At 64.2% G+C, this 57,069-nt stretch carries 46 protein-coding genes and 1 pseudogene (1 of these 47 only partly in view); 28 read left to right on the top strand and 19 right to left on the bottom strand.

Translation table 11 applies throughout. The features are described from left to right. Positions 1 to 533 (top strand): NAD-dependent epimerase/dehydratase family protein (locus tag BLS11_RS17600; protein WP_139172821.1); only part of this gene is annotated, 533 nt, incomplete at its 5' end. Positions 534 to 612: 79 nt separating this feature from the next. After that, on the top strand, positions 613 to 906 hold the full coding sequence (locus BLS11_RS17595) for a DUF7968 family protein (RefSeq protein WP_092539103.1): 294 nt from the start codon (positions 613 to 615) through the stop codon (positions 904 to 906). An 11-nt stretch (positions 907 to 917) separates the two neighbouring features. On the opposite strand, the gene BLS11_RS17590 is transcribed toward BLS11_RS17595, so the two are convergent. Then, on the bottom strand, positions 918 to 1,703 hold the full coding sequence (locus BLS11_RS17590) for a helix-turn-helix transcriptional regulator (RefSeq protein ID WP_092539102.1): 786 nt from the start codon (positions 1,701 to 1,703) through the stop codon (positions 918 to 920). A gap of 41 nt (positions 1,704 to 1,744) precedes the next feature. Next, the gene (locus tag BLS11_RS17585; RefSeq protein ID WP_092539116.1) at positions 1,745 to 2,854 is read right to left on the bottom strand and encodes an SDR family oxidoreductase; all 1,110 of its coding nucleotides are present in this window, start codon (positions 2,852 to 2,854) and stop codon (positions 1,745 to 1,747) included. A 335-nt stretch (positions 2,855 to 3,189) separates the two neighbouring features. On the opposite strand from BLS11_RS17585, the gene BLS11_RS17580 reads away from it, so the two are divergent. Together BLS11_RS17580 and BLS11_RS17575 are read left to right on the top strand one after the other, a co-directional pair. Then, the gene (locus tag BLS11_RS17580) at positions 3,190 to 4,209 is read left to right on the top strand and encodes a DUF7972 family membrane protein (RefSeq protein WP_092539101.1); all 1,020 of its coding nucleotides are present in this window, start codon (positions 3,190 to 3,192) and stop codon (positions 4,207 to 4,209) included. 1,064 nt (positions 4,210 to 5,273) lie between these two features. Further along, positions 5,274 to 7,604, top strand: a complete 2,331-nt coding sequence (locus BLS11_RS17575) for a glycoside hydrolase family 3 N-terminal domain-containing protein (protein ID WP_175454495.1) — start codon at positions 5,274 to 5,276, stop codon at positions 7,602 to 7,604. Positions 7,605 to 7,668: 64 nt separating this feature from the next. Here BLS11_RS17575 and BLS11_RS17570 read toward each other — a convergent pair whose 3' ends face one another. Both BLS11_RS17570 and BLS11_RS17565 read right to left on the bottom strand, forming a co-directional pair. Then, the gene (locus BLS11_RS17570; RefSeq protein WP_092539100.1) at positions 7,669 to 8,553 is read right to left on the bottom strand and encodes a fumarylacetoacetate hydrolase family protein; all 885 of its coding nucleotides are present in this window, start codon (positions 8,551 to 8,553) and stop codon (positions 7,669 to 7,671) included. Between the two features lie 121 nt (positions 8,554 to 8,674). Beyond that, a complete protein-coding gene (locus BLS11_RS17565; protein ID WP_092539099.1) occupies positions 8,675 to 10,744 on the bottom strand; it encodes an alpha-glucuronidase family glycosyl hydrolase in 2,070 nt (689 codons plus the stop codon). Between the two features lie 122 nt (positions 10,745 to 10,866). On the opposite strand from BLS11_RS17565, the gene BLS11_RS17560 reads away from it, so the two are divergent. From BLS11_RS17560 to BLS11_RS17540, 5 genes are all read left to right on the top strand, one after another. Next, positions 10,867 to 12,708: an ABC transporter substrate-binding protein gene (locus BLS11_RS17560; RefSeq protein ID WP_092539098.1), complete on the top strand. Its 1,842-nt coding sequence runs from the start codon at positions 10,867 to 10,869 to the stop codon at positions 12,706 to 12,708. A 155-nt stretch (positions 12,709 to 12,863) separates the two neighbouring features. Continuing rightward, on the top strand, positions 12,864 to 13,883 hold the full coding sequence (locus BLS11_RS17555; protein WP_092539097.1) for an ABC transporter permease: 1,020 nt from the start codon (positions 12,864 to 12,866) through the stop codon (positions 13,881 to 13,883). Then, positions 13,870 to 14,916 carry an ABC transporter permease gene (locus BLS11_RS17550; protein WP_092539096.1) on the top strand — a complete coding sequence of 349 codons (1,047 nt, stop codon included), beginning with the start codon at positions 13,870 to 13,872 and terminating at the stop codon, positions 14,914 to 14,916. Before BLS11_RS17555 ends, BLS11_RS17550 begins: the two co-directional genes overlap by 14 nt. Positions 14,917 to 14,918: 2 nt before the next feature. After that, entirely contained in the window at positions 14,919 to 15,989 is a 1,071-nt protein-coding gene (locus tag BLS11_RS17545) for an ABC transporter ATP-binding protein (protein ID WP_092539095.1), read from the top strand. Next, a complete protein-coding gene (locus BLS11_RS17540) occupies positions 15,982 to 17,109 on the top strand; it encodes an ABC transporter ATP-binding protein (RefSeq protein ID WP_092539094.1) in 1,128 nt (375 codons plus the stop codon). Before BLS11_RS17545 ends, BLS11_RS17540 begins: the two co-directional genes overlap by 8 nt. Positions 17,110 to 17,132: 23 nt before the next feature. Here BLS11_RS17540 and BLS11_RS17535 read toward each other — a convergent pair whose 3' ends face one another. Together BLS11_RS17535 and BLS11_RS17530 are read right to left on the bottom strand one after the other, a co-directional pair. Continuing rightward, positions 17,133 to 17,399 (bottom strand): hypothetical protein, encoded by a 267-nt coding sequence (locus BLS11_RS17535; RefSeq protein WP_114936195.1) that lies wholly within the window; start codon positions 17,397 to 17,399, stop codon positions 17,133 to 17,135. A 174-nt stretch (positions 17,400 to 17,573) separates the two neighbouring features. Beyond that, positions 17,574 to 19,385 carry an endo-1,4-beta-xylanase gene (locus BLS11_RS17530; RefSeq protein ID WP_092539092.1) on the bottom strand — a complete coding sequence of 604 codons (1,812 nt, stop codon included), beginning with the start codon at positions 19,383 to 19,385 and terminating at the stop codon, positions 17,574 to 17,576. A gap of 181 nt (positions 19,386 to 19,566) precedes the next feature. Between BLS11_RS17530 and BLS11_RS17525 the strand changes: the two genes are divergently transcribed. The 7 genes and pseudogenes from BLS11_RS17525 to BLS11_RS17500 all read left to right on the top strand — a co-directional run bounded on the left by BLS11_RS17525 (position 19,567) and on the right by BLS11_RS17500 (position 27,187). Further along, a complete protein-coding gene (locus tag BLS11_RS17525) occupies positions 19,567 to 20,022 on the top strand; it encodes a universal stress protein (RefSeq protein ID WP_092539091.1) in 456 nt (151 codons plus the stop codon). A 62-nt stretch (positions 20,023 to 20,084) separates the two neighbouring features. Continuing rightward, positions 20,085 to 21,041 carry a mannonate dehydratase gene (locus BLS11_RS17520; RefSeq protein WP_175454494.1) on the top strand — a complete coding sequence of 319 codons (957 nt, stop codon included), beginning with the start codon at positions 20,085 to 20,087 and terminating at the stop codon, positions 21,039 to 21,041. Between the two features lie 69 nt (positions 21,042 to 21,110). After that, entirely contained in the window at positions 21,111 to 22,478 is a 1,368-nt protein-coding gene (gene uxaC / locus BLS11_RS17515; RefSeq protein ID WP_092539090.1) for a glucuronate isomerase, read from the top strand. Between the two features lie 56 nt (positions 22,479 to 22,534). Next, positions 22,535 to 23,314, top strand: a complete 780-nt coding sequence (locus BLS11_RS17510) for an SDR family NAD(P)-dependent oxidoreductase (RefSeq protein ID WP_092539089.1) — start codon at positions 22,535 to 22,537, stop codon at positions 23,312 to 23,314. Positions 23,315 to 23,791: 477 nt separating this feature from the next. Continuing rightward, positions 23,792 to 23,977: pseudogene (locus BLS11_RS20040) on the top strand (beta-xylosidase family glycoside hydrolase); the annotation flags it as partial. A 103-nt stretch (positions 23,978 to 24,080) separates the two neighbouring features. Then, positions 24,081 to 25,562, top strand: coding sequence for a family 4 glycosyl hydrolase (locus BLS11_RS17505; RefSeq protein WP_092539088.1), 1,482 nt, complete (start codon positions 24,081 to 24,083; stop codon positions 25,560 to 25,562). Between the two features lie 176 nt (positions 25,563 to 25,738). Next, positions 25,739 to 27,187, top strand: coding sequence for an MATE family efflux transporter (locus BLS11_RS17500; protein WP_092539087.1), 1,449 nt, complete (start codon positions 25,739 to 25,741; stop codon positions 27,185 to 27,187). A gap of 405 nt (positions 27,188 to 27,592) precedes the next feature. On the opposite strand, the gene BLS11_RS17495 is transcribed toward BLS11_RS17500, so the two are convergent. Continuing rightward, positions 27,593 to 28,306 (bottom strand): DUF2270 domain-containing protein, encoded by a 714-nt coding sequence (locus BLS11_RS17495; RefSeq protein ID WP_092539086.1) that lies wholly within the window; start codon positions 28,304 to 28,306, stop codon positions 27,593 to 27,595. Positions 28,307 to 28,643: 337 nt separating this feature from the next. Between BLS11_RS17495 and BLS11_RS17490 the strand changes: the two genes are divergently transcribed. The 4 genes from BLS11_RS17490 to BLS11_RS19555 all read left to right on the top strand — a co-directional run bounded on the left by BLS11_RS17490 (position 28,644) and on the right by BLS11_RS19555 (position 33,543). Beyond that, positions 28,644 to 29,906, top strand: coding sequence for a dicarboxylate/amino acid:cation symporter (locus BLS11_RS17490; RefSeq protein WP_092539085.1), 1,263 nt, complete (start codon positions 28,644 to 28,646; stop codon positions 29,904 to 29,906). A 1,019-nt stretch (positions 29,907 to 30,925) separates the two neighbouring features. After that, positions 30,926 to 32,221 (top strand): Cdc6/Cdc18 family protein, encoded by a 1,296-nt coding sequence (locus BLS11_RS17485; protein WP_092539084.1) that lies wholly within the window; start codon positions 30,926 to 30,928, stop codon positions 32,219 to 32,221. A 335-nt stretch (positions 32,222 to 32,556) separates the two neighbouring features. Beyond that, positions 32,557 to 33,219, top strand: coding sequence for an AIM24 family protein (locus tag BLS11_RS17480; RefSeq protein WP_092539113.1), 663 nt, complete (start codon positions 32,557 to 32,559; stop codon positions 33,217 to 33,219). Positions 33,220 to 33,369: 150 nt separating this feature from the next. Then, complete coding sequence (locus BLS11_RS19555; RefSeq protein WP_175454493.1) at positions 33,370 to 33,543, top strand: hypothetical protein; 174 nt, start codon at positions 33,370 to 33,372, stop codon at positions 33,541 to 33,543. Positions 33,544 to 33,563: 20 nt separating this feature from the next. Here BLS11_RS19555 and BLS11_RS17475 read toward each other — a convergent pair whose 3' ends face one another. Further along, on the bottom strand, positions 33,564 to 35,804 hold the full coding sequence (locus tag BLS11_RS17475; protein WP_092539083.1) for an AAA domain-containing protein: 2,241 nt from the start codon (positions 35,802 to 35,804) through the stop codon (positions 33,564 to 33,566). 156 nt (positions 35,805 to 35,960) lie between these two features. Continuing rightward, the gene (locus BLS11_RS17470) at positions 35,961 to 36,977 is read right to left on the bottom strand and encodes a family 43 glycosylhydrolase (protein WP_092539082.1); all 1,017 of its coding nucleotides are present in this window, start codon (positions 36,975 to 36,977) and stop codon (positions 35,961 to 35,963) included. 152 nt (positions 36,978 to 37,129) lie between these two features. Between BLS11_RS17470 and BLS11_RS17465 the strand changes: the two genes are divergently transcribed. Together BLS11_RS17465 and BLS11_RS17460 are read left to right on the top strand one after the other, a co-directional pair. Further along, positions 37,130 to 37,546, top strand: a complete 417-nt coding sequence (locus BLS11_RS17465; RefSeq protein ID WP_092539081.1) for an RDD family protein — start codon at positions 37,130 to 37,132, stop codon at positions 37,544 to 37,546. Positions 37,547 to 37,609: 63 nt separating this feature from the next. Next, a complete protein-coding gene (locus tag BLS11_RS17460; RefSeq protein ID WP_092539080.1) occupies positions 37,610 to 38,302 on the top strand; it encodes a YqjF family protein in 693 nt (230 codons plus the stop codon). Between the two features lie 520 nt (positions 38,303 to 38,822). On the opposite strand, the gene aceB is transcribed toward BLS11_RS17460, so the two are convergent. The 9 genes from aceB to BLS11_RS17410 all read right to left on the bottom strand — a co-directional run bounded on the left by aceB (position 38,823) and on the right by BLS11_RS17410 (position 49,779). Continuing rightward, entirely contained in the window at positions 38,823 to 40,130 is a 1,308-nt protein-coding gene (gene aceB / locus BLS11_RS17450; protein WP_092539078.1) for a malate synthase AceB, read from the bottom strand. Positions 40,131 to 40,471: 341 nt separating this feature from the next. Then, positions 40,472 to 41,437 (bottom strand): diacylglycerol/lipid kinase family protein, encoded by a 966-nt coding sequence (locus BLS11_RS17445; RefSeq protein ID WP_092539077.1) that lies wholly within the window; start codon positions 41,435 to 41,437, stop codon positions 40,472 to 40,474. A gap of 332 nt (positions 41,438 to 41,769) precedes the next feature. Next, entirely contained in the window at positions 41,770 to 42,549 is a 780-nt protein-coding gene (locus tag BLS11_RS17440; RefSeq protein ID WP_092539076.1) for an MOSC domain-containing protein, read from the bottom strand. A 656-nt stretch (positions 42,550 to 43,205) separates the two neighbouring features. Further along, positions 43,206 to 44,444 carry a mandelate racemase/muconate lactonizing enzyme family protein gene (locus BLS11_RS17435; RefSeq protein ID WP_092539075.1) on the bottom strand — a complete coding sequence of 413 codons (1,239 nt, stop codon included), beginning with the start codon at positions 44,442 to 44,444 and terminating at the stop codon, positions 43,206 to 43,208. A 109-nt stretch (positions 44,445 to 44,553) separates the two neighbouring features. Continuing rightward, entirely contained in the window at positions 44,554 to 45,339 is a 786-nt protein-coding gene (locus BLS11_RS17430; RefSeq protein ID WP_092539074.1) for an inositol monophosphatase family protein, read from the bottom strand. A 71-nt stretch (positions 45,340 to 45,410) separates the two neighbouring features. Further along, on the bottom strand, positions 45,411 to 46,592 hold the full coding sequence (locus tag BLS11_RS17425; RefSeq protein ID WP_092539073.1) for an ABC transporter ATP-binding protein: 1,182 nt from the start codon (positions 46,590 to 46,592) through the stop codon (positions 45,411 to 45,413). A gap of 4 nt (positions 46,593 to 46,596) precedes the next feature. Next, positions 46,597 to 47,430 carry a carbohydrate ABC transporter permease gene (locus tag BLS11_RS17420; RefSeq protein WP_092539072.1) on the bottom strand — a complete coding sequence of 278 codons (834 nt, stop codon included), beginning with the start codon at positions 47,428 to 47,430 and terminating at the stop codon, positions 46,597 to 46,599. Further along, positions 47,430 to 48,356 carry a carbohydrate ABC transporter permease gene (locus BLS11_RS17415; protein WP_092539071.1) on the bottom strand — a complete coding sequence of 309 codons (927 nt, stop codon included), beginning with the start codon at positions 48,354 to 48,356 and terminating at the stop codon, positions 47,430 to 47,432. The genes BLS11_RS17420 and BLS11_RS17415 overlap by 1 nt, the downstream gene beginning before the upstream one ends. Position 48,357: 1 nt before the next feature. Then, positions 48,358 to 49,779 (bottom strand): extracellular solute-binding protein, encoded by a 1,422-nt coding sequence (locus BLS11_RS17410; protein ID WP_092539070.1) that lies wholly within the window; start codon positions 49,777 to 49,779, stop codon positions 48,358 to 48,360. A 247-nt stretch (positions 49,780 to 50,026) separates the two neighbouring features. On the opposite strand from BLS11_RS17410, the gene BLS11_RS17405 reads away from it, so the two are divergent. After that, a complete protein-coding gene (locus BLS11_RS17405) occupies positions 50,027 to 50,992 on the top strand; it encodes a D-2-hydroxyacid dehydrogenase (RefSeq protein ID WP_092539069.1) in 966 nt (321 codons plus the stop codon). A 116-nt stretch (positions 50,993 to 51,108) separates the two neighbouring features. Continuing rightward, the gene (locus BLS11_RS17400) at positions 51,109 to 51,891 is read left to right on the top strand and encodes an IclR family transcriptional regulator (protein ID WP_092539068.1); all 783 of its coding nucleotides are present in this window, start codon (positions 51,109 to 51,111) and stop codon (positions 51,889 to 51,891) included. 577 nt (positions 51,892 to 52,468) lie between these two features. On the opposite strand, the gene BLS11_RS17395 is transcribed toward BLS11_RS17400, so the two are convergent. After that, entirely contained in the window at positions 52,469 to 53,374 is a 906-nt protein-coding gene (locus BLS11_RS17395) for a helix-turn-helix domain-containing protein (RefSeq protein WP_092539067.1), read from the bottom strand. A gap of 450 nt (positions 53,375 to 53,824) precedes the next feature. On the opposite strand from BLS11_RS17395, the gene BLS11_RS17390 reads away from it, so the two are divergent. The 4 genes from BLS11_RS17390 to BLS11_RS17375 form a co-directional block, all read left to right on the top strand. Next, positions 53,825 to 54,706, top strand: a complete 882-nt coding sequence (locus BLS11_RS17390; protein ID WP_092539066.1) for a ParA family protein — start codon at positions 53,825 to 53,827, stop codon at positions 54,704 to 54,706. Next, entirely contained in the window at positions 54,703 to 55,233 is a 531-nt protein-coding gene (locus tag BLS11_RS17385; RefSeq protein WP_092539065.1) for a DUF7970 domain-containing protein, read from the top strand. Before BLS11_RS17390 ends, BLS11_RS17385 begins: the two co-directional genes overlap by 4 nt. Before the next feature lie 153 nt (positions 55,234 to 55,386). Further along, a complete protein-coding gene (locus BLS11_RS17380; protein WP_092539064.1) occupies positions 55,387 to 56,079 on the top strand; it encodes a hypothetical protein in 693 nt (230 codons plus the stop codon). Between the two features lie 63 nt (positions 56,080 to 56,142). Further along, positions 56,143 to 57,069: the 5' portion of a spermidine synthase gene (locus tag BLS11_RS17375; RefSeq protein WP_092539063.1), read on the top strand. The gene runs 831 nt beyond the window's last position; 927 of the gene's 1,758 nt are visible here — the first part of the coding sequence; the start codon lies at positions 56,143 to 56,145; its stop codon lies beyond the right edge, outside the window.

Here is a 57,069-nt window from a genome sequence, read left to right as displayed (position 1 = left end):
TCGAGGGGACGAAGAACGTCCTCGACGCGATGGTCGAGAACGGCGTCGACCGGATGGTGTTCGCGAGTTCGAACCACGCCGTGGGGATGTACAACGCCGCCGACGAACACGACCCCGAGAAGATGACGCTGGCCGACGCGGAGCCCGTTCGGGCCGACGCGCCGATGCGTCCGGACTCGTTCTACGGCGTGAGCAAAGTCGCCTGCGAGGGACTGACAGACCTCTACGCCACCCGTCACGGCCTCGACGTCGTCAACCTCCGCATCGGGTGGTACATGAGCGCCGAGGACCTCGAATCGAACACCGGCGACGACGTCGAACCGGAGAAGGCTCGGTTCGCCCGTTCGACGTGGCTCAGTCCCCGCGACTGCCGCGACGTCCACCGGAAAGCCGCCCTCTCTGACCTCTCCGAGAGTCCGGTGACGGTGAACGCGGTGTCGCGAAACGACGACAGGTACTTCTCACTCACCGAGACGATGCAGGCTATCGGTTACGAACCGCGCGACAATTCGGCGGAAGTGCTCGACGGGTAGCAGTTCGGCGGCGATGTAACTCGACGCCGAAACGCGGGACGAGAGACAGACACTTGTCCGGAGAGAACGTACCCCCGCCGTGAAGAACGACCGAACGCCGTCGAAATCGTCCGAGAGCGCTTCTCGGGTGGTGCTCTCGTTCTCGCCGCCCGACGAACGAACGGCGGACGCCCTCGACGCCGACGCCTATCGTTCGTACCTCCGTCGAACCCGCTCGGGGCCGGTGTCGGTCGGAGCGGAGTGGGACGAGTTCGTCAGCAGGGGGTGCGGAAGCACGCGTGACGTCACCCTCCGCGTGGAGTCGGTGCGCGGAGGGGAACTGCTCGGCGAGGAGACGGAACTGGTCTTCGAACCGGCTTCGGATTCGGAGTGACCGTCGCTCGGTCACCCCAGTATCGAGGGGCCGACGGGGTCCGACTCGTCCCGGTATCGCTCGAACAGGTCGCCGGCCCACCGGACGAACTCGGGGTTGTTCGACTCGACGCACGCCTTGAGTTGCCCCTCGCCGTCGTACGCGCCCATCAGGAGTCGGTCGTCGCCCAACGTGAGGCCGAACGAGACGTCCTCGGGGTAGCGGTATAGGTCGAGAACGCCGACGCTCACGACCACCGAGAACTCGGCGGGGTTCAACTCGCGGGCGCGCCGTATCGTCTCCTCGGACATCACCAGTTCCGTGCGGACGCCGTCGAACGCGAGTTCGGCGTGCGCCTCGTGGAACAACCGACTGAGGACGGGCGAAATCATCCGTATCCGCTCGGTGTCGAACGCCCGAACGCTGTCGAGGTACTCCCTGACCGGGGCCTGCGGGTTCTCCGGGCTGGCCGCCGTCAGCGTCGCGTCTTCGAGCCACCTCGGGTCCGGAGCGTGCGTCCGGTCGGGGAGGTGGCGGAAGAACGGACCGAACGCGTCGATGCGGTCCAAGGAGTCGAGGTACGTTACGTGCTCCTCGACGACGAGTTCGCCCGTCACGGTCAGGCGGTACGTCCCGCCCGACGACTCGGCCCACCCCCGGTCCGCGAACTGGCCGAGGTGTCGCTGGACGCTCCGTCGGGGAAGGTCGAGTTCGTCCGCGAGTTCCGCCGGCGAAGCCGAGTCCCGCGCGAGGCGCGCGAGCAGACGCCGCCTGTCGGGCGTCCCGGCGAGAAACTGCGCGGCGTCGTCCGAATCCATACCCCCATTACCGCTCGCTTCGAGAAAATAGCTCGGGAGCGTCAGAGTCGCGGGAAGGGGAGGCGGGAGTCCTCGGGGTCGACGCTCTCTCGAATCTCCTCTCGGACGCGTCCGGCGTCGCCGTCGGAGCGCCCCAGTTTGCTCCGGAGGTACAACGCGGCGGCGGTCAGGCCGACGCCGACGAGTGCCGCGCCGGAGAGCGCGGACCGGAGGGAGGCTTTCGTGTAGAGGCTCCGTTCCATGACGGGGCCGTCGTACTTGCCCCGTTCTTCGAGGTTCCCCGACGCGTCGTCGAGACTGTTCCACTGTCTCGGGCGACGCGGCGTCTTCTTCCGTTGGAAGCGGTAGAACACCGTCTCTATGATTCGGTCCGCGAGTTCCGGCGCGTAGCGGCCGAGCAGTTGTATACTCTTGCCGCCGGACCCGACGTACACGTCGCGCCGCGGGCGTTCGGCGCAGAAGAGAATCGTCCGCGCCACCGTCTCCGGCGCGTACACCGGTTTCGGAATGTCCGTCTCCACGTCCATGTGGTTCTTCGCGTGACTCGGATACGGCGTGTCTATCGCGCTCGGTTTGACGAGGGTCACGGAGACGGGCGCGTCCTCCTCTTCGAGTTCCATCCGGAAGGCGTCGGTGAACCCCTCGACGGCGTGTTTGGACGCCGAGTAGGTCCCCTGTAGGAGGACCGCTTGGTCGGAGACGACGCTCCCGACGTTGATTATCGCGCCGCCGTCCTCCGTCTGCTTCAGGTGTTCGGCGGCTTCGAGCGACCCGTAGACGACCCCCCAGTAGTTCGTCTCGAACAGGTCGCGCATGTCCTCGACGGGCACCTCCTGCAGTTTGCCGTAGACGAACGTGCCCGCGTTGTTCACCCACGTGTCGAACCCGCCGAACGACTCCCGCGCCGTCGCCGCGATTTCGCGCACGTCGTCTCGGTTTCGCACGTCGGCGACGACGTACTCCGCCTCGCCGCCGTCGGCCCGAATCTCCTCGGTCAACTCCCGCAACGAGTCCTCGCTTCTCGCGGCGACGACGACGCTCGCCCCGCGTTCGGCGGCCATCCGCGCCGTCGTCAGCCCGATTCCGGACGACGCGCCGGTTATCACGATTACTTGGTCCTCGACGCTCTTGAGGTTCGGACCCGTACCGATCACGCCGACCCCCTCCGGTCGCCGTCCGCCGGTTCGTCGGCCGTTTCGAACGCGACGCAGTCGCCGCGTTCGACGGAAGCGTTGTCGGGAATCATATGACGGCTCACGTTCCGGCTAACCGGCGGGCCGCGTTTGTATATTGTCCCTGCAATAGCCACGAAATGTCCGGTTCGGACAGTGTATCCGGAGAGAGGAGGTTTCGCGCCGGTTCGATCGATCGTAGAGTCACGTCCGTCGAGTCGTGCCCGTCGACGCCGAGACGGCGACCCAACTTTTTCCGGCCGACGGACGTACACCGGGTGTGAATCCACACGGAGGGGTCGGTGTCACGACCGATGGCTGACGCCCGACGGCGAATCGTAGAGTGGACGCTCATCGGCGGGAACAGGCACGTAGTCGCGTCGCTACTGCTGGCGGTTGCGTTTCTGACGCTCCTGTCTCTCGGTCACCTCGGCGTCGTCACCCTCGAAGACCAAGCGACGGTTCGCAGCGTCGTCGGGGGGTTCGTCCCCGGACTCATCGCCTTCCTCTCCATCGTCCTCGGGATAAACCAACTCGTCCTCTCGCAGGAACTCGCCTCTCCGGGGGAGATTCGACGGCGAATCGAGGACGTCCGAGAGTACCGCCACGACGTCGAGGAGGCGGCCGGCGCGGAACCGAGTCCGGTGCTCCCGACGGGGTTTCTCGCCTTCGTCGTGCGGGCCATCGAGTCCGAGGCCGAAACGCTGGCCGAGAACGCTCGCCCCGAGACGGATTCGGAGGTTCGCGACGCAGTCGAGGAGTACGCCGCGAACGTCCTCGACGAGTCGAGACGAGCGCAGGAGTCGCTCGAACAGGCCCATCTCGGGCGCATCAACGCCCTCCTTCCGGTGTTGGAGTACGACGACTCGTACCAGTTGATAGAGGCGCGCCGCCTCAGAGAGGAGTACGAAGACGAACTCTCCGAGGAGTCGCTAGACGCGCTCTCGCACATGATACAGACGCTGGAGCTGTTCAGCGTCGCCCGTTCGCAGTTCCGAAGTACCTACACGCAACGCGTCCTCGCGCATCTCTCCCGGCGACTCCTCTACGTCGGCCTGCCCGCCCTCCTCGTCGTCGTCGTCCTCGGTCTGCTACGGACGCCGTCGGCCGTCGGCACCGGGTGGGTTCGTCTGGTCGTCGTGAGCGCTCTGTTCACGGTGGCGTTCTCCCCCCTCGCCGTCCTGTCGGCGTACCTGTTCCGCGTCGCGAGCGTGGCCGAGCGGACGATTTCGGAGGGGCCGTTCGTCTCGCGGCCCCAGGAGGCGCGGGAAGGGTGGAACCGGGAGTCGAGGGCGCGACACGCGGACCGTACCGGGTCGTCCGACGGCGAGTGACGGTGCATTTTCTCCTCGATTCGACGCCGTATCCTGTCAGACGCCGTTTGGAACCCACCATCGAGTAGTCGTCTATCCGCCCCTATAAACTTGATGTCGTTAAATGTTATAGGAGTTTTCTACCTCAACCCGAGAGGTTCAACGTTGACGATGGTAAACAAACATACGTAGTGAATTATCACCTATATGTCCACGAGACCCTAATTTATTACCATATTGCGACTATAAGTGATCTATTTACGCATATACCATACTATTCATCCAGCTTCTTCGATTCCGCCGACTATACGAGATACCCCGCGATTAGAGAGGGAACCCACGGCAGATAAAGCGCCGTTAGGCCGCGTGAAACGCTCCGACGGACAGTACACTCGCCGTCGGGAATGTCGTCCACCGGCGGGTTCCGGTTGGTAGTCTGTTTGAACATATCTGGTGTTTATTTTTGAAAGAAACTTCTATGCCATTTATCGAGTCGCGACGAGCATCCGGTCGCTTCCGGAGTTCGTGCAACCGAGGCAAATCTGACTGACTTTCATCCCGGTGGACCCGAGCGTCGTGTGCTCCTAACTTACCCCGAACGGTCGGCAGTTTGTATCCCAGTAAATCGGTAAGGGGGATTCGGCGAGGGAGCACCTCAATACTGCTCTTTAGGGGTGCGGTTCGGAAGGAGGGTCCGGTCGAATGCCGCAGAATTCGACATCATCTGTTCTGTAGTGATGTTTTCGTGTTATCTATTACGGAACGTGCAGACAGAGAGGGTTACGGATATAGTGTTGTAATGCCTGCGAGTTCGATACGTCGTCTCACAGGGCGCGGAGAGCACCCCATTCTCTATACGAAAACGAATTTATCGACGCGCTGACCGAGTCTCTATCGGAACCGCGCCCGATAGAGACGGAAGATACCATCGGTATGGAGTTTGCGCAGCGAAGACGAGCGCTAAAACGACGCTCTCTGTTCTCTCTCAGAGAACATATAACACGAGATGCTACAGGTGGTTCGATGTCCCCCCACAGTTACCCGTGACCGAACTATTAAGAGAGGAGATAACGAGGAACACGGTGATGCAGATTAGTCACGATAGCGGATTCGATAGAACGGCCGCCGACCGGCGAGTGGAGGAACTCCTCGACCGAATGTCGCTGGCGGAGAAGGCCGCGCAACTGGGCTCGGTGAACGCCGACAAACTCCTCGACGAGGACGGAAACCTCGACGAGAGCGCCCTCGAAGAACACCTCTCGGACGGTGTCGGCCACCTGACCAGAATCGGCGGCGAGGGGAGTCTTCCGCCGACCGAGGCGGCCCGCGTCACGAACGAGATTCAGACGTACCTCCGAGAGGAGACGCGCCTCGGCGTTCCCGCCATCCCCCACGAGGAGTGTCTGAGCGGGTATATGGGGCCGGAGGGAACGACGTTCCCGCAGTCCATCGGACTCGCGAGCACGTGGGACCCAGACCTCGTCGAGGAGATAACCGGCACCATTCGAACCCAACTTGAGGCTATCGGGACGAAACACGCCCTCTCGCCCGTCCTCGACGTCGCGCGTGACCTCAGGTGGGGCCGCGTCGAGGAGACGTTCGGCGAGGACCCGTACTTGGTCGCCGCGATGGCCTGCGGGTACGTCGAAGGTCTGCAGGGCGACGGCGACGGCATCTCCGCGACGCTCAAACACTTCGCCGGCCACAGCGTCGGCGAGGGCGGAAAGAATCGGAGTTCGGTCGAAATCGGTCGGCGCGAACTCCGCGAGACGCACCTGTTCCCCTTCGAGGCAGCCGTCCGGACGGCGAACGCCGAATCGGTGATGAACGCCTACCACGACATTGACGGGATTCCGTGTGCCAGCGACGAGTGGTTGCTGACGGACGTCCTCCGCGGTGAGTGGGGCTTCGACGGGACGGTCGTCTCGGACTACTACAGCGTCGAATTCCTCCGGAGCGAACACGGTATCGCCGCCGACGAGGAGGAGGCGGGCGTGATGGCTCTCGAAGCGGGCATCGACGTCGAACTCCCCTACACGGACTGCTACGGCGACCACCTCGTCGAGGCCGTCGAGGCCGGCCGCCTCTCCGAGGAGGCGGTCGATACCGCCGTCCGGCGCGTCCTCAGCGCGAAGGCGCGAAAGGGCGTGCTCGACGATTCGACGGTGGACGCCGAGGCGGCGTCCGAACCGTTCGGCACCGAGGCGGCCGAGGAACTCACAGCGCGGGCCGCCCGCGAGTCGATGACGCTCCTGAAGAACGAGGACGACCTCCTCCCCCTCGTCGGCGAGGAGATCGACTCGATCGCCGTCATCGGGCCGAAGGCGGACGACGCTCAGGAACTCATGGGCGATTACGCCTACCCCGCCCACTACCCCGAGGAGGAGGTCGAACTCGACGCCACGACGCCCCTCGACGCCATCGACGCCCGCGGCGCGGAGTTCGGGTTCGACGTCGCCTTCGATCAGGGGTGTACGACGACCGGTCCGGCCACGGGGAGATTCGACGCCGCCGCGGATGCGGCCGCGGACGCCGACGTGGCCGTCGCGTTCGTCGGCGCGCGCTCCGCCGTCGACTTCTCGGAGTCGGACAGAGAGCGAGTCAATATGCCGAGCGTCGCCACGAGCGGTGAGGGGTGCGACGTGACGGACCTCGGCCTCCCCGGCGTCCAACAAGACCTCGTAGACCGCCTCAACGAGACGGAGACGCCCCTCGTCGTCGTCGTCGTCAGCGGAAAGCCCCACTCCATCGAAAAGATTGCCGAGGAAGTCCCCGCGGTCCTGCAGGCGTGGTTGCCGGGCGAACGCGGCGGCGAGGGTATCGCCTCCGTCCTGTTCGGCGAACACAACCCCGGCGGCCACCTCCCCGTCTCCGTCCCGCGCACCGTCGGCCAACTGCCGGTCCACTACAGTCGGAAGCCCAACTCCGCGAACGAAGAGCACGTCTACGTGGGCAGCGACCCGCTCTATCCCTTCGGCCACGGCCTGAGCTACACCGACTTCGAGTACCGCGAGTTCGCCCTCTCCGCGGACGAACTCGCGCCCGCCGGGACGATTACCGCCGAGGTCACCGTGGAGAACACCGGCGACCGGGCAGGTCACGACGTGGTGCAGTTGTACGCCAGCGCCGATAACCCCAGTCAGGCCCGCCCCGTTCAGGAACTCGTCGGATTCCGGCGAGTCTCCGTGGAGGCGGGCGAGGCTAGACGCGTCGAGTTCGAGGTGGACGCGTCGCAACTCGCCTTCTACGACCGGGACTTCGACCTCACCGTCGAGGAAGGCCCCTACGAGTTCCGAGTCGGTCACTCCGCGAGCGACATCGCCGCCTCCGCGCCGTTCGAGGTGACCGGAACGAAGGAAGTGCCGTCCACCGGTCGGACGTACTTCGCCGAGACGAACGTCGCCGACGCGGAGTAGCGACCCGCGGTCGGTCGCGTCGGGGGTTCGATTCGGTCGCGGTTCCGTCTCGGTTCGCGGCCGTTCACACGGCGACGGTGTCGTTGACGAGGCGTCCGATGTGGTCGATATCTATCGAAACTCGGTCCCCCTCGTGAAGCGTGAACGTGTCCGGCGGGACGAGGGCGGTGCCGGTGAGTAACACGAGCGTCTCGGGGAGGTTGTTGTGGCGACGGAGGTACTCGACGAGCGTTTCGCAGGTGGTCGCCATCTCGCTCGTCGACGTCGAACCTTCGTACACTACCTCGTCGCCGCGTTCGATGGTGAGCGACATGGTGAGGTCGTGGGGGTCCCCGACGGCTTCCTCGGTGGCGACGCAGGGGCCGATGGAACAGCAGCGGTCGTACACCTTCGCCTGCGGGAGGTAGAGGGGGTTTTCCCCCTCGATGTCCCGACTACTCACGTCGTTGCCGACGGTGTAACCGACGACGCTCCCGCGGTGGAGGACGACGCCCAGTTCCGGTTCCGGCACGTTCCACTCGGAGTCGCCGCGGACGCCGATGGAGTCGTGCGGCCCGACCGTTCGCGACGGCGTCGCCTTCAAGAACAGCTCCGGCCGTTCGCTGTCGTAGACGTCGATGTACACTTCCGGCTTGCCGCTCTCGGCCTTGCGCGCTTTCTCACTGATGCTGTACGTAACGCCCGCCGCCCACACTTCGTCCGGGACGACCGGCAGGAGTTCGTCTCCGTCGACGTCTTCGATGTCGCGTCGCTCGGCGTCCGAGAGTCGGTCGCGTGCGATAGCGTCTATCGAACGGTCGCTAGCGTTGGCCGCGCGAGCGAGGTGCGTAAACGACTCGAGGTCGTCCGACGCGGACGTCAGATCGTACGCGTCGCCCTTCTCGTCTACGACGACGAGGGAGTCGGTAGCTGAACTACGCTCTCTGCTCGGGAGCTGGTAGTACCGCATACTGGTGGATGTGTAGATGCGGTGAAAAGAGTATCGGGTAGCGGAATCCCCACCGAAAAGGGGACCAACCGCTTCGTTGACGGACGGAGCGGGCGTCATGAGGGGACGACGGGCCTCGAACTCAGTCGTCGCGGGGGACGCGCCCGTGTGCGTCGGGAATGCCGGCGTGGTCGTAGAAGTACGCGACCATCGTGTCCCGCCAGTGCTTCGCGTGGGCGAGTTGTTCGTCGAACCGTTCGGCGACGTGGCGGTGTCGCGCCGTATCGACGCGATCGTCGAGTTCGGCCCACCGGTCGCGCATCGAGCGGACTTCCTCGACGCCCTCGAAGCAGTTGTCGTAGAGTCGTTGCACCACCGTCGTCCCGTCGTCGAGTTCGTGGTCCCACGGGAGGTGATGGAAGAACAACAGCAGTTCGTCGGGGCAGTCTTCGACCGACGCGTACCGCTCCGAGAGCGGACTGTGGAACTGTTCTGCGTACTCCGACCGGTCGACGCCGATGCCGTCCTCGCTGGCCCCGTGGTATCCGGGCCACTCGCCGGGCGAGGGGTTGTAGTGGTTCTCCAACACGTCGTCTTGGTTGTACATCATGTGCATCAGTCCGAGGTGCCCCGTCGTGTAGTCGAGGACGGCGGGCCACGAGTCGTGGAGGATGTCGGACACCGCCTCGACGACGTCCGGGTCGTTCCCGAACGTCTGCCGCACCCACTCGTCGGTGATAGTCTCGGCGTCGAGGTCCGGGTTCCAAGCGAGGCGGCCGTACCCGTAGAGATTCGACTGCGCGAGGTAGTGGCCGGTCCAGTTGGGGTCTTCGCCGACGTTTCCGACGCCGGCGAGTCCCCGTCCCTCGCGGCGGGAGAGTAAGTCTTTGACCGGCGTCCCCTCGCCGTCGGCGTACGTGTCGGTGTCGAGCGTCTCCTTCCACAGGGGGACGTGGTAGCAGGCGTGGACGCCCTGCCCGGTGTACTCCTGCGTTATCTGGAGTTCGCAGGCGACGCTCGTCTCGGGCATCGACCCGAACAGCGAGGAGATCGGTTCGCGGGGTTGGAAGTCGATGGGGCCGTTCTTTATCTGGACGGTGACGTTGTCGAGGAACTCGCCGTCGAGCGGTTCGAACGTGTCGTACGCCTGCACGGAGCGGTCCTTGTGCGAGGCGTAGACGAACGCGCGCCAGTAGACGCGCCCCCCGTGGGGTTCCAACGCCCGCCCGAGGAGGTTCGCTCCCTCCGCGTGGTTCCGGTCGTAGTCGTACGGACCGGGTTGCCCCTCGGAGTCGGCCTTCACGAGGAACCCCCCGAAGTCCGAGACGTGGTCGTACACCTCGTCGGCCTTCTCGGCCCACCACCGCGCCACGTCGTCGTCTAATGGGTCGGCGGTGTCTAAGTCGCCCGCGAGTATCGGCGCGGCGTAGTTGACCGAGAGGTACGTCCGGATGCCGTGCCGGCGGAAGACGCTCGCGATGGCCGCAACCTTCGGAAGGTTCCGTTCCCGTAGCAACTGCCATCCCTCCATCTCCGCGACGGCCGGATTCGCACCGGGTCGGTCCGGTTTCTGCGTGTTGACGTTGTTGAGGACGATGCCGTTGATGCCGACGGAGGCGAGGAGGCGTGCGTAGTCGCGGTAGCGTTCGCGCAGGTCGGGTAACTGCTCCCAGTCGAATATCGACGTGCCGGCGTATCCGCGTTCGACGGACGCGCGGAATGGGTTGTCCCAGTGGTTGACGAGTCGCTCTTCGGTCTTCGGTTCCTCCACGATGTCGACGTCCGCGAGTGGTCGGCGGGCGGCCATGCGGCGGAGCAGGTGGTAGACGCCGTACAGCATCCCCTTGTCCGTCGCCGCCGTGACGACGATACAGTCCTTGCCCTCCCACTCGACCGACCGGACGATGTACCCCTCCTCGTGGAGTGCGTCGATTTCTTCGGCGTCGACGGCGGCGCGAACGACCGCCATCCGTTCGCGCCGTCCGACGGCGAGAAAGCCGTCGACGGACCGCGGCGGATGCATCCACAGGTGGGGGTCGCGCCCGAGGAGTCCGCCGAGGCCGGTTCGGAGTTCGTCGCGTGCGACGCCGAGTTCCGGGCCTTCCGTCGAGGCGAACACGTGGGTGCACCGCGTCCGGTACGACGAACGAATCGCCGGGTCTTCGACGGCGTCGTACTGTAGCCAGCAGTCGTCGTAGTCAGTAACTCGCATCTGCGTCGATAATCGCAAACGTCGCGTAAAAAACCCCGCTCTCGAACGGACGTGCTCCGTTCGCACGCTCGATTTGGGCGACGTTGGAAAGTATTATAATCATCCATGAAATATGGTGCGGTATGGCTAACGATAACAATAGCCCGGCCACTAGGCTGAGCCGTAGACAGATGCTCGCGATGAGCGGTGCCGCAGGCGCCGCGGCGTTCGCCGGTTGCTCCGGAGACACCCCCGAAGAAGGGACCGGGACCGGCGTCGGCACCGGTGCCCTCGAGGGCGGCGGCGAGGGGAGCGGATCGACGAGCGAAGACGAAAGCGGGAACGGGTTGGTAGATCAGTCGCTGACGGTCCCCGGCCGGTACGTTCCGACGGACCTCCAGTGGAACTCCTACGCGCCGAGCCACTACGCCCAGCAGGGCGGGAAGGTGGTGTTCGACCCGTTCCTCCGCAACAACCGGAAGACGGGCGAACTCATCCCGTATCTGTTCCAAGACTGGTCCGTCGACGGCAAGACGCTGACCGTGAACATCCGCGAGAACGACACGTGGCACAACGGCGACCCGGTGACGGCCGAGGACGTCGTCACGAAGTTCAGGATAGACGAGATATTCGGCTACGCGGTCAGCGACTACATCGACGACGTCGTCGCGGCCGACGAGACGACAGTCGAGTACACGATGGCGAGCGATTACCGGGAGTCGGTTATCATGACGACGCTCTCCCAGAGTTGGCTCGACACGCCGACGAGTCGGTACGGGAAGTTCGTAGAGCGATACGACCCCGAGATGTCGGACGAGGAGCTCACGCAGCTTCAGTCGGACATTCAGGACTACCAGCCGAGCGAACCGATCGGCTCCGGTCCGTTCAAGTACGAATCCGCGGACCAGCAGGTTCTCAAGCTGGCGAAGGTGGAGGACCACGCCTCCGCGGACCAGATCAACTTCCCGTACTACGAGGTGGAGTACATGTCCTCGAACCAACAGCAGTGGGCCGCGATGAAGAACCTCTCTGGACTTGACGCGACGACGACGACGTTCTTCCCCAAGCGCATCCGCGAGTCACTCCCCGACGCCGTCCAGGAGTACCGCATCCCCTCCCACAACGGCTACTCCATCGCGTTCAATCACGACGACGAGGACTTCGGAAAGCGAAACGTCCGCCGCGCCATCGCACACATCATCGACCAGAACCGCATCGCGACGCTCGTCGACGACACGAAGGCCGCCGTGAAAGTCCCCATCGGCGTGGGGAGCTTCCACAGCGACACGTGGGACCGCCACCTCGGCAACAACAAGAACATCTACAGTTCCTACACGAACAAGGAGAAGGCGACGAAACTGCTCGAATCCGAAGGGTACGAGAAGCGCAGTGGCACGTGGCACAAGCCGAACGGCGATAAGTTCGCCTTCGACATCCCCGTCCCCGCCGGATGGAGCGACTTCGTCAGCATGAGCCGAATCGTCTCGCAGATGCTGACCGACTTCGGCATCGAGGCGACCAACAAGAACGTCGAGAACACGACGTTCTTCGGGCAGCACTGGGGGTCGTCGAACTTCAAAATCGCACCCTGGTTCTGGAACAACTCGGGACAGACCGACCCGTTCTTCACCCAGTCGTGGATTCTGAACAGCGGTACCGTCAAGACGAACCTGAACTACCCCCAAGAGCCGAAAGCGCCGCCGATGGGCGAACCCGACGGGGAACCGCAGACCGTCGATATCGTGTCGAAACTCCAGCAACTGGGGACGTCCTCGGACGAGAAGAAGATCAACCAGCTGGTCCAAGAGGTGGGCTGGGTCATCAACCAGTCGCTGCCGATATACCCCATCGTGGAGAAGCAGTCTCAGGGGTTCTGGAACACAAACGAGTGGAACGTCCCCGAGAAGGGGTCGGAGGAGCAGTACGTCCAGTTCCACTACTACTGGTGGCCGCGCGTCGGCGCGGCGACGGCCCGCGAGCAGTAACGACCTGACGAACGCGACGCGTCCCGACCGACGGCGGCGTGCGACTCGTGGCTTCTCTTTCGGCGCAGGGCCGTCTCCGCGACGTTCGTTCGCGAGGGTTACGACGGCGGGACGATACCGATAAATCAGGAAGATTAATGTAGCTTGGTAAGGACATGCGTTACATGGTAGGCCGTATCACAAAGAGAGTGGCACAAGCCATTCTAACGGTGTACGTGGTGATTTCCCTGACGTTCGGGATGATTCGATTGATGCCGGGGGGACCGATGGACTACTTACGCGGACAGCTCATCCAGTCCTCGTCCGGCGACGTGAACATGCAACAGATCAACCGACTCGTCGAGGTGTACACGAACGTCAACCCCGACAAACCGGTGTGGCAACAGTATATCGACTACGTTGTCTCCACCGTAAGCGGCGACCTCGGTCGCTCGATCATCTATAGCGAACCGGTCGCTGATATCCTCGCGAACGCCCTTCCGTGGACGTTACTGCTGATGGTGACGTCGATTACCCTCACGTTCGTCCTCGGCGTCTCCTTGGGAGCGGTGATGGCGTACAACGAGGGAGAACTCATCGACGTGGGAACGACGCTCAACGGAATCTTCCTGAACTCCGTTCCGTACTACGTCGCGGGTATCCTCCTGGTCTACGTTCTCGGCTACCAACTGGGATGGTTCCCGACGGGCGGGCGGATGACCTCCGGGACGACCGTCGGCTTCAACTACCCGTTCCTCGCTGGCGCACTCCACCACGCGGCCCTGCCCATCATGTCGCTCGTTATCACGGGGTTCGGCGGGTGGGCGCTCAGCATGCGCGGGAACAGCATCCGCATCCTCGGCGAGGACTACCTGCGCGTCGCCCAACTCCGCGGTCTCCCCTCGCGGCGCATCTCGCTTTGGTACGTCGGTCGGAACGCGATTCTCCCGATGTACACCGGGCTGATGATCTCCATCGGGTTCGTCTTCGGTGGGTCGGTCATCCTCGAACAGATTTTCCGCTACCCCGGCGTCGGCTACTACCTCTATCAGTCGATCGGGGCCCGAGATTACCCGTTGATGATGGGTGGATTCCTCATCATCACGATAACGGTCGCTATCGGCGTGTTCATCGCCGACGCGACGTACGGATTCATCGACCCGCGTGCCGGAGGTGGTGACCATGAGTCATACTGAGACATCTACCAATCAAGACGGTCAGGCCGAAGACGGAGACTCCCTGTTCCAAGTCAACTCGGAAGTCGAACGAACGCGGCGGGACCGCTACCGTCGCTGGTTCGACGCGGTGGTGGTGGCGTCCTGTCGCATCGCGTGGTCGGACTGGCGGGTCCGCGTCGGTTCGCTCATCATCCTGCTGTACGTGATCATGGGGACAGTCGGCGTCTACTTCGTCGAACCCCCCACCATCGGGGAGGGAGCCCGGTACGTCGGCGCCTTCCAGACGACGGAGTTCCCCCTCGGGACCGACAACCTCGGTCGCGACATCTTCGCACAGATAGTCCACGCGACGCCGTGGATGCTTCAGATGATCGCCTCCGGTGCCGTGTTCTCGACGGTCGTCGCGACGGCCGTCGGTACGGTGTCGGGCTACAAACGCGGGTTCACCGACCGGGTCCTGATGACGCTCACCGACATCGCGATGACGATTCCGGGGCTTCCGCTCGTCATCGTCCTCTCGGTGCTGCTCCAACCGCGGAATCCGCTCGTCATCGGCGTCGTCCTGTCCATCAACGCGTGGGCGGGGCTGGCGCGGTCCATTCGCTCGCAGGTTCTGACTATCCGCGAAGAGTCCTACATCGAGGCCTCGCGGACGATAGGCGTTCCGACGGGGACGATTATCCGCGAAGACATCCTGCCGAACCTCATGCCGTACGTGGTCGTGAACTTCGTGCAGGCGGCGCGGAACGTCATCTTCGCCTCCGTCGGGCTGTACTTCCTCGGTCTCCTCCCGACGTCGAAACCGAACTGGGGCGTGATGATGAGTCGCGCCTACTCGACGGCGGGTGCACTCTACACGTGGGAGACGGCGTACTGGATCATCACGCCGATGGTCACCGTCATCCTCCTCGTGTTCGGCCTCATACTGTTCGCACAGGGTACCGACCGACTGTTCAATCCGCGCGTCCGCGCACGGCACGCAGACACCAGCGGTGCCGTCAGCGCTGACGCCGACGCGGACACCGACGACACAACGAAAGGGATGTTCTAACCATGAGTTTACAAGAGCAACACGGAAGCGCCGAATCGGAGAACGTAATGTCGATTCGAGACCTCTCGGTCTCGTTCGACCTCGAACGCGGCGAGTCTCGCGTCCTCAACAGCGTCGACGTCGATATCAGGCGGGGCGAAATCCTCGGCGTCGTCGGGGAGAGCGGGTCTGGCAAGTCCATGTTCGCCTCCGCCCTCCTCGACGCCGTCCCCGAACCGGGGCTGACGTTCGGCGAGATAGAGTACTACCCCGAACGCGGGGGGACGGTCGACGTCCTCGAACAGACCGAAGAGGGCCTCCGTCAGATGCGGTGGGAGGACGTGGCGATGGTGTTCCAAGGCGCGATGGACTCGTGGAATCCGACGATGACCATCGGCGACCACTTCGAGGAGACGCTCAAGGCTCACGACGTACCGAAGCAGGAGGGGATGGACCGGGCGCGACAGCTCATCTCGGACGTCTACCTCAGCCCCGAACGCATCCTCAACGCCTACCCGCACGAACTCTCCGGCGGGATGAAACAGCGCGCGCTCATCGCGCTGTCTCTCATCCTCGAACCCGAGGTGCTCGTGATGGACGAACCGACCGCGGCGCTGGATCTGCTCATGCAGCGCTCCATCATCGCGTTGCTGTCGGAACTGCGCGAGGAGTACAACCTGACGATGGTCTTCATCACGCACGACTTGGAACTCGCGTCCGGTCTCGCCGACCGCATCGCGGTGATGTACGCCTTCGAGTTCTGCGAAATCGGGTCGGCGGAGACTATCGTCCACGACGGCCACCATCCGTACACCCGCGCGCTGATAAATTCGACGCCGAACCTAAACACGCCCGTCGACGAGATGGAACCCATCGAGGGCGAGAGCCCCGACCCGGTGAACGTCCCGCAGGGCTGTTCGTACCACCCGCGATGCCCGCTCTCCGAGGAGATATGCGTCGACGTCGACCCGGAGATGTACGAAACCGACGCCGACGACGGCTCCGGAGTGACGAACAGGGCGGCCTGTCACTTCTGGGAGGACGTTCCCGAGGAGATTCCGCTGCACATCGAGGGGGTGCGGTACGATGAGTAGCGACCGACCCGTCATCTCGATGGAGGACGTGGAGGTTCACTTCACCAACAAGAGCGGCTTCTTCTCCGACGAACAGACGGTGCAGGCGGTCAACGGGGTCGACCTCGAAATCGGCGAGAACGACGTCGTCGCCCTCGTCGGTGAGTCCGGGTGCGGGAAGACGACGCTCGGGAAGACCGCAATCGGCCTCCAGCGACCGACCAGTGGCAGCGTCAAATACCGCGGACAGGACATCTGGGAGGCGCGCGAGAACAGTTCCGACGCGGAGATTCCGTTCGGCGACATCCGCCGCGCACTGCAGATAATCCATCAGGACCCCGGGAGTTCGCTCAACCCGAACCGCCGGGTGCTCAACACGCTCGAACGGCCGCTGAAGACGTGGCACCCCGAGATGTCGACGGACGACCGGGAGGCGCGCATCCACGGCATGCTCGAACGCGTCGGCATGAAGCCGGCCGAGGACTACTCGGGACGCTATCCGCACCAACTCTCCGGCGGCGAGAAACAGCGCGTCGCGCTCATCCGTGCGCTGTTGATGAACCCCGACCTCATCCTCGCGGACGAGGCGGTCAGCGCACTCGACGTGAGCCTGCGCGTGGACATGATGGACCTGATGCTCGAACTGCAGGAGCAGTTCAACACGTCGTTCCTGTTCATCTCGCACAACCTCTCGAACGCTCGCTACCTCACGAAGAAGACGGGCGGTCGAATCGGCATCATGTACCTCGGGCAGATGGTCGAAATCGGCCCGACCGAAGAGGTTCTGAAGAACCCGAAACACCCCTACTCGAAGGTGCTTCAGTGGGCGACGCCGGACCTCGAAGCCAGGACCGACGACATCTCCGAGCCGCCGATTCGGGAGATAGACATCCCCGACCCGGTCGACCCCCCGAGCGGGTGCCGCTTCCACACGCGGTGCCCCGAGGCGCGCGAGGTGTGCGCACAACAAGAACCGACGCTGGAGGAGTCGACGCGCCAACGCGACGCCGACGCCACCCATCCCGCGGCCTGCTTTCGGGTGTACGACGACGACCATCCGTACTGGGAGAGCGAACCCATCGAAGACCTCGAATCGACGGACGGCCGGAGTTCGATAACGGGCGGCGAAGCGGACGACTGAGGCCGGCTACGGTTCGCTCTCGACTACTCCGCCGTCGCCCGGCGCGCCTCTTTCTCCCGTTGCCGCTGCCGGAGTCGGTAGAGGACGTACGTGAGGGGGACTAGCGTCACGACGACGATGGCGATGTCGAGGACGGCGATGACGACGCTCGGCTCCGACGTATCGAACGGCATCACGACGAGCGTCGCGACCGCCACCAGTCCAAACAGTACGTCGGCGACCGCCAGACAGAACCAGAGGACGCGGAATCCCTCCATCCGCTCCCAGAACTCCTCGCGTGACCAGTTCATCGTTCGGCCGTATCTGTCTTCCCGCGCTATTAGTTCCACCGCCTCGCCCGACCGTAGACTGGAGTCGGAGCGACGGAGCGCCGCGCCGAACGCCGATGTTCTCCGTCGACGTACCGCGGTGACGCGGCGTGCGGGAGGCGAGCGGACGCGACGCTCGATTTCGGTCGGGGCGGTCTACGCGTCGTCGTCGTACCCGACGACGACCGTTCCGTCGTCGGTTTCGCCGCGGAGCATCGCAGCGCCGCCGTCGAGAGCGCTCTCCTCGGCGTCGAAGACGAAGACGCGGTGGTCGGGACCGTCGCCGTTTCCGTTTCCACCGCCGCGGTTCCGCTCGGTCTGCACGGGACTGCCCCCGCCGTCGTTGACGGCGTCGGGAGCGCCGAAGCGAACCGTGTCGGTGTCGAGACCGTCGACCTCGAACGCGTCGCCGTCGGAGACGCGGACGGGCACGCTGCCGTTCGAGTTCCCGTTTCCGCCGCCGAGAACGTCTATCTCGACGGTCTGGACGCAAACCGTCTCGGTCGACGGGTCGGTGACGGCCGCGTTTAGTTCGAACTTTCCGCCGTCCACCGACAGCGTCAGGTCGTAGTACCCGAGGTGGGCCCTCGCGGAGAACGTCCCGTCGTCCGTCGTCCCGGACGTGTCGGTCCACCACTGGTCGAACACGAGTTCGGTGTACGCGTCGTACGCCGGTTTCTTCGACCAGTCCTCGTAGAACAGGGGCGCTTCGCCCTGCCAGTGACGGCCGTCCCAGAAGCCCCACATCAGGAAGTCGGACGTGGCCGGGTGGCTGTACAGCGTCTTCAGGAACCGATAGAGGTAGTCGGCCTTCGCCTCGTCGCCCCAGCTATCGTCCGCGGTGTCGAACTCGGTCACTTTGAGGTCAGCGCCGTACTGGGCGTACTCGTTGAGTCCTTCGAGCATTTCGACCGAGGAGAGCGTCTCGTCCTTCCCGAAGTGACTCTGCAGTCCGATACTGCCGATGGCGACGCCGTCGTCTCGGAGGGATTCGATCTGCGCTCGATAGCGCTCGCGTTCGCTCTCGTAGGGCCCGGCGAAGACGTTGTAGTCGTTCGTGGCCAACGTGACGCCGTCGGGCGCGGCGTCCGCGGCGATGTCGTACCACTCGCTGACGACGGGGGCGGTCCACGCGTTGTAGTCCGCCCCGTCGGGAATCTCGCCGCCCTCTATCGCCTCCACGATTCTGGTCTGGTGAATCGCCTCGTTGTACACCTCCCACTCCTCGATGTCGTCGCCGTAGTGTTCGATTATCTCCCGGACGTGTTCGGTCGTTCGCTCGTAGACGTACCCGGGGTCGAGTTCCGGGTCGGTGACGCCGTTGTCCTCCCACTCGACGCCCATCGCCTTCACCACGTCCGGCGGAACCGCCCACGCTTCGACGTTCCCCCACAGGGCGACGTGCCCTCGGAGGTCGAGGCCGCGGTCGAGAATCCACCGCGTCGCCTCGTCGGAGAGTTCGGTGCTCTCCCCCCAGAAGCGCCACTTGTGGTGGTTTTCCAGAACCGCCTTGTTGAACAGTTCCGGGATGTACTCGCGGTAGTGGTCGCCGGGTTCCGTCTCCTCTATGAGGGTACCCGCGTTGACCGCCGTTCCGAACCCGTAGGCGTGTTCGGTCATCGCCACGGTCACGTCGGCGGCGACCGGATTTCCGTCGTCGTCGACGACTTCGACGGTGAGGTCGGCGGTTCGGTGCTCGCGGATTCGCTCGTCCGCGGCCGCCTCCCAGTCCGCCTCGTCCTCGTCGGTCACCTCGACGGTCCGTGCGTCCGAATCCGCCGCCGCGGACGCGGCGGACGAACTGCCTGCGCCGAACCCGAGTAGGCCGGCCGCGCCCAGTATCTGCAGATACCGTCGTCTGTCGAGTCCGCCCACCGTCTCGGTTGTCTCTGCGTCCCGTGTCTCCTCGCTCTCGTCCGTCGGTTCGTCTGCCGACGGTCCGTGGTCTAGTGAGTTGCGTTCGGACATAGCTTCGTCTCGGTGCGCCGAAGCACCGGTTGTCTACTCGACGGGTTACGTAATGAAAATTTCTGAACGTTGGATGTAATTCGCGTCGAGATAAATGTCGTCGTGAGTACGTCACGACGCATTTACCCGTCGCCGGACGGTCAGCCGAGCAATTATATAGGAGGCTGCTAATGTCTGTCACATGAAGGACGCACTCGTCGTACTAGACGACCGTTACGACTGCGCAGAGTTGCTCCGGGAGGCCGCCGCCTACGCCGGCGGGGCGAACGCCGAACTCGTACTCTACTCGCCGCTAACCGAGTCGGAGTACGAGAGTGCGCGGGACGCCCTCGACAAAATCGGGGAGGTGGAGAACACGGCGTACACCGACGACAACGCCGTCGGCGTCGCGCGCCAGTTCGCCGACGAACTCGCCGCGGAAGCGTTGGACGGGTTCGACGTCGAGTGGTCCGTCGTCGCGGACGTCACCGAGGAGGTGGAAGCGGACCGCGTCATCGAGGTGGCCGAAGAACGCGACTGTGACCACGTGTTCGTCCTCGGTAACCGCCGGACCCCGACGGGGAAAGCCGTGTTCGGCGACACCACCCAACGACTCGTCCTGAACTTCCCCGGCTACGTGACGGTCAAGACGGACTGACGGCGGGACGGGTCGAAACGAGTCGCACAACCTATATACCGACGCTCGCAGAGCTTAGAAATATGGACGTTACGTGGATGCTCCCGCCGCACCCCGACCGCCGGTGGACGATCGCCAAACAGCTCGGGCTTTCGACGGCCGTCGTTCGCTTCTGGGGCCAAGAGGAGTGGTGGACGTACGACTCGTTGCTGAAGACGCGCAATCGCTTCGCCGACCACGGCCTCTCCTTGGACGTCGTCGAGGACCGCCCGCCGATGACCGACACGGTTCTCGGCCGCGAGGGACGCGACGAGGAGATAGCGACGGTCAAACGGTTACTCCGAAACATGGGGCGGGCCGACATCGGCGTCTACTCGTGGGTGTGGACGGAGAACCCCGTCGGCGTGATTCGAACCTCGGACTCCGTTCCGCTCCGCGGCGAATCGCGGACGACGGCGTACGAACACGAACAGTCCGAACGTGCCCCCGACTACCCCGTCGATATTAGCGAGTCGGAGCTTTGGGAGAATCTCGAATACTTCCTAGACGAAGTCGTTCCCGTCGCGGAGGAGGCGGGCGTCGAGCTCGCGCTTCACCCCGACGACCCCCCCGTACCGTCCGTCCGCGGCGTGCCTCGACTCGTCAACTCCATCGAGAACGTCCGACGAATCTTGGACCTCCACGACAGCCCGAACCACGGGCTGACGTTCTGTCAAGGCAACTTCTCGGCGATGGGGGCCGACGTCCCCGAGGCGATTCACCGCTTCGGCGACCGAATCCACTTCGTCCACTTCCGCGACGTGGAGGGGGAGGCGGAGTCGTTCACCGAGACGTGGCACGAGGAGGGGCAGACCGACATGCTCGCCGCGATGGAGGCGTACCGGGACGTGGGGTTCGACGGACCCGTCCGTCCCGACCACGTCCCGAAGATGCTCGGCGAACAGGACAGGGAGGGCACGCAAGCGGGGTACACCGACATGGGTCGCCTGTTCGCCGTGGGCTACATGAAGGGGCTCTTAGAGCGCACCGATGACCGGTAGCTGCGTCGTTCTGGCGTCGGTTCTGGACCGGTCCGAAGTTTTATTGTCGGCGTCCGAGCAGGTTCGGTCATGGGATTCATCGACGAGGACTACCTGCTGCAGTCGGACGCGGCGGCGGACCTCTACGACGCCATCGCCGACCTTCCGGTCGTCGACCCGCACAACCACATCGACGTGGCCGAAGTCGTCGAGAACGAACCGTGGACCGACATCTGGGAGGTGGAAGGCGCGACAGACCACTACGTCTGGCAGCTCATGCGGAAGCGAGGCGTCCCCGAGGAGAAGATTACCGGCGACGCCGACAACCGGGAGAAGTGGAACGCCCTCGCGGAAGTCTGCCCCGACTTCGCGGGCAACCCCACCTACGAGTGGATTCACCTCGACTTGAAGCGGCGGTTCGGCGTGGAGAAACCGCTGAACGCGGAGACGGCCGACGAGATATGGGCCGAGACGAAGCGCCAACTCGCCGACCCGCAGAAACGGCCGCAGGAGATTCTCCGCGAGATGAACGTCGAAGCGCTTTGTAGCAGCGACGATCCTACGTCGCGTCTGGAGTACCACGAACGCGCCGAGACGGAAGTCGAGGGCGTCGATATTCGTCCCACGTGGCGTCCGGACCGGGCGCTGAAGGTGGAGAACGCCGAGTGGTCGACGTTCGTATCGGAGCTCGATTCCGTGACCGAGAGCGACGTCGAGGCGTTCGACGGCTTCCTCGACGCACTCGCGGAGACGCACGAGTACTTCGTCGACCGCGGTTGCGTCGCCTGCGACGTCGGAGTCGGGACCGACCCCGTCTCGAAACCGGTGAGTCGCGAACGCGCGGGCGGCGTCTACGAGAAAGCGCGCAGGGGGGACGCCCTCGACGATGCGGAGGTGCGCGACTTCAAAGCGTTCCTCCTCGAGTACGTCGGCGAGTTGAACGCGGAGGCGGGGTGGGTGACGCAACTCCACGTCGGCGCGGTCCGCGACTATCGGGACGCCCTCTACGACGCCGTCGGCCCCAACGCCGGCGGCGACGTCTCGACGCAGGACGTGGACATCGTCGCGGGACTCGACCACTTCCTCGACGCCTTCGACGGCGAGATGGACATCGTCCTCTACACGTTGGACCCGACGCACTACCCGAGTGCGACGGTGGTCGCCCGCGCGTACCCGAACGTGAGCGTCGGACCGGCGTGGTGGTTCAACGACAGTCCGTTCGGACTTGCGAACCAGTTAGAACGCGTCGCCGCCGTCGACCTTCTCGCGAACTACGCCGGCATGGTCAGCGACTCGCGGAAACTCGTCTCCTACGGGTCCCGGTTCGAGATGTTCCGGCGGACGCTCGCCAACGTAGCAGGCGAGATGGTCGAACGCGGGCAGATACCCGCCGACAACGCCCGGCGACTGGTCGAACGCGTCGCTTACGACAGGCCGAAGGAGCTGTACGGTCTCTGAGCCGGGTCGAACGTCCGGTACAATGAAGTGTTTTTCACGGGAGGTGTCGAACGAGCATGTCACAACAGCTCGACGGAGAGACTGCGATAATCACGGGGTCCAGTCAGGGAATCGGTAAAGGAATCGCCGAACGGTTCGCCGCGGAGGGAGCGAACGTCGTCGTCAACTCCCGGTCGCAGGAACGGGCCGACGAGGCGGCCGAAGCGATAGCCGACGACGGCGGCACCGCCGTCGGCGTCGAAGCGGACGTCACGGACGAAGGCGCGATGGAAGCGCTGGTGGAGACCACCGTCGAACGGTTCGGAGGCGTGGACGTGATGGTGAACAACGCCGGCCTCACGATACTCGACGAGGCTCACGAGTTCGACATCGAGGAGTGGCGTAAGGTCGTCGACGTCGACTTGGTCGGCACGTTCATCGGCTGTCAGGCCGCGGGCAGACGGATGATGGAACAGGAGGACGGCGGCGCGATTCTCAATATCTCCTCGCTGATGGGGAGTCGGGGGCTCCAAAAACGGTCGCCGTACTGCGCAGCGAAAGCCGGCGTGAACAACCTCACGCAGACGCTCGCCGTGGAGTGGGCCGAACACGACATCCACGTCAACGCCCTCGCGCCCGGGTTCATCTGGACGGAGATAACCGAACAGACCCAGGGGTCGGCCGGGTACACCGACGACGACATCCGCGACCGGACGCCGATGAACCGGTTCGGTAGCGTCGAGGAGATGGCCGAGTGTGCGCTCTTTCTCGTCGGCCGGAACAACTTCGTCACCGGGGAGGTTCTCCACGCCGACGGCGGATGGCAGGCGTACGGGTGGGGGTCCGGCGACCAGTAGCATCCCTAGTAGGGCACCGTTCGGTTCGACTTCCGGCCGTTCCCGCGTTCTCCCCCGCTCGGACCGACGTTCTCTATCGTAGAACTCTCGTCCGGGCCGCGTCCGGCGGGGGTTACAGTATTAGGGATGTAACGGAAGCCCGAAGATGGGAGAGGGAGCGGATTCCCATTCAGAGATAGAAAACGGATTTTTCGGCGTATGCGTCCGTGTATCGGCGGAATTGGGCCGACTTGCGGATGAGCCACACGCATACGAGGGCCTTCGGACCCGGTCGGCATTCGTCGCCGGTCGTCAGTACGGTACCACCTTCCGAAGCGTCATTGGTGACTGAGAACAGTTATCACGTCCTCTCGATTCCGCTCGTCGGATATATCACCGGGGCGGGCATCCGTCTCCTCAGTCGTGTGGCCAAACTCACCGTCCGGTCGGCGGTTCGACACGGACGTTCGGCGTGCGCGAGCGACCCCGGGATCTTGCATGAACAATCGTTCTAATGTAGAGAACGGAGGGCGCGGCGCGGGCGGTTCGGCGGTGGTAGACGGGCGACGCTGGTCGATGGGGTCGACGCGGAGCGAGTGCCTCTCGACGAAAGTCGCCGGCGGGTTCACCGGCGTCTTCGTCGGTCTCTACGCCACCGGGAACGTGTCGCCCGCCGAGACGCCGGCCCGCTTTCGGCGCTCCCGATGCCGACCGGGCGGGGATGAGATTCGTCACCTCATCGCACGATTCCGATACGCCTTTGTAACTCAGGGACCAGTCGGCCGCTATGGAGCAAGTTGCGAGAGAGCCGAGCGCAGCGTCCGCGAACTCGTCGTCCACGACCGGGAAGCGCCTCGACGCCGACGACGTCACCGTCGCCTACGTCGGCGGCGGAAGTCGCCAGTGGGTTCCGGACCTCGTACAGGACCTCGCTCTCTCGGCGTTCGACGGGACCGTCCGACTGTACGACGTCGATATCGAGAGCGCGGCGCGGAACGCCGAGTTCGGAAACTGGGTGCAGGACCGCGACGCGACGACCGCCGACTGGGAGTACACGGCCACCGACGACCTCGCCGCGGCACTCGACGGGGCGGACGTCGTGTTGCTATCGACCCAGTACAACCCCACCGAGACGTTCGTCCACGACCTCGACATCCCGAAGGAACACGGCATCTACGGCGCGGTCGCAGCGACTATCGGTCCCGGCGGCATCTTCCGCGCGATGCGGACGATACCGCTCTACCGGGAGTTCGCGGCCGCCGTCCGCGAGAACTGCCCCGACGCGTGGGTGTTCAACTTCACCAACCCCGTTCACTTCGTCACGCGAGCGCTGTACGACGAGTTCCCCGACATCAACGCGTTCGGCATGTGTCACGAGGTGCTCCACGGCCGCGACCGCCTCGCGAAACTCGCCACCGAGCATCTCGGGATGGACGCCGATCGAAGCGACGTTTCGGTCAACGTCAAAGGCATCAACCACTTCACGTGGATAGACGAGGCGTACTGCCGAGGCGTGGACCTCTGGCCTCTCATCGACGAGTTGGCGCACGGCGAGGAGGGGAATCGAACGTTCTCCCCCGCAGAGCTCGAAGACGAGAGCCCCTTCACCGACCCGTGGCAGGTCTCGTGGGAACTCTACCGCGAGTTCGACCTCCTCCCGTTCGCGGGCGACCGACACATCGTCGAGTACGCCACGTGGTTCCTGCAAGGCGGCAAGGAGGAACTCAACCGGTGGGGCGTCAAGCGCACCGGGAGCGACTTCCGCGCGAAACACTGGACCCCCTCCGAGTCCGAACAGACTACGGACGTCGAAGCGTGGCTCTCCGGCGAAACGGAGTTCGAACTCGAAGCCTCCGGCGAGGTGCTCCTCGACGTTCTCGAAGCCCTCTCGGGCGGCGGGAAGTTCGTCACGAACGTCAACGTCCCCAACCGCGGGCAGGTCGAGGGCATCGAACGCGGGGCGGTCGTCGAGACCAACGCGCTCGTCGGCGCGAACGAGATTCGACCCCTGTCCGCCGGCGGGTTCCCCCGGCCGGTCCGGTCGTTACTTCGGACGCACGTCGACACGATAGAGACGGTCGTCGAGGCCGCCCGAACCGGTGACCTCGACCACGCGTTCCGCGGGTTCCTGCTCGACCCGCAGGTACGCACCCTCCAGACCGAGGAGGCGCGCGAACTGTTCGCGGAACTCGCCGCCGCCGAGGAGGAGTATCTCGACGACTGGAATCTCGACGAGGCGGAGGTGCTGGCGAAGGCGGACGCGTACTGAGCGCGCCGTCTCGGGCGGATACTCCCCCGGTGTCGTCCGCCTTCCCCACGGTTTCAACAGCCCGCTGACCGCCTCGTCGTCCGTGCCCCCCGAACCTACGAGCGTCGTCGTCACCGGCGCGGTCGGCGTTCCGCGTTGCCAACGTTTATTGCCGGCCGACGACAGGCTCCTGACGAATACCGGTGCGCACTCCGAACCCACTTCACCTCCTTCTCGTCGGTATCGGCGCGGTACTCGGTCGTCTCGGTCTCGTCTCACCAGAACGGGCGCGGCGGACCACGGACCTCGCGTGGCCCCGCATCGTCACCGGCCTCGCCCGCATGTCGGTGGGCGTCGTGGACGTGGCGATGGTCGGCATCGCCGTCGGCCCGACGGCCATCGCCGGGATGGGGTTCGCCGGCCCCTATTGGGGGATGTCGTTCGCCATCGGCAGCGGTATGGCGGCCGGGACCATCGCCCTCGTCTCGCAGCGATACGGCGCGTCGGCCCACGACGAACTCGCGCAGGTCGTCCGGTCGAGCGCATTCCTGGTGACCGCAATCGCCCTGCCGTTCACCGCACTCTTCTGGGCGTTCCCGAACGAACTCCTCTCCGTTCTGAGCGACGACCTCGCGGCCGTCGAGTACGGCGCCGCGTACCTCCGACTCCTCGCTCTCGGCGTCCCCTTCGCCATCCTGAACCAGATCGGAAGTCGGGCGTTCATCGGCGTCGACGACGCGTGGACGCCGATGGTCGTTCGCTCCGGCGGAGCGGTCACGAACATTGCCCTCAACGCGGTCTTCGTCTTCGGACTCGACATGGGCGTCGTCGGCGCCGCAGTCGGCACCGTCGTCGCGAGCGTCCTCGTCACGACGGCGTTCGCCCTCGGCCTCTCCTTCGGCCGATTCCCGGGAGTCGGTAAGTTCCCGGTTCGTGTCGCGCCGTTCGGTCGGTACGTCGACCGGGACATGTTCGGCGATCTGCTCTCCATCGGGATGCCGGTGGTGGGTCGAACGTCCGTGTGGACCGTCGCTCGCTTCCCGATACTCGCCTCCGTGGGTATGCTCGGACCGCACGTCGTCGCCGCCTACGTCATCAGCCGTCGAATCTGGGGACTGATGAACACGCCAGGGTGGGGGTTCGGCCTCGCGGCGAGCAGTCTCGTCGGGCAGTCCCTCGGTGCGAACGACGAGGACGACGCGGAGACGTACGGACGGGAGATAACCTACTTCACCGTGGCGACGTACGTTCTCGCGGCGGTCGTCGTCGCGGCGTTCGCCGAGCCGATAGTGCATCTCTTCGTCGACGACCCGCGTTCGCCCGCGGTCCCCGTGGCGGTCGGGTTCGTCTACGCGGCCTGCGTCGCCGTCGTCCCGCAGGGCGTCACGGCCAGTATCGCAGGTGCGCTCGACGCGACGGGCGACACGAACTGGCCGTTCTACGGCCGTGCAATCGGGATGTTCGGATTCGCAGTCCCCCTCACGTACCTCGGCGCGACGACGTCGTTGGGTCTGTTCGGTCTCTATCTGTCGTTTCTCGGCGAGACGGTTCCGTCCACGCTCATCAACTACTATCGATTCCGCTCCGGGAAGTGGAAGCGTATCAGCCGCGATTACCGGCCGCAGACCGCTGCCGACGACGACTGACCGAACCCCGAGAGCGGGGCCGTCACACCCCGACGTTGCCTTTTTTCGCCTTCCTCGTCGACGGGGCAGTGCTTCTTGGTGTGGGACTCCCTTCGGTGAATTTAAGTACGAAGCGGTTGATTAGGAGAGTGTGTAGTTGTATTTTTGTCTCTATTTGATGTGTGTCATCAAATACAGGTATTATTAGATTACTGTTATTGCTACATAAAATTGCTGGGCGAGGTGGGGGTAGGAAGTTGGGGAGGGTTCACACAGTACGGTGTTCGGAGACGGAGTCGCCGACGAGAGGGCTTCCCGTTCGGAGTAGAGGATCAGATGCAACTCGGCTACGCCCTCGGAGCGGTCCGAAAGCGCTGTTTGGGCGTCGGAGGCCGGTTACCGCGCGGACGGTCGGTCGGCGGTCGGTCACTCCTCGCTTCGGAACTTGCCGACGTTTCGATTGTGGAGTTCGTCCTCCGACTGCCACGTCCGCGGTCTGAGGCCGACGCAGAGGGCGACGAGGTAGAACGCGGCGACGGCGACGGTCACCCAGACGCCCGGGATATCCCCGATTGCGGCGCTTCGGGGCCACGACTGGTTCCGGAAGGCGGTGACGCGGATGACCCACGCGCCGAGGGTGAGCGTCATCAGGGGGAGGTACACCCGTCGGAGTCGGTGCGCCAACGCCTCCTCGACGCTTATCTTGATGGCGGGCGTGCGGTAGTCCTGACTCAGGTGCATGCGCCACTCGGGGTCTTCGAGTCCCTGCGAGGGGTCGAGTCCGTAGGCGAAGACGTTCTTCTGGAGCGTTCGGACGCGCCCGCGCCAGATGTCGTACCCCCGGAAGCGCCGCGCCTCGATGAACAGGAAGACGGTCAACGCCGCCACGCCCAACAGCAGGATGTAGTGCGGGTTGCTCGGACTGGAGAACACCCACGTCAGTATCGCGCTGATGACGACGATGGCCCAGTACGTCGTCTGGTCGAGTCGTTCGCGCCAGAACCGCATCCGGTGAATCTCGCCGCGGTAGAGGTGCGCCGCCGCCGAACTCGGCCCCATGTCGTCGCTCAGCAGTCCTTCGCCGAGTTCGCGGTGGTCCGCGTCGGTCGAATCGACGTCCTTCGCCGAATCGCGCGACATACTGCATCGGCGTACGCGCGGGAGGGAAATGACGTCGGCGGCCGGTCTCTCGCCGACCGTAACACGAGTGGCCGAATCCGCGTCACCGGCCCGTAGACGCTGGTTTCGTCGGGTTGGAGGCAGGACTAGCCGGAAACTGCGACGGGCGAGAGTCCCGCGGAACGGGAGTTCTCCCTCGGTTCGAGAACGTGAACGTTCCCGTTCGTACGATTAGTCGGCCGATCGTAGCCGTCGCCCGTTCGACTGCGCCGGATGCCCGTATCACGCCGCGTCGTAGCCGGCTACAAATATAGATCGGATACGAAGGAGTTTGAGTGTCGGAACGCTCGTTTCTCGTATGAGCTCCGCAGTGAGATCGGTGTGGGTGCGGTATCGGTCGGTACCGCTAATCTACCGTATCACGGTCGCGTTCGTTCTCGGCTCCGCGGCCGGCGTCGCGTTCGGCGAGCGGATGACGGTCGTTCGGCCGCTTGGGGACCTCTTCCTCCGATTGCTCAACATGCTGGTGATACCGATCATCGTCTTCACGTTGCTCACCGGAATCCGCCAACTGTCTCCGGCGCGACTCGGGCGGATCGGAGGCGCGACGGTCGGTCTCTACGCCGTGACGACCACCGTCGCCGGACTCGTCGGACTCGCCGTCGCGAACCTCCTCCAGCCGGGGCGGGGCGTGGAGTTCGGCGGCGGCGAAGCCCAGTCACAGGCGCCGCCGTCGCTCACGGAGGTCGTGTTAGGCATCGTCCCGAGCAATCCGGTGGCGGCCATGGCCGAAGGGAACCTACTCGCGACGGTCTTCTTCGTCATCGTCTTCGGAATCGCACTCACCTACGTGCGCGCTCAGAAGGACGCACTCGCCGAGCGCGTCGATTCGGTGTTCGAGGCGTTCGAGGTCGGCGCGGAGGCGATGTTCGTCGTCGTCCGCGGCGTGCTCGAATACGGCGTGGTCGGCGTGTTCGCGCTCATGGCGGCGGGAATCGGAACGGAGGGTATCGGCGTGTTCTCGTCGCTCGGGGAACTCGTGTTGGCCGTCGCCGTCGCAGTCGTCGTTCACATCACCGTCACGTACCTGCTCGTCCTGGTCGGGTTGGTCGTTGACGCGTCGCCCCTCGCATTTCTCGCGGGGGCGAAAGACGCGATGGTGACGGCCTTCGCCACGCGTTCGTCCAGCGGAACGCTCCCGGTGACGATGACCAACGCCGAGGAGGACCTCCGCATCGAGGAGCGGATCTACTCGTTCGCGCTCCCGGTCGGCGCGACGGCGAACATGGACGGAGCGGCGATTCGACAGGCGATCACCGTCGTCTTCGCCGCGAACGTCGTCGGACAACCGCTGGTACTCTCCGAACAGGCCCTCGTTTTGGCCGTCGCCGTCCTGATAAGCATCGGAACCGCCGGCGTCCCCGGCGCGGGTATCGTCATGCTCACGGTCGTCCTCAATCAGGTCGGCCTTCCGTTGGCCGTCGTCGGGTTCGTCGCCGGCGTCGATCCGATTCTCGGACGCATCGCGACGATGAACAACGTGACCGGCGACTTAGCGGTCGCCACCGTCGTCGGAAAGTGGAACGACGCCATCGACTTCGAGAGCGGCGTCTGGACCTGATCTTCGTTCGCTTTCGGCTGGGACGGTGCCGTGATGGCGGAACGCGTTCGAGTGAACGCCCATCGGAACCGGATACGACTGCGACACCATGCTGGCCTCGTCCTTCAGGGAGCGGAAATCGCCGCCTCCTGGTTCGTCGCCGAGACGGTGAGTCGATTGTCCGTCCGCGGGCGGTCCGAGAGGTTGGGTTCAGTGACTGTATCGGTCACGCAGTCGGTGACGCCGGAGGAAGGGATACCCCTCGTTCAGAGTTAAAACGGCGGACCCTCGCGGATTCGGACGGACGCCCTCGGCGCGGGGGGACCCCTCGTTCAGAGTGTAAAGCGACGGCCGGTAGCGGGGAGTCGGTCCAAACAGTTGTCGGGTCGAGGCGAGAGCATCGAAACGGGACCCCTCTCGGGGGTACACCCACCCCTCGTTCAGACTGTATCGGTCCGACCCCACCCGGCGGTGAGAACCGCGCGAAGGAGGGAGACACTACCACGTTAGCATTTACCACGAACCGGGCGGACACCCCCACCCCTCGTTCAGAGTGAAAACGGTGAGAGGGGGTATCCGACGGTTTCGGAGAGAGTTCGGAGAGGCGAAACGAACCGACGACACCCCGGGATAGTCGTTCCGACAAAGCGGCTAATCCAGATAGCATCCGTTTCTTGGCTTTTCTCCGTCCGCATTATCACTCTGAACGAGGGGTGTCGTCGAGAGAGACCCTAGTCTCTCGTATCGGCGTTTCACTCTGAACGAGGGGTGGGGGAGGGGTGTGGAGAAGAGAAAGGAGAAGAAGAGAGAAAATTACAACTAAACTAGAAAAAACTAGAAAGAAAACTAGAGGAGAGAAGAGAGAGAAAAGGAGAGGGAAGAGCGGAACCGGAACGGGAACGGAAGTTCACTCTGACCGCAGACGGCGTGTTAGATACCATCGTCGTCCGATTCCCTCGTTCGATACGGCTTCTCGAACGGCGCTATCACTCTGAGTGAGGTCCCATAGGTTTATTATTATCTAGTGTGGTTGGTGGTGTATGTCAGACGAGGAGGGAGAGGAGGTGGGGGACCCGTTGTTCGCCGACCAAGACCCCATCTTCGCGAGGAAGGAGCTCCTCCACGTCGGCCACGTCCCCGAAGAGAACCGCATCGTCGGCCGCGACGAGGAGATACAGAGCGTCGCCGACGAGATCGGTGCCATCGTCCGCGGGGACCCGCCGAACAACGTGATGATATACGGGAAGACCGGGACGGGAAAGAGCCTCGTCTCCCGCCACGTCGCCAGTCGCGCGCAGAACGCCGCCGAAGCGAACGGCATCGCCTGCGGCGTCGTCTACGTCGATTGCTCGGAGGCCGACACGGAGACGAGAGCGACCAGACAACTCGCCACGGAACTGAAGCGAGCGACGGAGTACGAACGAGAGATACCGACGCGCGGCGTCGGAACGATGGAGTACTACCGACACGTCTGGCGTATCCTCGACGACCACTACGACGCTCTCGTCGTCATCCTCGACGAGATAGACAAGCTCACCAACTCGAACATCCTGATGCAACTCTCCCGCGCGCGAGAGGCGAACAAGACGGAGAGCTACATCGGCGTCGTCGGCATCAGCAACAAGATACAGTACCGGGAGTCCCTCGACGAGCGAATCGACTCGAGCTTCGGCCACCGAGAGCTGTTCTTCCACCCTTACGATGCCGACCAACTCCGCGAAATCATGCGCAACCGCGAAGACGCCTTCCAACGGGGCGTCCTCGCCAGCGGTACCATCCAACTGTGTGCGGCGCTCGCGGCGAAGAAACACGGCGACGCCCGGAAGGCCATCGACATCCTGAAAGAGGCGGGCGAACTCGCCCGGCGGAACGACGACTCGACGGTCACGAAAGAGCACATCCGGCAGGCCCAAGACATCGCCGAGATAAACCGCGTCGAGGAGCTGACGAGCGGCGGCACCATCCACGCGAAACTCGCGCTGTACGCCCTCTCGAGTCTCGTCATCGTCGGCGACGAGGGGACGTACTCGACGCGGCAGATATACGAGCGCTACGAGCAGATGTGCGACGTCGCCGGCTTCGAACCCGTCACCGAGAACGGCCTGTACAAGCAGTTGAAAGAGCAGGCGTTCCTCGGCGTCATCGAGTCGAACAAGACCGGCGGCGGTCGGTCGCAGGGCAGTTACCTCCTCCACCGACTCGTCACCGACCCCCGCCACATCGTCAAGGCGGTTCGCCGCGACGCCAGCCTCGACGACCTGCCGACCGTCGAGGACCTCGCCTCGATGGAGGGGAACCGCAACGGCTCGCAATCGACGCTCGGAACGAATCGATAGCCGAACGCCGCTTCCGCCATCTTCCGCCGCTCACCCACGTACCCCCTCCTTACCGGACGTTTTCACTCTGAACGAGGGGTGTCACCCCCTCCCCCTTCTTTCGCTCCTCTCGACGCCTCCGACGAGTCCCGTCCGACCCCTCAACGTGTTCCTCCCAACGCCTACGACGGACCCCTCCCGCACCCCCGACAGACTCCTTCCGACACCCCCGACAGACTCCTTCCGACACCCCCGACGGACCCTGTCCGAAACCGCCGAACGGTGAGCGCACCTTTATCTTGTCAGAGTGACATTCTTCGGAGCGAAGTCGCCCTGTGCGACTCGGAGTCCCCACGATGAATCTAGACGAATTCGTCAACTCGCACGCACCGACAGAGACCGGACAGACCTTCGAGTTGGAGAACTCGAAGCTGTTAGACGTCGATTTAGACGGCAGCGTCATGGCGAAGGCCGGGTCGATGGCCGGCTACACCGGCGACATCTCCTTCGAGCGGAAGTCCTCCGGCGGCCTGACGGGGATGCTGAAGAAGAAAGCCACCGGCGAGGGCGCGGTGATGATGCAGGCGACCGGTACGGGTCACCTCTACCTCGCCGACCAGGGGAAGGAGGTCCAGATTCTGGAACTCGACGCCGACGACGAGATAAGCGTCAACGGCAACGACGTGCTCGCCTTCGAGGAGAGCATCGACTGGGACATCAAGATGCTGAGCAGCATCGCCGGCGCCTCCTCCGGCGGACTGTTCAACGTCTTCCTCCGCGGGCCGGGACACGTCGCCATCACCACCCACGGCAAACCGCTGGTCGTCCCGACACCCGTCAGCACCGACCCCAACGCCACCGTAGCGTGGAGTAGCGACGTCTCGCCCTCCTCGAAGCGCGACGTGAGCATCAAGAGCGTCCTCGGTCGGTCCTCCGGCGAGACGTACCAACTCCACTTCGCGGAGGAGGGCGGGTTCGTCGTCATTCAACCGTACGAGGAACGAGGACCGGGGCAGTAATCGCCGAGACGGGCCCGTGAACTCTTTACGGTAGTTAGTACTGCGATTTCTTTATTTAGTATCGACCCCGAAACAATTGCTACGTACAGGCCGAGCACACATCGCTCAGGAAAGTGACATATTTATAAAATTGTAATTAGACCAACCTGTATGGAGCGAAGACGACTCAACACGCTCGTCGGACTGGCATTGGTCGCCCTCGGTCTTCTCCAAGCGGTTTCCTTTGCCATAGCAGATGATTGGATATTCTCATTCGGGGGCGTGCTCTACGCCATCGGTGGGATGTATTATCTCTGGGTCGAGGTTTACTCTACTGCACAGTAGACACATCGACTCGACAGTTCTCAGACGGGGATGAACTCCGGTTCGACGCGTTTCAGTCGCCCGGTGTCGTCGAGGAACGAGTGGAAGTCGTCGTAGAGGTCGGTGCACTCGTGGTCGGCGTCCCGCCCGCGGAAGACGTTCCAGTTCGCGACGACGCTACAGTGTTTCCCCGCCCGCGTCAACGCGACGTTGAGTCGGCGGGGGCCGTCGGGCCGGCGACCCATGAACCCGACGCGGCCCGCCTCGTTACTTCTGACGAGAGAGAGAAACACCGCGTCCCGTTCGCTCCCCTGGAAGGAGTCCACCGTATCGACGGTGATTCGCTCGCCGCCCGAGACGTGTTCGCGTAGCGAATCCCGAATCGCGTCCACCTGCGCGCTGTAGGGCGTGATGACGCCGATATCGGCCGGACCGACGCCGTTCGACTCCTCGGCGACGACTTCGCTCGCGAGGTGTGTTACGAGTCGCGCCTCCGTCTCGTTGACGTAGGAGTTGCCCGCCCGTCGTTCCTCGCCGACGACGTGGAACCCCCGGAGAGCGTCGAGTCCCGCGACGGCGGAGACGTCGCGGCCGTTTCTGAGCGTTCGACCGTAGAACCGGCGGTTCGGGAAGTGGACCACGTCGCGGTGCATCCGGTACTGCGTCCGGAGTTGGACGCCGACGCCCTCGTAGACGCCGCCCTCGGCGTACACGTGCTCGAAGATGGAGAGTCCGCCCGCGGACTCCGGCGGCGACTCCGACGCGCTGTACGGCGGCAGTTGCCTGTGGTCGCCCGCGAGGACCAGGGTCTCCCCCCTCGAGAGCGGAACGCACGCGGAGGTACACGTCGCCTGCGTCGCCTCGTCCATCACCACGAGGTCGAACCGGGGCGGAAGCGCGGCGGCACTCCCGTTGGTGGAGGCGACCACGTCGGCGTCCTCGGGTCGCGTCGTCCCGTAGGCGTCTCGGACGAGTGACCGAGAGGACCGGCGGTAGTTCCGTCTGGCGAGGACGAACTCCTCCGCGCCGTGTTGCGCGTAGGCGTGGAGCGACCGTTCGTCGGCCTCGGATTCGGTCGACGAACCGACGACGAGGTTGTCGACCGCCTGATTCGAGTCCGCACAGACGAGGACGGACCGGCCGCTCTGGGCCGCCCGACGGACGATTTCGACGAGCGTTCGCGTCTTGCCCGTCCCCGGCGGGCCGTGGATACAGCAGACGTCGTCCGCGAGAAGCGCGTGTTCGACGGCTTCCTGCTGTTCTTGGTTGAGTTCGACGTCGTGGGTGGAACTGGTCGCCGCGCGGTCGCTTCCGAAGGTGAGTCTGCGGCGACCGGTGAGGGCGTCCGCGAGCGACGACCGGGACTCGACGTCGTCTATGGCCTCTCGTTCCCGGTCGAACGGGACGGGGTTCAACAGGAGAACCGCGCCGTACCCGTGGCGCTTCGGCGCGAGAAACGACCCCACGGAGGCGCGGTCCTCGACGGACTCCCACGCTACCGACAGGCGGAGGCGCCGGCCGCGAATCTCCGCCACCGTCGCGCGGAGGGGAAACGAGCCCGGGGCAGTCTCTGCGTTCGGCGGGTGGAGGAGCACCTCGTTGCCCTCGTAGACGCCGAAGGTGTCGCGAATCGACCACTCGCCCTCGGGGATGCAGTCGCCCGCGACGGCGAACTCGTACTCCCCGTCGGGGTTCGTCCCCGTGCGCTTCAGCGTCGGAATCCCGTCCCCGCCGGAGTCGCACCACTCCGTCGGCGTCGCGTCGCGGGCGCGTCGCTCGCGTTCCTCGCGCGCCCGTTCGCGTTCCGCGGCGACGTGGCTCCGCAGGTCGCCGAAGAACCGGTCTCCGTCCACCGTCCGCGACGGTTCGACCGGGCTCTGGATGGGCGAGTCGTAGTAGGCGGGGCGTTCCTCGGGCACGAAGTCCGAGTGCCAGAACCGAATCTGCGCGCAGAGCGACGACTCCTCGAACGCCTCCCGGGAGATGCGCTTGCGGCTATCGGCGTCGGCGTCGTAGTAGACGAACATACCCTCGTCGGTCAACCCCTCCGAGTAGACGACGTACTCGCCCGTCAGGGCGGCCGAATCGGGTTCGTGAAGCGGGATACGCGTCCACTCGTCGCGGTCCGGGTGCGCCAGTTCCGCGTGCGCGGCGGCGAACTCCGTGACCGTCGTCGTGGGAACGTCGAAGGCGGCGTCGGACGACCCGACGTCGCCCCGCGCGGCGAGTGACGCAGAATCGGCGTCGAACGCGGCCACCGCCTTCTCGAACAGGAGGGACATTCAGCGAATCTGTCACCCTATCCGTACAAAAACGTTCCGCGGCGTGTAATCGTGCTGACCGGTGACGGGCGGTTCACGGACCGCTTCGAGCCTCTCGGTCGCGCTCTATCCCTATTGGTCCTCCGTGTTTATTACCGGCCGGAGTGAGGAGCGCGGTCAGTCGATCTCGGGAACTTGCGCCTCTCGACTCGGCGTCCTTCCCTCCACCGTCGGCCACCCGTCGCTCCAGTCGATGCGGTCCAGCATGAGGACGCGCCGCGGCGTCTCCGCTACGTACCCCTCTCCCTCTTCGTAGGCGTGGTAGAGCATCCAGTCGTCGCCGGCATCGTCGGTGACGACGGCGTTGTGGCCGGGGCCGACGAAGCCGTTCCCGCCTTCGACGACGACGGGACCCTTCGCCTCGCGGAGGTCGTTCCCCTCTGCGTCCACGTAGGCTCCGAGCAACGAGTCCGACCGGCCGACTCGGACGCGGTAGGTGCTCGACGTTCCTTCACAGCAGGTCCCCGTGGACACGAACAGGTAGTACCGGCCGTCGCGTTCGACGACGTAGGCCGCTTCGTAGTGGTCACCGGCGACGTGCGTCTTCTCGCCCGCCGTCTCGACCCCGTCCGAACGCAACCGTATCGCGTAGATTCCCCGGCGACTCCCCCAGAAGAGGTAGGGCGTACCGTCTCGGAGGAAGACCATCGGGTCGATGGAGTTCTCCACGCCGATTTCGTCGCCGCGGAAGAGTTTCCCCCGGTCGGTGAACGGTCCGGCGGGGTCGTCGCTCGTCGCGACGCCGATGCCGGGGTTCTCGTCGCCCCAATCGGCGTACGAGTAGTAGAGGTAGTACCGGCCGTTCATCCGCACCGCGTCCGGCGCCCACAGGTACGCGCCGTCCCGCCAGTCGGGTTTCTCCTCGAAGGCCTCTCCGACGCGCGTCCAGTTCACCAGATCCGTCGACTCGACTATCGGGACGCGTCGAAATCGCTCGCCGTCTTCCTCGGTCCCGTAGGCGTAGAACGTGCCGTCCGCGGCGCGCACCGCCGACGGGTCCGGGAACACCCGCCCGAACACCGGATTCCGATACGTCTCGGCCGACTCCCCGCCGAATCCGTCCGCGGGCGACCCGACGCACCCGGAGAGTCCCGCGACTCCGACGCTCCCCGCGAGGAACCTCCGCCGTCGCATACCGCCGCTACGGTCCCCGCGGTGAAAACGCTCGCCCCGCCGTCTCCGACCGGGGCGGAGAACGGACCGTACCCGACGACTCGTTTCGGACGGACGGACCGTCCCGTCGGCGGCGAAAGAGCCGAAGTGTCCGCGTCGCGAATCGGCAATCCATGTCGCGGACAACCAACGGCCTCGTCCTCCGCCGAGTACTCGCGTTTCTCGCGGACGCCGTCGTCCTCCTCGGCGCTTTCTTCGCCGTCACGGGACGCTTCGTTCGCTCTCGGGGGCGGCGACTCGCGGCGACGGCGACGCTCTCCGCCGTCGTCGGCTTTCCGTACCACGTCGTCCTCGAAGGCGCGTTCGGACGCACCGTCGGCAAGCGCGCGTTCGGCATCGCCGTCGTCTCGGCGGACGGCGGGGACTGCACGTACGCCGCGGCGACGATTCGGACGCTGTTTCGGTTCGTCGATTGGCTCCCCGCGGGCTATCTCCTCGCGTTCGTCGCGATGGCGCTGACGGACGGCCGTCGGCGACTCGGAGACGTCGCCGCCGGAACTCTCGTCGTCCGCGACGAGGAGGCGGTGTGACGAGAAAGCGGAGATGTGAGTCCCGGCGGATACATTGACAATCTGTCGTCTCGTCGTGTCGGTATGATTCCGATAGCGTTCGGGTGGGAGCACGTCCTGTTCGCCAACTGGCGCGTGGATGCGGACGTCATCGACGCGCACATCCCCGACGCCCTCGCGGTGCAGGAGTGCGACGGGTCCGGGTGGCTCTCCATCGTCCCCTTCCGAAACGTCGACGTTCGCCCGCGGGGACTCCCGGCGTCGCTGGGCATCCCGGTGCCGGAGTTGAACCTCCGGACGTACGTCACCTGCAACGGCGAGCAGGGGGTCTACTTCTTCAACCTCGACGCGAGCAGTCTCCTCGCCACCGTCGGCGCGCGCCTGACGCACCACCTGCCGTACTACTACTCCCGCATCCGGATGGAGGGCGAAGACGGCCGCGTCAGGTTCGATAACCGGCGGCTCCACCCCGGCGACCGACCCGTAACGTTCTCCGCCACCTACGGACCGACGGGCGACCCCTTCGAGGCCGAACCGGGGTCGCTGACCGAGTTCCTGACGGAGCGACGACGCCTGTACACGCAGGACACGAGCGGGCGGATTAGGTACACGGACATCTCCCACGAACGATGGCCGCTCTACGACGCGGAGTGGACCGTCGAGGCGAACACGCTGTTCGAGGCGAACGCGTTCGACCACCCGGAGGGCGACCCGATACTCTACTACAGTCCGCGGACCGACGTCGTCACGACGCGGAGCAAGCGGTGGCGTTCCTGACGCCCGGCGACGCGACGGCGCGATATCGAGACTCACACTCTCACTGCATCTGATCTTACTCCTACTCGCGGGATTCCGTTACAACGAGACGGAGTGACTCGCTCGATCAGTAGCGTGTTCGGGCCTAACGCCGAAGAATCCTTACTGCTGGTGTCTGTTTAATTGGTATGGGGAAGTGGCTTCGGCTATACACTAAGATACACACCTATCACTATGCAGTTATTGGAATCGCTGGCATCGTCGCAACAGTCATCTTCGCCAGTTCGGGAGAACACTACATTTCCGTCGGTCCACTACAGTTGGACGTATTCTACATCTCTATCGTTTCGTTCGGACTGCTACTTCTCCTATCAGCCACCGATGAGTATGACCCGAAAGACTACGGGCTTACCTCGTCGGAATCTGAAAAGTAGAATTCCTTCACTGAACGCCGGAATTGCCTTCTTGACTGCCGTGCTACAGTAGATCACTTCCGGACGGCGAGAAAGAAGAAAAAACCGCGGCGGAGCGGACTCGCCCGTCAGTTACCGACGTTCGTCGCGCGTTCGACGACGTCTGCGCCGTACATCTCCTCTAACTCCTCGTGTTGGTCCGGCCGGTGCTCGTAGACGTCTTGGAACAGGGTTATCGGCGTCTGGGCGGCCTGATAGGTGGCTTCGTCCCACATCCGGTCTTTGCTGATGTCGATTTCGACGCCGTCGATGGCGAGCGTCGTCGCCTGCGTCATGGCGATCGCGCCCTTCCCGGCTTCCTTGGCCGCCTCGAACTCCTCCATGGAGTCGACGATGTCGTCCATGCTCGGGACGTAGGCGGTCATGTCCAGCAACTCCTCGCGCAGTTCGTCCTCGTCGAGTTGCTGTTCGTCGCCGCCGACGCGCAGGACGTACTCGCCGTCGCCGGTCTCTTCGAGGCTCACTTCGTTCCCCTCGTACCGTTGGCGTCCGTCCTCGGATTCGAGTTCTATCTCGCGGTCCCCGACCTCTAAGAGCCAACTGCCGGTCTTCGGCGGCAGGGGCGCTTTGTTCGCCTCGACGACCTGCCCGGGCGTTAGCGACCAGATGCCGGTCATCCCCTTCGCCCGGTTTTCGGTCATCCGCTCTCGGTACCCCTCGACGTCGCGGATGTCGTCGTACGGGCCGTCCACGGCGATGAGTCCGGCGGCGCTGGCACCGCGGGAGGTGTTGTGTCGCAGTTCGGGCCACGGCGGCAGTTCGCCCGTGGGCGTCATCGCGCGCATGTCCTTCGTGTAGTCCACCTCGCCGTCGACGAGGAGAAAGAGGCGTTCGAGGTTGTTGGAGGGTTTCCCCATCTCCTCGCGGAGGTCCGCCATGGCGAGTTCGGCCTCGCCGCTCTCGACGATGACCGACATGGAGAGGCTCCCCTCTTCGAGTCCGTGCTCGTTTTCGATGATGGTGAAGAACTCGTCGGCCTTCTTCCAGTCGTCTATGTCGCCGACTTCGGGGATGACGAACCCGTCGATGTAGTCGACCGCGCCGTTTTCGGGGTCGGCTATCTCCAGCATCTGCTTGAACCCTTGATACCGGGTGGTGGGACGCTCCCGGTGCCAGACGACGCGGGGGTGAATCTCGCCCGGGAAGTCCGATCCGTGTTCGGAGACGACCTCGACGATGTTCTCGACGCCCTCGTCGCGCATGGACGGCGCAGTCGCGTCCTCGTTGTCCGGAACCCACACGTCCGGCGCCTGCATCCCGCGGAGTTGGGCTGCGCTCTTGACCATCTTCGCGGAGTCGTCCTCTCCTTCGACCGCCGTGGGTGATGTAAAGAACGTTCGAACGAATTCGCGTTCGTAGTGTCGTTTGACGCTCATATCGGGCGTATTCGAAACGTTCTCGAATGATAATAAACATTCGCCATAGTCCCGAATACTGCCCGCAAAATCGCCGAACGGCGAGGCGACCGACGGTAGATTGCGGTCGCTCGACCCCCTATCTACGGAGGAATTACTCTTGACGCCCTCTCGATAGACTCCGTTCGTCCTCTCAGTAGTATTACTGGGCAGTGTTACTGATCAGTATTATTGGTCAGTATTATTGTCTGCCGAACACGCCTCCTCGGGCGGCGAACTCGCTCGGCTACGTCCGATCTCAGTTACTGCCCTACCGACGGACGAGCGTCGGAAACGCGGCTCAGTCGGCGCGAACGTCGGATTTAGCCCATCGCAGGGAGGGGTTCGTACTCCGGTCCGACGGCGACGGTCAACTCTCGCGGGCGAACCGAGAGGTTCAGGCGGCGGTGTGCGCTTATCTCGCCGTCGAGACTGAACTCGACGCTCTCGCCCTGCTGGTGGGTGATTTCGAGTCGCTCGGCGGTGAGTTGCGTCACGTGCTCCGTCTCCCGGCCGAACAACCGTTGGGCCGCCGCCTCCGTGAGCATCTCCGGCGTCGGCATCTCCTCGACGATGGTCACGTCGAAGAGGCCGTCCTCGACGTTCGCTTGGCCGCCGCGGGGGAAGTGTCGCGCGTTCCCGACGAGGAGACAGAGCGCGTCGCCCTCCCACGTCTTCGGGTCCATCTCCGGCCCCGTTTCGATGTCGATTGCGACGTGAAGCGGGTCGAACGTCGCCGCCTGTTGAATGCCGGTGATGACGTACGCGAGGGTGCCGACGCGTTCCTTCAACTCCGGACTGGTCTCGGAACTCGTCTTCGAGGTGAGGCCGGCGATGCAGGAGTTGACGAACGGTTCGCCGTCGGCAACGCCCAAGTCGATGCGCCGTCGTTCGCCGGTTTCGAGGACCTCGAAGGCGTGTTCGACGCTCCGCACGCCGATGTTCCCCGCGAAGTTGTTCCCCGTCCCGCCGGGGACGACGCCGAACGTGACCTCGTCTAGCGCGTCCGCCCGGTCGAGTCCGCGGACGACTTCGTGTACCGTGCCGTCGCCGCCGCACGCGGCGACTCGCGAGACGCCTTCCTCCGCGGCTTCCTCCGCGAGGGCCATCGCGTCACCCGCCTCTTCCGTCTCTCTGACGGCGTATCCGCGCTCCGCCGCGAGCGAACGGACCTCCTCTCCGTGGTCGCCGGTTCCGCTCACCGGGTTGAGTACGATGCACCATCCCTCGTCTTCGTTCGGTGCGGTCTCCGACTTCGAACTACCGAGAGTCGTATGATTGTCTGTCATCGCCTTGGAAAACGTCGCTTGTCGGCGTTCTGCGCCGGTCGCGGTTCTCGCACGCGTTCCGTCGTGCGGCGTCTGTTCCGGGTCATCGATTTCGCGGCCGTCGGCCTCTCGGGAGGCCGACAGATACCGAATATCGAGTGTACGCGCCGACGTCGCAAATACATTCGGGCGATTCGCACGTTTCCTCACGAGAGGAGGTGCGTCCGCCTCGGACGCTGGCGGAAGGGGTTCAGTGTACTCGCCCTCGCCTTACTCACTCCGTGTCCGAGTTCGGTTGCTCGCCGCCTCGATACGAGTCTCCGTTTCCGACCTCTCTACTCGAACCGGGACCTCTATCCCTCGACGGACTGCACCGTGTCGCCGACGCGAACCGTCGCCCCGCGGTAGTCCTCGGGTACGTCCGTAATTATCATCAGCGTGTAGAAGTGGTCGAACGCCGCCTCGTCGGCCCACTCGGGGAACGTCTCCCGCCGCCGTTCGACGAACCGTTCGCGGAACTCCGGCGTCCGGTCGCCGGTGTCGGGGTCCCGTTGCGGGACGACGCACCGACCGCAGGGCGTGACGCCGTCGAATCGAACGTCGCCGGCGACGAACGACGGCGCGTCGGGACCGACGAACCGGTCCTCCCAGAACGCCGGCACGCCGCTCACTTCGACGTTCGCCCGGAGTCGCCGCCGCATCCCCTCGACCGTCGTCCCGTCGAACCACGACGCGACTTCCCGCAGGGTCGCCGTGCTGATGACCGACGGGCCCATCCCGCGGCGGTCTACGAACCCCAAACTCCGGTCTCGCTTCAGCGTCAGGTCCTCCCCGAAGAACTCGCCGAACCACTCGGACGCTCGCTCCCGCCCGCTCTCGGCGTCGAGGTCGAACTCGTCTTCTTCCCCGTCTGCGGTCCGCACCGTCAGCGCTCCCGTCTCCGTATCGAACGTCGTATCCACGTCGTGGACGCGTTCCGTCCGCTTCCCGTTCATCACGTCGCCGTCGGCATCGAATAGTGCAAATTCGCGGTCGCGTTCGAGCGTTCCGCCCTCCAACACCTCCGCGGCGTCGAGGCGGCGTCCGTCGAGTCCCTTCACCGGATACACAGAGATTCGCTCGATTTCTCCCATCGTCACGGTCCTCTCACGCGAGCTAGATAGACCTTCGTCCGAATAACTTCGTCAGATTCGCCGCCGGCGTCGACGTCGTTCCGCGCGCGGACGAACTCCGCTCGCTCTTCGAACGAACCCACCTGGTCCTCTATAATATTGCTACAAATTCGGATTTCTATCTGGTCCGGCGATACACGCCACTCGATTCTCACCGTCCGACTCGCAAACCGAGAAACGAATATATACGGGCTCAAACTCGGCATATGACGGGATAGCGGATCGAAGTTTGGTTGACGCCGTGGTGATAGGGCTTTCCATAAATCCAACTACCGAACTCCGGATAAACGCGTTATTCCCCGCTGTATGGGAGAAATTCGCAGTTCTCAGTGATAGCCGCCTCTCTCGAACCCTACGGTCGTGGACTCCATTAATAATGTATATAACACACAAGACAAAGCCTCAATGTAACTCGCCCAGAACGGCCGGGCGACAGCCACCAGTCAGAAGATACGCCGGCCCGACGACGTTATTCTTCGTCGAACTTCGTGACGCTGTGCACGTGCTCGATGTCGGCTTACGCCTCGTCGAACAGCGCGAATCAGAGATTCGCTGGCTCGACGACGTTATTCTTCGTCGAACTTCGTGACGCTGTGCGTCACGTGCTCGACTTCGGCTTACGCCTCGTCGAACAGCGTCTCTCCTGCGACCATGTGCTCTTCCACCGTGTCCATGTCGAGCGTCAGGCCGAGGCCCGGTTTTTCGGGAATCTCGACGTAGCCGTCCTCGATGACCGTCTCTTCGACCAAATCGCTCCACCAGTCCAGTTCGTAGGAGTGGTACTCGACGGCCAACGAGTTCGGAATGGCCGTGCCGACGTGCGCGGAGGCCATCGTGGCGATAGGCGAGGAGACGTTGTGCATCGCGACCGGGATGTAGTACTGGTTCGCAACGTCCGCAATCTTCCGCGTCTCGCGCATGCCGCCGACTTTCGGCAGGTCCGGCGCGATGATGTCGACCGCTTGGTTCTCGATGAGGCGGCGTTCCTCGGTGACGCGGTAGCGGTTCTCGCCCACCGTAATCGGCGTCGTCGTGGACTTGGTGACCTCTTCCTGCACTTCGAGGTTCTCCGGCGGGACGGGGTCTTCTAGCCACCAGACGTCGTAGTCTTCGATGGCGGCCGCGAGGCGTTGCGCGGAGTTGGCGGAGAACGTCCAGTGGCAGTCGAAGGCGACGTCCGCGCGGTCTTTCACGCGTTCGGTGACCTTCTCGACGATTTCGGCCTTGTGGCGAACCTCGCCGGGGCGGAGGTGGCGGTTCGCGCGGTCCTTCTCGAAGCCCGAGGGCACGTCTAGGTCGAATTTTAGGGCGTCGTAGCCGAGTTCTTCGACGACTCGTTCCGCCTCGTCGGCGCAGGCTTCGGGGTCGGCTTCTTGTTCGGTGTGACAGTCGCAGTAGACGCGGACCTTGTCGCGGTACTTCCCGCCGAGCAGTTGGTAGGCGGGAACGTCGAGAATCTTGCCCGCGAGGTCGTGTAAGGCGATTTCGATGCCGGAGATGGCGGTGACGGTGACGCCCTCGACGGAACCTTCGCCGGACATCTTCTGGACCAAGTGTTCGAACAGTCGGTCGATGTCCAAGGGATTCTCGCCGACGACGAACGGCTTCATCCGTTCGATGAGTTCGGGGACACCCGCGCCCCAGTAGGCCTCGCCCGTCCCAACGAAACCGGCGTCCGTGTACACTCGGACGAGCGTCCACGGGAAGTTCCCGTCTATCATCGTCGTCTGCACGTCGGTAATCTCGACGTCGCGGCCGCCACCCCGTTCCGCGGTGACGCCCATCGTCTCGGCGGATAGCTCTCGCATCGTGTACTCCGCGTTCGGGTCGTGTAGCTCCGAGTAATCTACCGGCATGCACGTAGTTGGCGCGCAGAGCGTAGTAAAATCTTCCATCCGGCGAGGCACCGTCGCTCGCGCGTCGACCGTCGAACTTCGAGTCGCGCAGGCCCGCGTTACGGTCGCTCTACCGTATTACCTCGCTCACCCGGTCCAGAACCTCGTCGTGGGCCTCGCCGTCCGACGCGACGATGCCCTCGCATCCGGGTTCCCACGGGTCGCCGTGTACGTCCGTGACCGTCCCGCCCGCCCGACGGACGAGGTAGACGCCCGCGACGGTGTCCCACGGGTTCGGCTCCGGTTGCGCGGAAATCGCCGCCTCGAGCGTTCCGCAGGCGACCATCGCGAGGGTCACCTGCGCGCACCCGAACCGGCGCAGGTCCCCGAAGTTCCGTATCAGTCCGGCCAGTAGGTCGCCGAACTCGTCGTCGCGTTCGGGGCCGTACCGGAGGATGGGCGCGACGCTGAACTCCGCTAAGTCGGTGTGAGCACTCGCGGCCATCGGTTCCCCGTTCCGGGTCACGCTGTCGGGGTTCGCCGCGTACGTGTCGCCGAGTGCCGGCGCGACGGTCACCGCCGCGACGGTTTCGTGGTCCCGTACGACCGCGACGGTGGTCGTCCACAACTGCGCCTCGCGGACGAAGTTGGTCGTGCCGTCGATGGGGTCTACGACCCACGCGTTCCCGTCTTCGGGGACGGACTTCAACTCGTCTTCCTCCTCGCCGACGATAGTGGCGTCGGGGTACTCCTCGCGGACGGCGGAGATGACCCGACGCTGGGTTTCGGTGTCCGCGCGGGTCACGAAGTCCATCTTCGAACTCTTGGTCTCGACGTCCAGTTCGGTGCGGAACAGGTCGTGGGCGACTTCGGACCCCTCGCGCGCCGCCCGTACCGCCGTTTCGTATCGTGTCATCGGAAGTCTCCGTTCGGTGTCGCTTCGCGTTCGACTCGCTTACCTTTGGTGGTGAAGACGGGCGTCGGCCGTCAGACGATTCGGTCGCCGTCCTCGTCGAACAGCCACGATTCGTCCGTCCGTATCTGCACGTTCACCGTCTCTCTGTCCTTCGAAACCTCTCCTTGCGGCGTCACCGCAGACAGGGGGGTGCCGCCCGAGGAGATGTGGACGGCGTCCCTGTCGCCGAGGGGTTCGACGACGTCGAGTCGGGCCGTGAAGTGGCCGCCCTCCTCGCGGATGTTCAGGTACTCCGGGCGCACGCCGTAGACGACGGTTTCGTCGCCGCGTTCCCGAACCGCCTCGGCCTGTTCGTCCGTCGCCGGTATCGTGCAGAAGTCGCTCGCGAACGCGACGCCGTCGGACGTCTCCTCGACGGTGCAGTCGATGAGATTCGGCGACGGCGACCCGATGAAGTCGGCGACGAAGCGGTTCTCGGGTTCGTTGTAGATGTCGTACGGCGTGCCTATCTGCTGGACGTACCCGTCGTCCATCACGACGATCTTGTCGCCGAGCGTCATCGCCTCCTCTTGGTCGTGCGTGACGAACACCATCGCGGTGTCGAGTCGCCGCTGAATCTTCTTGACCTCCACGCGCATGTGGTCCCGCAGGTTCGCGTCGAGCGCCGAGAACGGTTCGTCCAGCAAGAACGCGGCCGGTTCCATCACCATCGCGCGCCCGAGCGAAACGCGTTGCTGTTGTCCGCCCGAGAGCGCAGACGGCTTGCGGTCGAGGGTCTCCTCGATGCCGAGCGTCTCCGCCGCCTCCTTGACTCGTTGGTTCTTCTCCGACTTCGGCAGGTCCGTCTTCATGTCGAGGCCGAAGCGCATGTTCTTCCGTACGGTCATGTGCGGGAACAGGGCGATGCTCTGGAAGACGAACGCGAGGTCCCTGTCCTTCGATTTCTTCCCCGTCACGTCCTCGCCGTCGACGAGTATCCGACCCTCGTCGGGTTCCTCCAACCCGGCGATACAGCGGAGCGTCGTCGTCTTCCCGCACCCCGAGGGGCCGACGAGAACGACGAACTCGCCGCCCTCCGTCTTTATATTCACGTCGTCGCAGGCGACGATTTCGCCGTTGTCGAACGTCTTTCGCAGGTTCTCGATGCGAATCTGCCCGTCGGTGTCGTCCGCCCCCGGCGGGGCGGCGTCCGGGTCCGTCGGCTGTTCCGTCGTCCGTTCGTCCGAACCGTCTACGTCTTCTAGTGCGGTCATTGTGTTACACCGTGAATGCGTTTTCGAGGTAGTTCCGCGCCACGAGGTACAGTATCGTCGGCGGCGTGCCGATGATGAGCGTCTCCGCCATCAGCTTCCCCCAGTAGACGCGTTCGCCCGACCCGCCGCCGATGGTGCCGTACAGCACCGGCACCGCCGGAACCGGGCCCGTCCCGGTGGTCAGCAGGTTGGCGAACAGGAAGTCGTTCCACCCGGTGAGGAACGCGAGGAAGCCGACGGCGACGATGCCGGGCGTCGCCAACGGGAGGATGACCCGGAGGAACGCCGTGAACTGCGTGCAGCCGTACACCTGCGCGGCCTCTTCTATGTCCTTCGGCAACTTCGCGAAGAAGTCCCGGAGAATCCAGATGGCGAAGGGGGTGACGAACACCTGATACGCCAGTATCATCCCGGGGATGGTGTTGTACAACCCGAGGTCGTTCCAGAGGTCCATGATGGGGATGACCAAGAGGATGTACGGGAACATCATCGCCGAGATGATGGCGTAGAAGCCCAGCTTCTTGCCGTAGAACTCCTTTCGGGCGAACGCGTACGCGCCCGGGATGGAGATGGCCAACGCGACGATGGTCGTCCCGAGGCCGATGAGGAAGCTGTTCACGAGGTTGTCGCGCAGTTCCGCGAACCCGCTTGTCCACGCCTCCAGCGTCGGGTCCTTCGGGATGATGTGCGGGTCGCCGAAGAACTCCGTCGGCGGCATGAACGACACCGAGAAGATGAACACCAACACGGTGAGGTTGAACAGGACGAGGAACGAGATGACCCCGTACGTGGCCGCCTTCAGCGTCACGCCAGTCACGTCGAACTCTTGCGTACTCATTATTCGGGGCCCTCGCTCGTTCGCTCGAATTCGCGGATGAACACGAACACGAAGCCGATGGTCAGGAGGAGCAGGATGACGCCGACGGCGTAGGAGACGCCCATCCGGCCCTGTCCGTAGGCGAACCTGTACAGGAGCACCGCCAGAATCGACGTGTCGTATCCGGGGCCGCCGTTCGTCAGCTGCAGCACCTGCGATATCTTCGTCATGTTCCAGATGATGCGGATGCTCAGTGCGACCAAGATGGCGCTCTTCAACTGCGGGAGCGTCACACGGAGGAACGTCTGGAAGCGGTTCGCGCCGTACATCCGCGCGCTCTCGTACATCTCCTCGGGAATGCTCTCCAGACTGGCCGAGATGATGAGGAACATGAACGGCCAGAACGTCCACGTCGTCACGAACACGACGACGCCGAGGGCGGCGGCACCCTGACTCCCCCAGTAGACCGTCTCTTCGAGGATCCCCCACTGCGTGAGGAACCCGAAGACTGGACCGAGGTCGGGTTGCAGCAGGTACGCCCAGATGGTACCGGTGACGAGCGGCGGCACCGTGTACGAGAGGAGGAACGTCCCGGTGACGAGACTCTTCCCGCGGCGGATTTCGCGCACGGCCAACGCCGCCACGAGAGCGATGCCGAGTTGGAACGCCGTCGTGAGCGAGAACAGAAGCGTCGCCTTCAACGACGTGTAGAACGGTTCCCACCCGAACAGGAACTCGTAGTTCCCCAAGCCGACCCACGTCGGGTCGCCGCCGAAGGGCCAGTCGTTGAAGCTCATGTACACCCCCTGCGCGAACGGGAGCCACATGAGCAGGACCAAGAACACGAGCACCGGCAGTATCAGCAGGTACGAGAACCAGTTCTCCGAGAGGGTCTCGCGGTAGCGTTCGGTCCGGCCTCCGAAGTCGAAGCGGTTCTGGGTGGACATCTCAGAGATCGATCTGGTCCCGTATCTGTTCTGCGGCCCGAGTGCAGGCCTCCTCGGGCGATATCTGTCCGCGCACGGCCTCTTGGAACAGCGGACCGGCGATGTTGTACTGGATGGCGTTCATCTTCGGGTGGCTGGACCAGCCGTGTTCCATCCCGTCGGCCATCGTCTCTAAGGTGCTCATGTAGTTGCTCTCCGAGAGCGCCGGGTCCTCGTGGAGGCTCTCCCACACGTCTTTCCGGACCGGGAGCGTCGCCAGCGACCGGGGAACCTCCGACTGGAACTCCTTCGAGAGCACCTTGTTTATCCACTGGATGGCCAACTCCTCGCGCTGGCTCCAGACGTCCTCGGAGACGCCGTCGGGCTTCCGCATGAGCGCGATGCACTGGGTGAAGAACTCCCCGCGGTTGCCGGCGCTTCCCTCCCAGGAGGGACCGAAGACGATGGTGCCGTCCTTCAACATCTCCTCGGCGCGACTCCGGAACAACCCGAGGTCCTTCGTGCTGCCCTGGTACATGCTCACGTCCCCTTGGATGAGCATCTGGGCGACGCCCTCGTTGGAGGCCGTCGGGGCTTTGTCCGAGGAGAGGCCGTGTTTCCGGTAGAGGTCCACGTACTGCTTCGTGGCCGTCTTCCAGACGTCGGAGTCGTACTTCACGTCCGACCACTCCTCGTCGAGGTACATCCCCTCGTACCCGCCCTCGGAGGCGGTCCACGTGACGAGTGCCTCGTCGGTCACGTCGCCTTGCGCGCCGTAAATCTGGAACCCGTAGTCGCCGGGACCGTTCTCCTGCAGTTGCGTGGCGACTTCGACCAGATGCTCGTAGTCCGTCGGCGGGAAGTCCTCCTCGATGGACAGGCCCGCCTCCTCGAAGTGGTCCGCCCGAGCGATGAACGGCGACCCCACTTCGAGTCCGATGGGAATCTCGTAGAGGTTCTCGTCGAACCCGCGGTAGCAACTCTGGGCCATCTGCATCGCCCACTCGATGTTCTGCAGGGCGTCGTCGCTCAGTCGGTCCTTGTACTCGCTCACCGGTTTCACCCATCCGGGTTCGATGAACTGCCCGTCGAGCGAGTTCGTCGAGTCGTAGATGACGGGTCGGTTGCCGTTCTGGATGTTGTTCTTCCACTTGCCGCCGTTGATGTCGTCCCAACTCGCCCAGTTCATCTTCATCTGGGCGTCCGTGCTGCTCTGGAACTCCTCGACGGACGACTGCATCAACTTTTCTGCGACCTGCGACTGCGAGTGGAAGTACTCCCAGTACTCCACGGTGTTTCCGTCACCGCCGCCACCGCCACCGCCGCCGGACCCGGACGAATCGCTTCCGCCGCCGGTGACGCTGCTGAGACATCCAGCGGACGCCGCGACGCCGCCGAGCGCTGCTGCTTTGATAAACTCTCTCCGCTGATGGTTGCTTGCCATTACCATTCACGGACAACGAACTCCCGATATATATAATTTAGGTCCGTGAACGATGGATCGGCTCTCGGGGGTCCTCCTCTCGCGCGTACGGCCGCAAAACGCACGGGAGAGAACATTTACTCGGCGAACTGGGTTTGAGGTAAAACTTTCCTGTAAACGGTTGTATATACGCATCTGTCGGAATCTATTACCCGGCCGAGACGTTCGATAGCGGGTCGCACTCTCGGTCCGAGAGGTAGTCATCCACATGACCGGAAATCCAGACGTGGTCGTCTTACGACAAGGAACGCACGGACTCCCCGCCGAAGAATACGTCAGCGAACTCCGCGACCGACTCCCGGACCACTCGGTCGAACTCGCGCGAACGCCGCGGGAGGAACGCGAACTGATTCGGGAGGCGCGGGTCGTTTCGAGCGTCGAAATCGAGGCGGAACTGTTAGAGGAGGCGGAGAACCTCCGGTTGTTCGCCGGTATCGCCGCCGGGTACGGCCACCTTCCGCTCGATACGTTCTCCGACATGAACGTCGCCGTTACGAACGCGTCGGGCGTTCACGCACCGAACATCGCAGAGCAGGTTCTCGGCTACATCCTCACCTCGACGCGCCGCCTCCGAGAGGGGTGGCGGCGCGAACAGCGTCACGAGTGGCGGCACTATCAGGCGGGCGAACTACAGGGGAGCACCGTCACCGTCGTCGGCCTCGGCGCCATCGGCACCGCCGTCGTCGAACGACTGGAGGGGTTCGGCGTCGACACAATCGGCGTCCGCTACACCCCGGAGAAAGGCGGGCCGACGGACGAAGTGCTCGGCTTCGACGCCGACGACTTCCACGACGCCCTCGCCCGAACGGACCACCTCGTCGTCGCCGCGCCCCTCACCGACACGACTCGGGGCCTCGTCGGCGAGGAGGAGTTCGAGACGCTCCCGCCGCACGCCACGGTCACCAACGTCGGTCGCGGACCGATACTCGACACCGACGCGTTGGTCGCGGCGATTCAGAACAACCGGATAGCGAGCGCGTCGCTGGACGTGACCGACCCCGAACCGCTTCCGCCGGAACACGTCCTCTGGGAGTTCGAGAACGTCACCATCACCCCCCACAACGCGGGCCACAGTCCCGCCCACTGGAGTCGCCTCGCCGACATCGTCGCCCGGAACGTCGAAACCCTCGACGAAGGCGGAGTGGACGAACTCGAGAACCTCGTCCTCCCGTAACGCCGCCGCCGTTCTCGCCCCGAATTTTCTCGCGGTCCGTCCGTTCAACAGTCTCGAACGAGACTCGCCTCTCCCTCCCCCTCGGCTTTAAGTCGCTCGCCGGGCGATAAACTCCTATGTCGAGAAATGACGTTGAATCGGGCACGGGAGACACGATCAGTTCTCTCGAACGCGCGTTCGAGATAGTTGACTTCCTCGAGTCTGCAGAGCGTGCGGGCGTGACCGAGACGGCCGACGCACTCGATATCCCCAAGAGCACGGTTCACATCTACCTGAAGACGCTCGAACGCCTCGACCTCGTCGTTCGCGAGGGCGACTCCTACCGACTGGGCTTTCGGTTTCTGGAGTACGGCGGCGTCGTTCGGAACCGGTCGAGACTGTACCGCGCCGCCAAGTTGGAAGTCGACAAACTCGCCAGAGAGACGGGCGAAGTCGCGAACCTCGGCATCGAGGAGAACGGCCTCCGCGTCCTCCTCTACAAGTCGGAAGTGGCCGACGCCATCCACGACAACGCCCCCATCGGCGAGTACACCAACATGCACTGGACCGCCCTCGGGAAGGCGATGCTGGCACACTATCCCCGCGAACGCGTTGACGCCATCGTCCACGAACACGGCCTCCCGCGCGCGAACGAACACACCATCACCACGCGCGAGGAACTCCACGACGAACTCGAAACGACCCGCGAACGGGGCTACTCCGTCGAAGATCAGGACCGCCGGAAGGGCGTCCTCACAATCGGCGTTCCCGTCATGGACCGGAGCACGGACGAAGTCATAAGCGCAGTCTCCGTCTCCGGGCCCGTGAACCGCGTTCGCTCCCCTGAGAAGATGTCCGAGTTGGCAGACGCGGTCAAGAGCACCGCCAACGTCATCGAACTTCGATACGCCCACTACTGACGCCCCTCCTCCCCTCTACTCTCGTTCGTTCTGAAACGTCGCACCGGCCTTTCCAATTTCGTTGAACGGGCCTCTTCCTCGACCGGAGCATCCCTTCTATTACGCACCTATGTCTGTAATGGGTTCGGACCGCCAACTCCCTCACCGACGACGTGACGATGGACCACTCGAACGACCGCTGAACGAACTGAGTACAACTAGTTATATTCGTTATCTGGTCCCGTTTTCTTCTGGGTATCTGTTTCGACTGATGGCAAATATATGGCCATATCGAGTTAGAATAGCGAGTATGACTGACTATCTGGATTCCGATATTCCCTAATATGCTCGAGATGGGAAATATCCGTGGTGCAGAAAATCCATCCGGTCGTATCAGTTCTCATCCGGGTACTCGTTCGGAATATCGAACGAGTACGGACGAAGCGTCGCTTTCACCCGTTCGAAATCCGGTTCGACTGGATCGGAGCTACGCGTCCGTCGTTCCGTCGGCGGTACGACCCGCTTCGAATGGTGGTACGTCGAAAGCGATATCGATATATATTTTTGTACAACCCTCGCTCGTGTGACGACGGACGAGTTAGCCGTCGTCGTGCGACGGTGCGGAGATATCGTCCGGGAGTTCGGCCCCCGGATTGCTCGACGCCGCCCCGGACTCGGTTTGGCGGTACTGCCAGCGTTCTTCGTCTCCGTCCCTTCGTTCGACGCCGGGAAGCGATTCGAAGGCATCTCGAACGCAGTCGTCCCACCAGTCGTCGGGGGAGTCGTACCCGGCGGAGTGGTCGGGGTACACCCGGTCCCGAATCCCGTCCGCGTCCGCCTCGTTCTCCGTTACGAGGAGGCCGAAGGCCGCGCGGACGGCGCTTCGTTCGTCCTCGTCCATCTCCAACCGTTCGAGCGCGAACTTGGCGCTACTGTCGGAGGCGTCCTCGCTCCCGAGCACGTTTCGGCCGTCGTCGGTCGGTTCCTCGACGATGGCCGTCCCGGTGAACCGCCACTGTTCCTCGTCGCCGCTCGGCGGTTCGACCGACGGAAGGCGCGCTAGATGCTCTCGAACGAACTCGGCCCACTCCTCCCGGGACTCGAACCCCGCCGGGTCCTCGCTGTACACGTCGTCGATGATCTCGCTCTCGGACGCCGCGCCCCAGTAGTGGAGGAACGCGAAGGCGTTTCGGACCGCCTCCTCCCTGTCGGGCGGGAGGTCGAAGGACGCTATCTCCCCTTCTACGTCCGGCGGCGTGTCGATTCGGTTGTCCTTCGTTCCGGCGGGCGAGGCTTCGACGACTCGCTCCCCGTTCGACGTGACCGCGTAGCGGTCGTCGCCGGTTCGCTCCACCAACCCGTTGTCCGCGAGTTCGGGCAGTCGCTCTCGGAGGTGCGCCGCACTCGCGGAGACGCTTTCGGCGACCGACTCGACGTCCGCCTCCCCCTCGCGGAGGCGTTCGAGTACCGCTCTGTCGCGTTCGTCGAGCGTGATGTTCACCATACCCCGAGTACGTCCCTCGGGTCCTTGACGGTGATTACCGACCGAACCGAATGTCGTGCCGACGCTCCGAGTTCTGCCCGTGCGGACGGTTCGGTCCGTCCCGGTAGAACGAGTACGCAGTATTCGAGACCGGACCGTCTCGTCCAACCGTCTGTTCAGTATCCTCTCTCAGTAACATATCTTAGTATTACTAATCAGTATTATTGGGCAGTGTTACTGATCAGTACTACTGTTCAACGGTGTTGGTGGGATTCGTTGCCATTACCGTCCAGTACGACTGTCCGCCTGAACCGTTTGAATCGGCCGATATGGGCAGAAAGAGCGCTCAGAAACGGTGTTCAGACCTCCGGTTCAGTATTTCCAATCAGTGTTACTCGTCAGTATTATTGCGCAGTATTACTGCTCAGTTTGGTCAAGATTTATGAACAGGTGGTGTCTGCAGACGTTCGAATGATATCGTACGCGCTCTGGAGTGAGGCGGGCGGGGTGGGGAAAACCGCGCTCGCGGTCAACCTCGCCGCGGCCCACCGGCGGCACGGGCAGAAGACGCTCCTCGTGGACCTCGACCCGCAGAATGGCGGCGCGAGCCACCACCTCGGCGTCGACGACGAACGGGCCGACCCCGACGTGGACAACCTCGTTCGTCACCTCATCGACCGGCCGAAGGGGGAGTTCTCGGACCTCGTCCGCGAGACGACGCACGGCCTGCACGTGATTCCGAGTCACAACATGCTCGATAGCCTGGAGACGAACCTCCAGCGAGCCCAGGAGATGGAGCAGGACATGGGCGGTCGGTTCGTCAAGGAACTCCAACTGCGCCGCGTCATCGGAGACTCCGGCGTCCCCGACGAGTACGACGTCGTCGTCGTCGACCCCCCGGCGACCGGCGGTCAGCACGTCTACAACGCCGTCGCCGCCACCGGGAACGTCGTCATCCCGCTCGAACTCTCGCCGAAGGGCGAACAGTCGCTCTACGGGCTGGAAGACACCGTCTCGAACCTCGAAGCGGAGGTGGACACCGAAGTCGGCGTCGTCGCCGTCGTGCCGAACAAGGTCCGTCGCACGCGGATGCGCGACAAGTACGAAGCCGCGCTGAACGAACTCGACTACCCGGTCTCTCCGGTCAAGATACCCGTCCGCGAGGCGATGCTGAACGGCGCGTGGGACGCCCAGACGACGGCGTTCGAGTTCGTCTCGAACAACAAGCGCGCGGAGCGAGAACACGACACCCTGCGGGCGTTCGACGAACTCGCCCGCTTCGTCGCCGGGCAGTACGGCGTCGAACTCACCGAGGACGACCTGACCGACGACGAACGCGAGGTAGTCGTATGAAGTCCGGCGCTTCGGACCCGTTCGCGGACGACGACGCGGAGGATGAAGCCGAATCACCCCCCGAGGCGAACGACGCGGCGGCGACTCCCGAATCCGACGCCGACGAGGCGATGAGCGACTCCTCGGGGACGGGTGCGTCCACGGGCGACGTGCGGGACGCCGAGACGCCGGACGCCGCGACGCGAGATACCGCGACGCGCGACGACGCCGCGCGGGGTAGCGAGGCGACGAACTCCGAGGCGGACGCTCCGTCGTCGGACGGCGACGAGGGCGACGGCGGCCTCTCCCGCGACGAACTCCCCTTCATCCTTCGCCGCGAGAAGGTCAAAGACGAACGCCCGGAGGTCCACCAGCTGTTCGTCCAACGCGAGACGCACGAAGAGGCGGTGGACGCCGAGCGAACGTTGGAGAAGCGACTCGGCGAGGGACTGTCGCGAACCGACGCCCGGGAGGCCATCTACCTCGCCGGAATGGCCCACCTCGACGACGCCGAGGAGATTCTGCGCGAGTGGGGCTACGACCTCTGAACGGCATTTGTACACCGCGTAACGGTTTATCGATTCTCTCGCCGCGGCCGACCGGCGACACTCGGCGAACGGGCGCGTCCGAAAGCGGGTCGATCCCCTAAACCAGAAGATAGTTAATCTAGTTGTCCAATCGTTGGAGAGGAATCGCAAACTATGCGTCGCCGCCAATTTATCGTCGGCTCCGGCCTCGGAGCGCTCACCGCCCTGAGCGGATGCCTCGGTAGTAAGTCCCCTCCCCCGCGGAAGTCGAACGTCATATCGAGCTTCGAGATGAGCGACACGTCGCTCGTCATCGACGCCGCAGACGACACGTGGGTCATGTCCAGGTACGAAGAGTCACAGCAACAGTCGCTCGGCGGGCTGAACCCCGTCGGCGTCGCCAGCGCCAAAGGAAAGAGCGGCGGTGGCGGCGGCCGCGGCGCGTCCGGCCGCGGTAACGGCGGGTACTCCTCGGCCCCGCGAACGAGACACGGGTACGCGTGGTACCACGGCGGCGACTACGCCGACGACTGGTACGAGAACCACGGCGACGAGGTGTCTCGATACCCCGTCGGAATCGCCGCACTCGGCGTCGCGTATCTCGGGACCACGTCGCAGTTCCGGGACGACGCGCCGGGCCCCGGCGCGGTTCCGTGGGACAAGACGTTCCGAAACCCGGACGATACGGTGAAGTACGACGTCACGAACGGGCAGGCCGCCGACGGGTGGTACCGCGTCGGTGCCAAGATAGTCGGCTCCGAGAACAACCACAACTTCCGGTGGGAGTCGTACGACCTCGAAATCGACAGTTCGACCGACGGGGAGTACAGCATCGAGGAGGAGTGGAAGGTGTCGCCGCGAATCTGAGGTAGCGACGCCCAAGCGCCTCCCGACGAGAGCCGCGACCAGCACGTCCCCGATACACCCTCCATGTCGAATACACGAACCGAGACGCTCACCCTCCTCGCACTCACGTTCGTCGTGTCGTTCTGCAGCTTCGCGTACGAGTTCGTCTACTCCGAACTGCTGACCGTGATGTACGGCGGGACGGTGACCCAGTACGTCATCACCGTCGGGCTGTACTTCTTCAGCCTCGGCATCGGCGCGGCGCTCTCGGACGACCTGAACGCAGACGAACACGGAGAGAACTTCTTCAGGACCGAGGTGCTCCTAGCCGCGGCCGCCCCGGCGGGGTTTCTGCTAATCGTCGCCCTCAACAGCGTCCGCATCCCCCAAGCGGTTCCGTCGGAGCTGATATGGCTCGCGGCGCGCCTCCCCGTCGTCGTCGTCGGATTCCTCTCGGGGTTCGAGCTTCCGCTCTTGACCTACTTGGTGGACGAACTCGGCGAAGAGGACGCGGTGACGCCGGCGCGGCTTCGCCGGTTCGGACGCCGCCTCCACGACGCGACCGTTCGCTGTCTCGGCGTCGTCTGGACCGTCGAACGCAACGACGGGCGTCGGAGCGGTCTCTCCGTCGTGCTGGCGATGGACTACGTCGGCGGCCTGTTCGGGGCCATCGTCTACGCGAAACTGCTGTACCCGGGGTTGGGACTCATCCCGACCATATTCGTGCTCGCGTTGCTCAACGGCCTCGCGGCGCTCGTCTTCGTCGTCCGATTCGGCGGCTGGTCGCCGACGCCGTTCGCGGCGTCCACGCCCCTCGTCGGCCGCGTTCCGAAGGCGTTGCTCGTCGTCTGCCTACTCTTGACCGCGACGTACGCGGGCGCCGTGGTCAACCACGAGACGGTGGACGACCGACTGTCCGAACTCTACCTCGAACAGCAGATAGAAGACGAGTACCGGCCGGGTACGATGCGCGCGGAAGTCACGTCGCAGGAGACGACGAAGTACCAACAC

The sequence above is a fragment of the Halopelagius longus genome (assembly GCF_900100875.1).
Classification (GTDB): Archaea; Halobacteriota; Halobacteria; order Halobacteriales; family Haloferacaceae; genus Halopelagius; species Halopelagius longus.
This window is presented reverse-complemented; position numbering and strand designations above follow the sequence as displayed.

Bases quoted from the DNA above. Each gene is read 5' to 3' on its own strand.
- BLS11_RS17590 (WP_092539102.1), bottom strand. From the start codon at position 1,703: ATGGATTCGGACGACGCCGCGCAGTTTCTCGCCGGGACGCCCGACAGG.
- BLS11_RS17580 (WP_092539101.1), top strand. From the start codon at position 3,190: ATGGCTGACGCCCGACGGCGAATCGTAGAGTGGACGCTCATCGGCGGG.
- BLS11_RS17575 (WP_175454495.1), top strand. From the start codon at position 5,274: ATGCAGATTAGTCACGATAGCGGATTCGATAGAACGGCCGCCGACCGG.
- BLS11_RS17570 (WP_092539100.1), bottom strand. From the start codon at position 8,553: ATGCGGTACTACCAGCTCCCGAGCAGAGAGCGTAGTTCAGCTACCGAC.
- BLS11_RS17565 (WP_092539099.1), bottom strand. From the start codon at position 10,744: ATGCGAGTTACTGACTACGACGACTGCTGGCTACAGTACGACGCCGTC.
- BLS11_RS17560 (WP_092539098.1), top strand. From the start codon at position 10,867: ATGGCTAACGATAACAATAGCCCGGCCACTAGGCTGAGCCGTAGACAG.
- BLS11_RS17555 (WP_092539097.1), top strand. From the start codon at position 12,864: ATGCGTTACATGGTAGGCCGTATCACAAAGAGAGTGGCACAAGCCATT.
- BLS11_RS17550 (WP_092539096.1), top strand. From the start codon at position 13,870: ATGAGTCATACTGAGACATCTACCAATCAAGACGGTCAGGCCGAAGAC.
- BLS11_RS17545 (WP_092539095.1), top strand. From the start codon at position 14,919: ATGAGTTTACAAGAGCAACACGGAAGCGCCGAATCGGAGAACGTAATG.
- BLS11_RS17540 (WP_092539094.1), top strand. From the start codon at position 15,982: ATGAGTAGCGACCGACCCGTCATCTCGATGGAGGACGTGGAGGTTCAC.
- BLS11_RS17535 (WP_114936195.1), bottom strand. From the start codon at position 17,399: ATGAACTGGTCACGCGAGGAGTTCTGGGAGCGGATGGAGGGATTCCGC.
- BLS11_RS17530 (WP_092539092.1), bottom strand. From the start codon at position 19,385: ATGTCCGAACGCAACTCACTAGACCACGGACCGTCGGCAGACGAACCG.
- BLS11_RS17525 (WP_092539091.1), top strand. From the start codon at position 19,567: ATGAAGGACGCACTCGTCGTACTAGACGACCGTTACGACTGCGCAGAG.
- BLS11_RS17520 (WP_175454494.1), top strand. From the start codon at position 20,085: ATGGACGTTACGTGGATGCTCCCGCCGCACCCCGACCGCCGGTGGACG.
- uxaC (WP_092539090.1), top strand. From the start codon at position 21,111: ATGGGATTCATCGACGAGGACTACCTGCTGCAGTCGGACGCGGCGGCG.
- BLS11_RS17510 (WP_092539089.1), top strand. From the start codon at position 22,535: ATGTCACAACAGCTCGACGGAGAGACTGCGATAATCACGGGGTCCAGT.
- BLS11_RS17505 (WP_092539088.1), top strand. From the start codon at position 24,081: ATGGAGCAAGTTGCGAGAGAGCCGAGCGCAGCGTCCGCGAACTCGTCG.
- BLS11_RS17495 (WP_092539086.1), bottom strand. From the start codon at position 28,306: ATGTCGCGCGATTCGGCGAAGGACGTCGATTCGACCGACGCGGACCAC.
- BLS11_RS17490 (WP_092539085.1), top strand. From the start codon at position 28,644: ATGAGCTCCGCAGTGAGATCGGTGTGGGTGCGGTATCGGTCGGTACCG.
- BLS11_RS17485 (WP_092539084.1), top strand. From the start codon at position 30,926: ATGTCAGACGAGGAGGGAGAGGAGGTGGGGGACCCGTTGTTCGCCGAC.
- BLS11_RS17480 (WP_092539113.1), top strand. From the start codon at position 32,557: ATGAATCTAGACGAATTCGTCAACTCGCACGCACCGACAGAGACCGGA.
- BLS11_RS19555 (WP_175454493.1), top strand. From the start codon at position 33,370: ATGGAGCGAAGACGACTCAACACGCTCGTCGGACTGGCATTGGTCGCC.
- BLS11_RS17475 (WP_092539083.1), bottom strand. From the start codon at position 35,804: ATGTCCCTCCTGTTCGAGAAGGCGGTGGCCGCGTTCGACGCCGATTCT.
- BLS11_RS17470 (WP_092539082.1), bottom strand. From the start codon at position 36,977: ATGCGACGGCGGAGGTTCCTCGCGGGGAGCGTCGGAGTCGCGGGACTC.
- BLS11_RS17465 (WP_092539081.1), top strand. From the start codon at position 37,130: ATGTCGCGGACAACCAACGGCCTCGTCCTCCGCCGAGTACTCGCGTTT.
- BLS11_RS17460 (WP_092539080.1), top strand. From the start codon at position 37,610: ATGATTCCGATAGCGTTCGGGTGGGAGCACGTCCTGTTCGCCAACTGG.
- aceB (WP_092539078.1), bottom strand. From the start codon at position 40,130: ATGAGCGTCAAACGACACTACGAACGCGAATTCGTTCGAACGTTCTTT.
- BLS11_RS17445 (WP_092539077.1), bottom strand. From the start codon at position 41,437: ATGACAGACAATCATACGACTCTCGGTAGTTCGAAGTCGGAGACCGCA.
- BLS11_RS17440 (WP_092539076.1), bottom strand. From the start codon at position 42,549: ATGGGAGAAATCGAGCGAATCTCTGTGTATCCGGTGAAGGGACTCGAC.
- BLS11_RS17435 (WP_092539075.1), bottom strand. From the start codon at position 44,444: ATGCCGGTAGATTACTCGGAGCTACACGACCCGAACGCGGAGTACACG.
- BLS11_RS17430 (WP_092539074.1), bottom strand. From the start codon at position 45,339: ATGACACGATACGAAACGGCGGTACGGGCGGCGCGCGAGGGGTCCGAA.
- BLS11_RS17425 (WP_092539073.1), bottom strand. From the start codon at position 46,592: ATGACCGCACTAGAAGACGTAGACGGTTCGGACGAACGGACGACGGAA.
- BLS11_RS17420 (WP_092539072.1), bottom strand. From the start codon at position 47,430: ATGAGTACGCAAGAGTTCGACGTGACTGGCGTGACGCTGAAGGCGGCC.
- BLS11_RS17415 (WP_092539071.1), bottom strand. From the start codon at position 48,356: ATGTCCACCCAGAACCGCTTCGACTTCGGAGGCCGGACCGAACGCTAC.
- BLS11_RS17410 (WP_092539070.1), bottom strand. From the start codon at position 49,779: ATGGCAAGCAACCATCAGCGGAGAGAGTTTATCAAAGCAGCAGCGCTC.
- BLS11_RS17405 (WP_092539069.1), top strand. From the start codon at position 50,027: ATGACCGGAAATCCAGACGTGGTCGTCTTACGACAAGGAACGCACGGA.
- BLS11_RS17400 (WP_092539068.1), top strand. From the start codon at position 51,109: ATGTCGAGAAATGACGTTGAATCGGGCACGGGAGACACGATCAGTTCT.
- BLS11_RS17395 (WP_092539067.1), bottom strand. From the start codon at position 53,374: ATGGTGAACATCACGCTCGACGAACGCGACAGAGCGGTACTCGAACGC.
- BLS11_RS17390 (WP_092539066.1), top strand. From the start codon at position 53,825: ATGATATCGTACGCGCTCTGGAGTGAGGCGGGCGGGGTGGGGAAAACC.
- BLS11_RS17385 (WP_092539065.1), top strand. From the start codon at position 54,703: ATGAAGTCCGGCGCTTCGGACCCGTTCGCGGACGACGACGCGGAGGAT.
- BLS11_RS17380 (WP_092539064.1), top strand. From the start codon at position 55,387: ATGCGTCGCCGCCAATTTATCGTCGGCTCCGGCCTCGGAGCGCTCACC.